This is a genomic window from Paenibacillus sp. 2KB_20 (assembly GCF_052115765.1).
Taxonomy (GTDB): domain Bacteria; phylum Bacillota; class Bacilli; order Paenibacillales; family Paenibacillaceae; genus Paenibacillus_AQ.
Window position 1 is genome coordinate 1 of sequence record NZ_JBFRHH010000013.1, and the last position, 57,671, is coordinate 57,671.

Below are 57,671 nucleotides of genomic sequence, written 5' to 3' on the forward strand. Positions count from 1 at the left end.
GTAAGCCTGCTGTTTTTCTCGGTTAGAACGCAACATATTTAACACCCTTCCGAACGGTTTATTTACAAATATTATACAATATTAACGCGGTGTCGTGTTGAATTAAATACACAAAAAATAGCTGTCGAGACTTTCTCGACAGCCTGAAGCGGTTCATTCATTGAACCGCTTTTTTATGTTATTTAACTGTCAGGACATCACAGATAACAATATTTCGGATAATATTGAAAGTTTGCAGGATATTATGAATTGGCTAAGCCTCTTATAATAAAGTAAAGAAATTGATAACACTTACATAACGATCATAGGAGGCTTATCCATGAAAATTACCCGGCATCCGGAAAATCCGATCGTAGTGCCTGGACTCTACGACTGGAGAAAGGTGACGGTATTCAATCCGGCGGTCATTATCGATAACGGAAAATTCTATATGATTGAACGGACGGCAGGCTCACTGACTCCCTGTAAAAACTACCTGGGTCTCCTGGAGAGCACGGACGGTGTGCATTTCACCCATGTGTTGGACGAGCCCGTCGTAACGCCGGACCAGCTGGGATTCCCCTATGGCAGCATTCAGGACCCGCGGATCGTCAAGATCGACGACACCTTTTATTTGAACTATGCTTTGCGCCCATGCGCCATGAACTATTACCCGACGGGAGCCGGCATCCCTGAACGCTCGATTCCCGAGTATCCGGACGGCTGGGGAGATGAGGAAGGCCACTGGCTGACGCGCTCCGGGATATTGACCTCCAAGGACCTCATTCATTGGGAATACCTATGCGATACGACGCCGCTTGATATCAATGACCGCGACAACATTCTGTTTCCGGAGAAAATCAACGGCAAGTATGTGCTGCTTCGCAGACCGGAAGAATATGTAGGGGAGGAATATGGAACCGAAAAAGCAGCCATGTGGATCAGCTACTCCGACGACTTGGTGCATTGGGACGAGCCCAAGCTGCTGGCAAAAGCCGAGAACAACGACTGGGAGTACAAAAAAATCGGCGGCTCGACGCCTCCGGTACGAACAGACAAGGGATGGCTGGTGCTTTACCACGGCGTAGACCAAGATACGGTGTATCGCGTAGGGGCCTTGCTGCTGGATCTGGAAAATCCGGAAAAAATCATCGCCAGAACCCGCCGGTTCATTATGGAGCCGGAGACGTACTATGAGAAGTTCGGCTATCAGATTCCGAACGTCGTTTTCCCGACAGGGAATGTAGTCAAGGACGGGCTTCTCTATATCTATTATGGCGTGACGGATACGGCGATCGCGCTCGCAACGGTTCCTTTGGATGAGTTGGTAGATTATATTTTGAACGAACCGCAATAACGCAGGGTTAAGGCGTGGCAGAGTTAAAACTGGTTTCTCTGCCCCGCTTTCTATAGAACCTAACATGTAAGCGATACCATTAATTTGAAATTTCGTAAAGTATATGTCAACAATATTGACGCTTATCAACAGAATTGTGCATTATATAAATTCCACCTATTCAAAATGACTTGAAAAAATTAGATGAAATCGTTTTTTTAATGGATATTGGGATTTAAAGTCCGCTTGTATAATTAATATATCTTATATTGTTAAATATAAGAACATAATATGTAACATATAAAGAGAGGGGTATAACAAATGAAAACGTCTAAGAAGCTTAGAACGATGCTGCTGACCGGAACAGCTGCGCTGCTGCTCATGTCAACCGTCGCCTGCGGCTCCGGAGAGAAAGATGCTGCCGAACCGGAAAAGGTTACCTTGAACATCATGCATCCATGGACATCGCCGAACGTGGATAACGAGGTGTACAAAGAGCGGATCGCTGAGTTCGAAAAACAGCATCCTGACATCATCATCAAACAGGACGGGGTAGCGGCAACCGAATATAAAACGAAGCTGCGCACGCTGGCTGCTGCCAACAACCTGTCGGATATCAATGTAGTATGGCCTGGTGCCGACCTGGTTCCTCTGGTTGCCGGGGATTTGCTGATGCCGCTGGATGACCTGATGGACAACTGGAAGGATATTTTGCCGGAGGACGCATTGGCCGGGTTTAACCAGAACGACAGTCAATTCGCCGTGCCGACCAAACAAACCTTCGTGGACATTATTTATTACAATAAAGAGATGTTCGCTGGGGTCGGTTATGACCAATTTCCGGCTACCTACGACGAATTCATTGATGCGGTGAAAAAGCTGAAGGAAGCCGGCATTACGCCGATCTCCTTGGGCAACAAAGAGAAATGGCCGCTGCAATCGTCCTTCTTATCGATTATCGGGGACCGTTACGCAGGCAGTGACTTCTTGCAGAAAATTCTGAACAAGGAAGCCAAGTTTACCGACCCCGAATACGTGAAAGCGATTGCGGTCATCGATGAACTCGCCAAGCTGGGAGCATTCAATACGGATGCGAACAACATGGATTCCGTGCAAGGGCAGGACTACTTCATTCAAGGCAAGGCAGCCATGCATATCTCTTCTTCTACCGTTGACGGAAGAATCCGCATCAACAACGAGGAAGGGGACAAATTCGGCATTGCGCTCTTTCCGAGCGTCCCTGGAGGCTCCGGCGATCCGGTGAAAAGCGCGGGCGTCGTTCAGTACGGCATCGCCATTAAAAAAGGATTGAGCGATGAAAAGAAAGCGGCTGCCGAGGAATTCATTAAGTTCTTTGTCAATGAGGACCTGTATAAAGATCTGATCAGTAAAGGCGTTGTCGTACCGGCCAACGTGGAAATTCCTGAAGATGCGAGTCCGTATCTCAAGGAAATGCTGGAGTTGACCAATAAGGGTACGGCACCGGTGTTCGACAGTGTCATTCCGACGCAAGTTACCGATGTCATGCAGAACGGATTGCAGGCTCTGACGATTGGCAGAGGTACGCCGGAGGAGCTCGCCCAAGAGGTGCAGGAAGCTTTCGACAGCATGAAATAAGCGAGAAATTTCCCTAAGTCAACATTATGATGGCACAAAGAAAAACCCGGCAGCGGGTTTTTCTTATTAAAGGCAGAAAGAAAGGAGTTACGCCAATGCATACGCTTAAGCATACGAAATGGGCTATTTTCTTGGGCTTGGCGCCAGCACTCATTATATATATATGCATTGCCATATTTCCCATCGGCTTATCGGTCTATTATTCCTTGATGAACTGGGATGGGATCACCCCTATGCGTTTTATCGGGCTGGACAATTTTGTGGATATATTCAAGGACGATATATTTTGGCTGTCCGTTAAAAACAACATCATTATCATGTTTACGGGGATAGCGGGTCAGATTCCGCTTGGCCTGCTGCTGGCCTTGCTGCTGAATCGGGGACTCAAGGGCTCCAGTTTCTTCCGGACCATCGGATTCCTGCCCGTGGTCATCTCATCGGTAATGGTATCCCTCATCTGGGGCATGGTGTACAACACGGAATACGGGATGCTGAATAACCTGCTCGGCGTTTTGGGTCTTGAAAGCTGGCAGCAAAATTGGCTGGGCGATCCGTTCTGGTCCATGATTTCCATCAGCATCGCTTATATATGGCAAAACTGCGGATTATATATGATCATTCTATTAGCTGCACTTCAGAATATCCCCGATGAAGTCAATGAGGCGGCTGCCCTGGACGGGGCAACCGGACTAAGCCGGATCATGCGGATTACCATCCCGATGATCCGAGGAACATTGCTCGTCTCCGTTGTCTACAGCATCAGCAACTCGTTCCGCGTGTTCGATCTGATCCAGATCATGACGGGCGGAGGACCGGCACATGCGACGGAGGTTATGACCGTTTATATGTATAACAACTCATTTATGAATATGAGATTCGGCTACGGCAGTGCGGTATCCGTATTGATTCTGCTGTTTAGCCTTATCGTCATCACGATCGTAAATCGATTGGCGAGAGAAAAGGAATAGAAGGGAGAGGGAGGAGATGTACAGACAAACGAAATGGTTCCATTTATCGGCATACACTTTTTTGGGCATATTCGCTATTATTAATATAATCCCTTTCTTTTGGATGATCGTAGATTCGTTCAAAACCGAGCAGGAATATGCGGCGAATCCGTTCTCCATACCGACAGAGCTGCAATTCTCCAATTACGCGAAAGCGTGGGAAGTGGCGAATATGGATACCTACTTCCTTAACAGCATCATCGTAACGGTTGTATCGTTGGTCGTGACGGTCCTTCTCGGATCGCTTGCGGCGTACTTCTTGGCAAGGTTCGATTTTAAGCTGCGCGGTGCGACTTACGCGATATTTCTGCTGGGCATGGTCGTTCCGATCCATGCGACCTTGATTCCGATCTTCTTGATCATGCGGAATCTGCATTTGCTGGATACCCACTTATCGCTGATTCTTCCTTACACGGCCTTCCATTTGTCGTTGACGATCTTTATTCTAGAAGGCTTCATGAGAGGATTCCCGAAGGATCTCGAAGAATCTGGCGTCATGGACGGCGCGGGCGTATTCAAGATTTTCTGGTCGATCATTTTGCCGATCACGCGCCCTGCCATTTCAACTGTCGTGATCTTGAACTTTATCTATAATTGGAACGAGTATTTGTTTGCACTCGTCTTGATCAGTTCATCGTCCCTGAAAACACTGCCGCTGGGTCTCGCCAACTTTGTCGGCATTGAGACGGCCAGCCTGACGTTGCAAATGGCGGCACTGACGATCGCGCTTATTCCGATCATTATTTTTTACTTGCTGCTGCAAAAGCAATTGGTTAACGGCATGACGGCAGGAGCAGTTAAAGGTTAAACTGGTTTCAATTCAACATCATGAGGACATCGAAAGAGGGAATGGACATGCGCAGCAGTTTTGGCTGGATCGGGAATTATGGTCTGAAACAGAAGGCTCTGGTCATTTTCCTCTTTTTTGTCATTCTGCCTACGCTTGGGGTCGGCGTCCTGGCCCAAGACAAGCTGAACGAAGTGCTGCGCAGCCAATTTATTCAATCAAGCCAGCGCAGCCTGGAGATCGTAACGAACCAGTTGGAAGAGCAAACGACCATGATTGAGGACATTGCCGATTATTTGATCCTGAGCAATGACATGCGCCAATACCTGCGCCTTGATCCACCGCCAGAGAGCGGGAGGGCTGAGCAGTTGAAGCAAAATCTCGAAGGATTTCTGACGTTTCAGTTAATGTCCAAAAACTATATCAAATCGATGTCGATCACCGGATTTAACGGCAATTCCATTGAGATGGGCGAGCCGATTCACGGCAACGAAGAGTCATGGAACCGGCTTGCGGACGAGCATAAAGGCGGGATCGTGTGGAGCAGCGGCTATCCTTCAACCAGCGGCTGGTATGGAGAAGTAAACCTCGTCTCATTGTTCCGGGTGCTGAATTCCTACGACGAGATCACGCAGCCGCTTGCCCGGCTCGTCATCCGCATGGATGAAGCCAGTATACTTAAACAGCTGCAGCGGGGGTTGACGCGGGACGAAGGCATGGTGTTTATTGTGGATTCGGAAGGTCAAATCGTACTGCCTTCCAAAGAAATGTTTCCCTTGAATATCGGCGATTGGGAAGCGTTTACGGATCTCGTAACCGCAGGGACGATGGGGATTTCCACTTACCGTCACGACGGGGAAGCGTATTTGACCTTTCATCAACGAATGGAAAATACCGATTGGAATATCGTTTCCATGGTGCCCAAGGCTGCGCTTGATCAGGATATACGCGGCGTAAGAATCTTAATGCAGGTCATTCTTGTGGGGATCCTCCTATTGGGTTTATTGGCCTTGATCGGCTTCCACTATACGATTATCAGACCGATTCTGCGCTTGAAGATTGAGACCAATCGCGTAAAGCTCGGCGATTTCTCCGCGAGGGTACCTATTCGTTCCAAGGATGAGATTTCCGAGCTGAACCGCAGGTTTAACGATATGGTATCCACGATTCAGGAATTGATCGAGCATAAATACAAGCTGGAACTGCGGGAGCGCGAATCCGAGCTGCGTTTGCTGCAGGAGCAGATGGACCCGCATTTTCTCTATAATACGCTCGATATGATCCGCTGGACTGCCAGGCTGGAGAAGGCCAGCGAATCCAGCCAGCTCATCGAAATTTTGTCTCGATTCCTGCGTTCCAGTCTGAACAATGGTCATTACGAGACCAGTCTCGCTAAAGAAATGGAGTTCGTACGCTCCTATTTGTATTTGCAGCAGAGGCGGCTGGGACAAAAACTGAAATACGCACTTTATATGGAATATGATCTGTTGAATTCGCTTACTTTGAAGGCTACCATTCAGCCTTTGGTTGAGAATTTTCTTAAACATGGCATAGATCGGCGCGAGCCGGCAGCCAGAATATCGGTCATAGCGTATAAGCGGGAGGATGAGATTTGGATCGACGTGCAGGATAACGGCCGCGGAATGGACGATCTTACTTTAGAGGAAGTTCGGGAATCCCTTCGAAACGGGGTTCAAGCCGGTCGCAAACGAGGTGCGCTCAGCAACATTCATGAACGTCTATACTTATATTTTGGAGAACGCTACGGACTGGAAGTGATAGAGGCTTCACCTCAAGGAACCTTGATTCGCCTCAAGCTCCCATATTCTGAAACCTACGGTGGTGAATCGTACGATGCAACACGTGAAGACAGTAAAAATGCTGATCGTTGACGATGAACCCGTGATCTGTCAAGGCTTGCACTATACCATTGACTGGGCGGATTATGGAGTCGAAGTCGTCGCGGAGGCTTATGACGGCAATGAAGCTTTGCAGGTGGTGCAGGAACACGGGATTGATCTGGTTCTTACGGACATCCGGATGGAGGGAATGGACGGGCTTCAGCTTGCTAAGGAGCTGAAGCGCTGCCACCCTCAGGTTCGGGTCATCATGATCAGCGGTTATGAGGAATTCGAATATGCACGCCAAGCCATCAAGCTGGATGTAACCGATTACTTGCTGAAGCCCGTCGATATTGACGAATTGGTGGCGGCCGTGACCGGGATCGTGGAAGACATTCGCAGCAAGGATACCCGTGTCAACAGTCCAACGAAGGATGCGGAGCTTTGGCTTTCCGAGATGGCCGCGCATTATGAAACTTCATTAGCCAAGTCGATACCTCCATATTTGTTAAACAGTGCCGAGTATAAACTCATAGCCACGCAGCTGGAGAAGTTTTCGAACCTTGCGGCTTCCGTGAATGAACAGGATTTTGTGAGACTTCAGCAATTGTGGCTGCATACGATACGCGAAAACCTGGAAGCTAGCGGCATCCGTCAAGTATCCGTGTTTGTGCATAAAAATTTGCTGTTGACCCTGCTGATGACGGATCAACCGCGCCCGAAGCGGCAGTGGGATGAAATTCTGCAGGCAATGCTGGATGTTTGGCCGGAAGAGCATCGCATGTATGGGGCGGTATCGGATGCTTACGCTTCCCTGGACCAAACGGCAACCATATGCGCCGATGTGCGCGCGTTATTGCCTTATTATGCCTTGGAGCATCGCTCCTTGCTGGATCGGGAATATAAGGCCGAGGCGGATTTCGGCCGGGCATTGCATGATTTCGACAGTGCCGACATGGTATCGAAACTGTCCGTGGCATTATTCAAGCAGGATGCTGATATGCTGGAAGAGCTTGTCGAGGGCATGTTCCAATTTTTCCGGGATCAGCAGTACCTGCTGACGGATATGGTAAACGTGTGTGATGAACTAACCATCATGCTGCGGCAGCGACTTCGCCAAAGCGGCCTGACCCAGCTGGAGCATGGCCTGGAGAGAACGATTGATCTGGAGGTGTTCAATCATCCCGACGCGATTCGTCTGGCGATATCCACGGAAGTTTTTGACCTGCTGCAACTGATCGACAAGGTCGGCATCGACAGGTCGTTCTGGATCATTGAGAAGGCCAAGAAGTATATGGCGGATCATTATCTGAGCGAACTGAAAGCGTCTGAAGTGGCGGCGTATTTAAAGATTACGCCAAGCTACTTCAGCAATATTTTCAAACAAAGCACGGGAAAAAGCTTCAGCGAATACATGAACGAATTGCGCATCAACGAGGCAAGGAAGCTGCTGCTGACGACGCAGGACAAGGTGTTTGAGATTGCCGACCGCGTCGGCTACAAAGAATACAAGTATTTTGTATCCGTCTTCAAACTGTACACGGGCATGACGCCCAAGAAATATCGGGTCTTGAATATCAAAGAATGATTATAAGCATGACGACCAGGATGGAAGGAGTATGGGGAATATGGAGAAATATCGTAATGCTGCGCTCCCCGTAGACGAGCGTGTTGAGGATTTGTTATCCAGAATGACGCTGCGAGAGAAGGTCGGGCAGCTGAATCAGCACTTGTACGGCTGGATGGCTTATCGTCGAAGCGAAGGAACCGAAACGGAGTTTGAACTGACCGACTTATTCAAGGATCATGTCGAGTGGGGAGCCGGAATGGGAGCGCTGTACGGACTGTTCCGGGCGGATCCCTGGTCCGGAGTGACTTATGAGAACGGGGTTCCTACGCGAGACAACGCGAAGGTGGCGAATGCCATCCAGCGCTATGTAATCGAACACAGCCGGCTGGGCATTCCCGTCCTGCTCTCGGAGGAATGTCCTCATGGCCATCAAGCGCTTGACGGAACGCTTCTGCCCGTCAATACGGCCATCGGTTCCACCTGGAATCCCGAATTAATTGAACAAGCCTATTCCCAGGTAGCCTCCGAGATCCGCAGCCGAGGCGCGCATTTAGGGTTGGTCTCGGTATTGGACATCCTGCAGGATCCGCGGTGGGGACGCTCCGAGGAGTGTTACGGAGAAGACCCTTACCTGGCTGCGCGAATGACGGAAGCGGTTGTGTTTGGCATGCAGGGAAGAAACCCGGAAGAATGGAGTAGTCCGAATAAGGCAGCTGCCGTGCTCAAGCATCTGTGCGCACAGGGAGCAGGGCAGGGCGGTCGGAATGCGGGCCCGGTTCCCGCAGGCGAGCGGGAACTGCGGGAAATTCACCTGCCTGCCGCGGAGGCTGGGATCAAGGCAGGAGCGGCTGGCGTCATGGCGGCCTATAATGAACTCGACGGCATTCCGTGTCATGCCAATGATAAGCTGTTAACCGGCATTCTGAGAGATGAATGGGGATTTGATGGAATTGTCATGGCGGATGGAACGGCCATCGACCGATTGGTGTCCATTGCGGGAGACTATGAATCGGCAGCGGCGCTTGCCCTGTCATCCGGGGTGGACCTAAGCCTGTGGGACAAGTCGTTTACGACGCTTGAACAAGCGGTGAAACAAGGGAAGGCCGATATGGAGAGCATCGACCGCGCGGTTGGTCGAGTGCTTGGGCTGAAATTCCGATTGGGACTGTTCGAGCAGCCGTACGTTGACGAGAGCTTGGCTGCTTCGACCGTGAATAATGCAGCTGCTAAAAACTTGAATGCATCCGTCGCGAGAGAAGCGGTAGTGCTGCTTAAGAACGACAAAGACGTACTGCCGCTGAGTGGCGGCAGCATCAAACGACTGGCGGTCATCGGCCCTAACGCTGACAGGCTCTATAACCAGCTTGGGGACTACACCAGCGTACAGCGCGAGGGCAGCGGAGTCACGGCGCTTCAAGGCATTCGAATGGCTGCACCCGCAGGTACAGACATCGTCTTCGCTCCCGGATGCAGCGTCCGAGGCATGTCCACGCAAGGCTTGCCTGAAGCGATCGAAGCCGCCCGTTCCGCGGATGCGGTCGTGCTCGTGCTTGGCGGCAGCAGCGCCCGGCAATTCGGGGACGCATTCGATAATAACGGCGCAGCGATCGTAGCGGAAGGGGATCCGACGGAGATGGATTGCGGCGAAGGTGTCGATCTTGCCGATCTGCGATTAGGCGGCATTCAGGAACAGCTGGTACGTGAAATTTACGCCATCGGTAAACCATTGATTACGATACTCATTCAGGGACGTCCGTTGGCTATCGGCGAGGTGGCTGAGCTCAGCGATGCCTTGCTGTGCGCTTGGTATCCCGGCAGTGAAGGCGGCCGTGCCATCGGAGAGATCCTGTTCGGCCAGGTGAACCCGAGCGGCAAACTGCCCGTTTCGATCCCGCGCTCCGTGGGTCAATTGCCGGTTTATTATAATCAGAAAAATGCAGGGCGCCCTCGCCCTTATGTCGATATGCCGTCCAAACCGTTATATCCGTTCGGATTCGGCCTCGGTTACAGCACGTTCGAATACGGTTCTTTGACCATCTCGCAGAAAGAAATGACGCTTGAAGAGCTTCGATCCGGAGGTCGTGTCGAAGTGTGCGTGGAGATGAAGAACACCGGAAAGATGAAGGGAGCCGAAGTTGTACAGCTCTACATACAAGCCGATCAATCAGGGATAACCCGCCGTTTACGGGAATTGAAGGGATTCAAAAAGGTAGCGCTGGAGCCTGGTGATGTAACCACCGTCACGTTCGAGCTCGGCTTCGAGGAGTTGGCTATTTGGAATCGAAACATGGAATTCGAAGTGGTCCCTTGCAGAGTTAGCCTCGTTGTTGGCGGGCACTCGGATTGGGACACCGGTGTTGTTGAGTTGAAGATAAAGGCCTGATCGTAAGCCTCTGTCAAGGGGTTTGTATACATGTCTAAACGATCATATTTTTGGAGACAGCATTCCATGCTGTCTCTTTTCGTTGTGATCAGCCTTTCGTTGACATTAAGAAGGAATCGGGATATCATGAATGGAAATCAAGGAAAATAAAAATGTTTTTATATTTTCCGGGGTAGGAAGGTGAATTTCATTGAGAGAACGAATTGTCGAAGCGGCAAGCAAGGAAATTAGGAGAAGTGGATTGCGATTTACGATGGGTGAGCTGACCAAACAGCTGGGGATGAGCACAAAGACGCTGTACGGATACTTCCCTTCGAAGGATGTACTTATTGCAACGATTCTTAATGAGGCCATTGTCGAACTTCAAGAAAAAGAAAAGGACATCATGGGTAATCCTGACCTGACTACACTCGATAAACTTAAGCGATGCCTCATCCTTATCCCGACTGATTTTCAGTTTATCGGATTGAACCTCATAACCGAGCTCCAGCGTTATTATCCAGATCAATGGAAGACGCTGGATCAATTTCTAAATAAGCAATGGGACAGCATTACTGAACTATTTCAGGAAGGAATCAATCAAGGATGGTTACGCCCTTTTAATACCAAAATATTTATTGATTTGTATGTAGGAGGTCTTTATCGATTAATTGAGGACTCAGCAGCAAACAAGAGCAGCATGACTCTACAGGAAGGGCTACGTGAGATGGGAGAGATTCTTTTGGCCGGTATCATCAAGCGGGAAGCTTGAGCAAACGATAGTCCACTAAGGAGAAGAGAGGGTATGAATTGAGCAAAACATTAAAAGGTTTGTTTTTATTTACGGATATCGGATTTATCTTGTATTGGATCGTCACCGCACTAGCGTTAATTCCCAAGGAATATTTATATCAGGATTATACCAATGAGCTGCTAGTGGCCTGGAATTGGTCGTTCTTCCCGCTGGATATACTCATTTCCATCACCGGAATGTACAGTCTTTTCTTACATAAACACAAGAATATTAAGTGGAGAAACTTTGCCTTAATCTCACTTACCCTGACATTTTGTTCCGGGCTGCAGGCGATCGTTTTCTGGATCATGAAGACCGATTTCGACATCATGTGGTGGGCCCCTAATCTGTACCTCATGTTATATCCATTATTCTTCATCCCAAAACTGCTTGAGACCAAAAAGCCGTGTTAATTCACGGCTTTTTGATTTTCGTTTCACAAAGATCGGATGAACATTCGCTAAAAGTCACTGCCGACATATTCTGAGCTCCAACGAAAAAAAGGGCTAAAGGACCATACGGTTCGTCTAACTTTAAGTATTTTATACACGGGAAATTCTTGAGGTACATGGTAAACTCAATAGTGGATCCCCCATTTTCTGTAATAAAGCAGAAACTTGATTGGAATGAAACGATGTTTCTGTATAAAGAGAGGAGGAAGATATCCCATATCATGGAAAAAATGCCCGCATGAACCTTATTATTAGTACGTATTCGGGGGCAGTCCAATTTGATTCCTACTATTAGTGGAGGTGTATTGATGGTTGACGTTCAAGGGTTGAGTCATATGAAAAGGCACTTAAAAATTCTCACGTCCGCAATACTTGCAGCTCTCGTGTTTTGTATGTCCGGATTGCCCGCATTCGCGGCAACTCCTGAGAAAACGCTCAACGCTTCGGCAACGCTTGCCTACAATTTAAAGGGACTTAATCATAACGTGGCAGTTCAAAAGGCTTATATCGCGGATAAATATCTCTATGTCACGCAGCGGTCGAAGGGAAATTGCTATCTTTCAAGACTGCTCATTAACGGGAAAGACGCTACTTATGTAGATGAAATGACCGTCACGAATACCGGCCACTGCCAAACGCTGGATATGTATACGTACAACGGCATCAATTACTTTTATTTCAGTTCGAAGGCAGATCCTTCAACGGACTATTACTGGTCGCTGCAGGTAGCAAGACTTCAATATTCGGCTGGCAAAACCGTAGATTATACGGATTTGCATCGTTTCACCTACATGAATTACGCCAATAAAACAGGAGCAAGGCTAGGCGAGACCTACCGTGTGGATGGCGGCGGCAACAGTACTCATACGGTGTTCCGCGTACAGACAAAAGAAGGGACTGTAACTTGGTCCATTTATGACACGGTCGCACTCAATAAGCTTCTGGACAGCAATGCACAGGTGAGGATGGACAGCGCAGCTGCAGTTAACGCCGCCGTCAGCAGCTTTACGCAGTCGGGCAGTGCAATCGTAAGGCCGAATGGCTCCTTCCAGGGGGCCGATATGCTCGGTCAGACGAAAATCTATACATCAGGCGGTGCGGAAGGCGACATCCCGCAGATTGCCATGATGACCAACGCAGGGACATACAAAACCCTCGTGAAAATCACCAATGTGGGGAACCATGAAATCGAGGGAGTGCAGACAAAGAACAGCAACGTTTATTTTACGATCGTTACGGACCCGGTAAACAAAAAAGATACGCAAAAAGTGTATTACGTTCCGGACAGCATATTTAATTAACTTCCACGCGGGTCAGACGCTGAGAATGGTAGCAACAGTAAAAGTAGCTTAGTTCGGCATTCGACAATGAAAGGGAGTTTCGTCCATGAAAAAGAGCGTCATCTCATTTATCGCTTGCCTGTTGTTTGTTCCCATGTTAACAACGGGGGTGCTGGCGGCTGAAAAAGGACAAGGCAAAGAAGTAAGCATAACGGTGATGTCTTACAACATCCATCACGGGGTTGGATTGGATGAGCAGTTAAGCCTGCAAAGAATTGCCGATGTCATCCGTGATTCCGGCGCAGAGATTGTCGGCCTTCAAGAAGTGGACCGGTATTACGGGGAACGAAGCGACTTTCAAGACCAGGCGAAGGAACTGGCGGGTTTGTTAGGTTATCACTATGCTTATGGTGCCAATCTTGATTTGGAGCCGGAGGAAGGACAGACGAACAACCGTCAGTACGGAACTGCCATTGTTAGCAAGTATCCGATCCTTCGATCCGAGAATGTTTTGTTAAGCAGCTTCGGGAAGGAGCAGCGCGGTGTACTGCACGCTGTCGTAAATCTGAAGGGAATCCACGTGGATGTGTACAATACGCATCTTGGACTGGATGTCACCAGCAGAACGGCACAGGCGCAGGAAATCATTGACCTGGCTTCTGCCTCTGAGGGGCCGATGCTGCTGATGGGCGATTTTAACGCGGAACCTGACAGTTCAGAGTTTAAGCTGCTGCTCGACAGCGGTTTATTCGCAAACAGCTTTCAGGGAATAGACGATGCCTATACGTTTCCTGTAATCAATCCATCGGCAACGATAGATTACATTCTGATCTCTCCAGCTGTTCAGTATTCGAATCAGCGCGTGATCTATACGGAAGCATCGGATCATCTGCCCATCGCAGCCGAAGTATCATTCAAGCGTTAAGACCATAGGATAGGCATAAGATGAGGTCCAAACATGATTTAAGCAGGACATAACAATGATCAAGAGGCTATCGCCAGGCATTTGCTTGGGGTAGCCTTTCTCGTATGAGGAGATGAATCGATATTCTTCCCTTTACAGTTTTTTTACCGTTCTGTCTATATCCACAAAATAGGTTATGCTACGATACAAGCACAAGGAGGGAGCGTGCATGATCACTTGGAGATTACCGCTGGTTGCATTGATGTGCTTGAGCATAACCGTAACAGGGTGCATGCAGGGTGGCAAAGGGCAGGGCTCTGATCGTCTATTTTCGCACTCAACGGCATCGGATATGTCTGGTGCCGAAGAAAAGACAAAGCTGAGATTCTGGTCAACGGGGCGCCATGACGCGAATTATATCAAAGAGGTCATTCATCGTTATAACCAAGAAAATTCCGATCTTATTGAGGTTGAGATGACGGTTATGGCAGATGATTTTGCCCAATCGCTTGATTTGTCATTTGCCAGTGAGTTATCCCCTGATATCTTCACCCCGATCGATCTTGCTGAAATGACTCGAAAAGGCTATGTAGAGCCATTAAACGAATATTTAACGCCGGAGATCAGAAACAGGTTCGGGAAGCAAGCCTTCATCGAAGGATATAATGTGTTTGATCTATTCATATACAGTCTTCCTAACAGCGGATCAACCTTGCGGCTTATTTATAATGTGGAGCTGTTTGAGCGGGCCGGCATAACCTCACCTCCGAAATCGATTGACGAGTTGGTGGAAGCCGCGAGCCGGATTACCGAAATTGGAAAAGCGGATGGCGTTTACGGTTTTGCGCTACCCTATAAAATTCCTGCCAGCGCTCTTGGCCGGTCAGCCGTTCCGATTGCGGAAATAAGCGGAATCAGCGGCGATGGTTATGACTTTTCAACAGGCAACTATGATTTTACGGGATTTATACCGATTATTAGCGCGTTCCGAACCATGGTGGAGAATGGCAGTACGCTGCCGGGATCAGAATCCCTGGACATCGATCCGCTGCGGGCGCAGTTTGCCGACGGGAAGATCGGGATGTATCTGTCCTATTCTTCGGAACCCAGCATTTATAAGTTTCAGTTTCCGGCCAAGATCCAATGGGGAGCTGCACTTCCCCCATCGATTGACGGAACCTATAAAGGAGTGATCAATCAGGGAGTTGGAGCGACAAGGTGGTTATCGATTAGCAGCCAGTCGAAGCACAAGGAGGAAGCTTGGAAATTTCTCCGTTATATGTACAGCGATGAAGTGCTGATCGGGTATCAGGAAGCCGGACTTGGCATTTTATCTGTGGATGCGGTAGCCGCTAAAGCCAGGAAACCCGATATCGACGGTATCACCGGCTTTTTTCCAGGTGATTATGACGGGATATGGCCTGCATCGCCGCAAGGATTCAAACCAAAAGGAAAGGAGTGGGAGGACGAATTCGTCAAGTACATCATGATCGGCGGAGATCTCGATCGATTGGTTGAGGATCTGAACGCGCGTTACAACGCAGCATTAGATCAGGAACGGGCCGCCGGCAGAGTGAATACGCAAGCTATACCGTCATTTGATCCGCTGCATCCTCAGGATGTCTCATGGCAAAGTGATTGATCTACTATTACGGACAACTGCAGCCACAGCCGAAACTTAGAGACGGAGGATGTTGATCTATGCTCTACCGATTATCGTTCAGACGCCGAATTTGGATCGCGTTTATGCTCATTGTCATCTTTGCGGTTACTACCGCAGGCGCGTTAAGCTACATGATCGCGGAGGAAGTTGTGAAGGACAATGCTTATCAGCTAAGTCAGGAAACGATTCATCAAACTTCGAAGGTGTTAGATGAGAAGCTGAATCATATCACACAAGCGGTTTACTCGATGATGGTCAATACCGCATACCGAAGAGCCTTAGGAATGGACAGCAGTTACTCGGAGGCGGAGAATTATTATACACATCTGTCCGGGCTGCAATCGACTTTTGTGCAGACCAAGCTGTATGAACCTGTTATCGATTCTATTCTTATCGCCACGCGTGAGGGTGACTATTACCAGACAAGTCAGCAGCGTAACTTCTCCCATTCGTTCTATGACTCGGAGCTGTATACGCTTATCAAAAGCGAGAAGCGCAAATTATGGGTGGCCGGTCATGAGGACAATTTCTTTTCCAGCAGGGAGAACGTTATTTCCTTTGTGATGGAGGGCGTACCCTCCCATTACATCGAGGATATTTTCGTTGTAGCGAATATCAAAATCGACTCGATCCGATCCTTAATTGCCTCGGAGGATAAAAATCGCAAACAGTTCCATCTCTTGGCCTCATCCGATGGGAGTGATGTGCTGTTAAACGATTCTATCATTGCGGATACGCTAAAACATGAGCCTAAATACAGGGAGGCCTTAACAGCTGAGCAGGGAAGCTTTGAGTATTCGGATCAAGGTTATGAGTACCTGGTTAACTTTACCAAGCTAGGTGGAGTGAAGGAGTGGACGTTATTCAGCTTCCTGCCTAAATCGGAGTTGATGAAGCAGATGGACAGCATCAAGCTGACCATTCTCGGAGTTATTACGGGATGCTTGCTCGTGTCGTTTGCTTTTGCCAATATGCTAACCCGTTTGCTTATAAGACCGTTAAGCCACTTGCAATCACTAATGAAACGGGTGGAGATGAACGATCTTAACGTACGTTATGAAAGCGAATACAATGATGAGATTACGCAGGTCGGTTATCGCTTTAACCGGATGCTGGAAGAGCTTAATGAAATGTTTGACGTTGTGAAGCAGGCAGAGAAGGATAAACGCCAGTCCGAGATGAAAGCCCTGCAAGCTCAAATTGACCCTCATTTTCTATATAACACTCTTAACACGGTTTACTGGAAGTGCCAGTTGAATCAATTGGAGGATGTGCAGGAAATGGTGCTGTCCTTATCACAGCTGTTTCAGCTCGGCCTCAATCGCGGCAATGAGATGACGACGCTTGAACATGAGCTGCTCCACGTGGAGCAGTATTTAAACATTCAGCAGAAATGCTATGAAACGCTGTTTACCTACAATATCGAGGTTGATCCCTTAGTGGATATGCAGCACCCGATCTTAAAAATCATGCTGCAGCCGCTGGTTGAAAATTCAATCCTGCACGGCTTTAACGATCGTAATGAGGGCGGGTTCATTCGAATTCAGGTGAAACAGGATAGCACCTATCTGTATTTCAACGTGGAAGATAACGGTATGGGGCTGAACGAAAAGAATCCAGCTGATCCACTTCTTCGACAACCGGCATCCTCTCCTACATCGGGTTATGCGTTAAATAATGTCCGATTGCGATTACAGCTTCAGTATGGAAGCTCGGCAGATTTGTACATGGAAAGCGAACCTAATGTATGTACCCGAGTTTCGATTATCATCCCCCGTTACCCACGACTTGAAGGGAGTTGACTAAAAGCAGATGAGCGCAATAACGACAACGATTTGCTTTATAGATGACATTCAGAGTGTCGTCGATGGCGTATCCAAGCAAATCAACTGGGAACGTCATGGGATAACCATAAGCGGAACGGCAATCAATGGAGAAGACGGTCTCATGTTGATCACCTCGTGCAGACCGGATATCATCGTGACCGATATTCGAATGCCGAAGCTCGATGGTCTGGAATTGACCCGACGCGTCAAAGAGCTCCTGCCTCGCAGCAAAGTCATATTGATGACAGGTTTCAGCGATTTTGAATATGCCAGGCAAGCGGTTCAGCTTGGGGCGTTTGACTTCATAACAAAGCCCTTTTCGCTGGCTCATATCGAGGAAATTGTTGTAAAGGCCAAAAAAGAAATTGCAGCGATACGAAATCAAGAGGATCATATCGCTGAATTAGAGCAGCGGGTTCAGGAGAGTATGCCGTTCCTACGTCAGGAATTGTTCACGTTATTGTTACATCATAAGGTGGACGAACAGGAGGCGGAGCAGCGGTGGGAATATGTAAAGCCGGATCTGGAGTCCAGGGATCTGCTCGTCATGATTCTTGAAATCGATGGATTTGATGACAAGCATCGAGATTCACCGATGAATGAACTAGAACTCGCTCGGTTTGCATTGAAGAATATTACGGAGGAGACCATCGCTTTGTATACAAGGGGGATGGTATTCCGGGATTCGGCTAACCGCTTGGTAGCGGTGTTGAATACACCGTTATCAGCTCCAGCGGCAGTCATAGCGGAGGCGTGCTGTCAGCATGTTAGATTATATACTTCATTAACGATATCCATCGGAATTGGCAGACCCGTAACGTATATCCATGAACTGTACTCATCGTATGATCAGGCTTTGCATGCCCTGTCATACCATTTCTATACCGGAGGCAACGCGGTGATTTCATATGAAGATATAGCTAATACAGAAATGTCCTTGCCGCGCAGTATACGGACCGCAGAGCAGGAAATGGTATATGCCTTACAATCAGGAAACGTCGAACAAGCCTTACTGACGCTCGATCATATCCTGAATGAGTTCACGGACAGGTCGCCGCTTCCCAAGCCGGAATACTTCATCAGCCTCTACTACGAACTGGCGTACATGATGCTAAGGGCGATTCAAGATAAGGTACCGATGAATGAACTGTCCGATTTGAACATGATCGTTCGGGAAGGGCGGGTCAGCTCGGAGAGGTCCTTAACGGACATGAAGAAGATTCTGCATAGCATCGTGACGCTAGGCTGTGAACGCATCGAGAATCAGAATCGCTCCGCCGCCGCAAAAATCATCCAGGAAGCCATTCACTATGTGAAATCCAATCTGGATCAGGACCTCAGCTTAAGTGCTTGCGCGAAGGCAGTTCACTTGAGCCCGAGTTATTTTGCCAGCTTATTCAAGAAAGTGGCGGGAATGGCATTTAGCCAATTTGTTACTCAAGAACGGATGGAGCTGGCCAAGCGGCTGCTCTTGGAGGATCGGCAAATCCAGGAGATTGCGGATTCGCTAGGTTATGTAGAGCGGCGGTATTTTACCGATGTATTCAAAAAATATACGCAGATGACACCATCGGAATTCAAGCAGGCGCACATAAGAAACAACATTTCATTGTAATAGGAGGGATATCGTGACTACCCGCATAGAGAATGACATTGACTGGCTGGTGTTTATATCCAGACACGATATGTTGTGGACGACGCGTCCGATCAGCTGGGATGAAGGGGCTTTTCTTGGAAACGGCACGCTCGGAGCGATGATCTACAGCGAAGAACATCGGGATAAACGGAATGTGCTGCGTTTTGTGCTTGGACGTTCCGATATAATCGCGTCACGTCCGGGTGAACAGGCTTTCCCGGTACGCGTACCTATTGGCGAGCTTGCATTAGAGCTGGAGGGATGGATTTATCAGCCCTTTGAAATGCGGGTGGAATTATGGAACGCGGAATTGAGGGCGGTTATACCGACAACAAAGGGAGAAGTCAGAATTCGTGCGTTTGTGCATGCATTAGCTCCCGTACTTGTCGTGGAGTTGGATGCAGATGAAGGTGAACGCGATGCGAAGCTGAAGTGGTACGCCTATTCGGAGGTTGATCCTATTTTGAAGAATGCGGACGGGATAAATCTCAACCAATACATTCCCGAAACCATCGTTCAGCTTATGGAATTCGGTGAGGTTTCAGTCGGCGTTCAGAAATATGAAACCGGAGAAGGCTGCACTACAGCTTGGCTAACTCGTCGCTCTGACCAGACTGAACAGGAATCGGGAAGCTGGCATCGGCAAAGCGTTATCTTAACCGTGATGAATGGCACGGAAGATGCCGTTTGTGATCAAGCGGTACGGGAGCTTCGGTCTGTGCCGAGCTCAACCTCAGGATGGGAAGCCTGGATTCATGCCCATCGCAGGTGGTGGCATCATTACTATCCGGAAAGCTTCATTTCGATACCGGATACGCAGTTGGAAAGCTTTTACTGGATACAGATGTATAAGCTGGCTTCTGCGACCCGTGGGGACTCATACCCTATCGATAATCAAGGTCCGTGGCTCACATCTACGCCATGGCCTGGATTATGGTTCAATATGAACGTGCAGATGAGCTACTCTCCGATTTATACGGCGAACCGCCTCCATCTGGGCATGTCGCTGATTCGTTCCCTGCAGGAGCATCAGGACCAACTGATCCGTAATGTTCCCGAAGCTTACCGTGCGGACTCGGCAGGCCTCGGTCGAAGCTCAAGCTATGATCTGGACAGTCCGGTCACGGATGAGGTGGGGAATTTAACTTGGGTCATGCATAACGCTTGGCGTCATTACCGTTATGCCCTGGATGATCATCTGCTGCGAAGCTTGGTATATCCTCTGCTCCGGCGCAGTGTGGGTTTATATTTGCACCTTCTTGAGGAAGGGCAGGACGGCCGTCTTCATTTACCTCCCACAATCTCACCGGAATATGGGTCCTTTAAGCAGCTGAAAACAGCCGATTCTCATTATGATTTAGCGCTGCTGCGCTGGGGATGTGAGACCTTAATCCGCATGACGGATCAGCTTGGTGTTCATGATCCGCTGCACGATCGCTGGCGTGAAGTCCTTGAGCGATTGGTACCTTTTCCGGTGGATTCATCCGGATATATGATCGGCGAGGGACAGCGTATGGAATTCGGACACCGCCATTTCAGCCATATGCTGGGGGCCTTTCCACTGCATATCGTTGGCGATACCAAAGAGGAGAAGGCGCTGATTCTTCGCTCGCTCCGGCATTGGATCGGCCTTGAAGGAGATTTGCGCGGATTTAGCTTCACAGGAGCCGCCTCCATCGCAGCCAAGTTAGGTTTAGGAGATGAAGCCCTCGCGTATTTGCGGAGTTTAATGCATCTCATTAAGCCGAACACGATGTACAAAGAAGCGGGACCGGTTATCGAAACGCCGCTGGCCGGGGCGGAATCGATCCATGACATGCTGCTTCAGAGCAGAGGGGAGCGGATCTATGTTTTCCCTGCAGTCCCTAATGAGTGGCCGGAGTCGGTATTCCATCATCTGCGGACAGAAGGAGGCTTCCTTGTTAGCGCTGTTCGGGAAGAGGGGCGCACCGCTTGGATACATATTTGCAGTCTTGCCGGAGAGCCCTGCCGGATCGTAACAGATATGTCCGCATCTGCGGAAGACGGCTTGTTTATTGACATCAGGGGAATCTCCAGGAAGTGTCCGATCCAGGCAGATGGGACGATCGATCTGGCTCTGAAACCTGGTGAGGAAGCTTACATTTACAGGGCCCGTTGGAGCGGCTCCACTCGATTCCGCATCTCGCCTGTCCCTGCTGAGAAGGGCAAATGCAATCTGTTTGGCAGTCGTAAACCGTGGAGATTGTATGGGATTCCCCAATAATTCGTAGTTATTCGTAAAATCTGCAACCGTTCTTGTTTTTAGAGCAGCCTTATCCCTATGAAGGCTGCTCTTGTTATCACAAAAGGCTATAAGGAGGAAAATCACATGTTCAGCATCCTTCGTAAATATAACCGCAGCGTCATTGTGGCATGGCTGTTCTCTTATGTTACCGTATTAATGGTGCCGATTCTGATCAGCTTCGTGCTGTATTCATTCTCATACCATCAAGTGAAGAGCGAGACCAATCGGGCAAACGAATTGCTTCTTCAGCAGATGGAAATGTCCATTGACAGCAAGCTGAAGAGTCTGGAGCGTTTAAGCCTGGAAATTGCGTTAAATAAGGGGATATCGGCATTTTCCAGCGTGGAGTTACCGCTTCGTGATCATCAGTATTACGATGTGTTCAGCATATCGGAAAGCCTGCGAACTTATAAAAATGCAAACGATTCGATTGAGGATATTTACGTGATGTATTTGAATAGTGATACGGTGATTTCGACGTATGGTCATACAAGCGGCAGGGGGCTCTATCAAAAGCTGCGGCAGAATGACGAACCCTCCTATGAGAAGTGGATGGGATTGTTCGAGCAAAGATATGTAAACGGTTACAAATCGATGGAGTTTCAAGATGGTCTTCAAAGCTTCCCGGTGGTCGTATTTGCACATTCCCTCGTATTTAATTCACCGGCCCAGCCCCCGGCTGTTGTCCTGTTCTTGATCAAGGATTCGAAACTAATCGAGAGCGCTCCCCGGCAAAAGGATGCCAGTATGTTCATTATAGATACGGATAGCCGGTATATCGCTGCATCACGACAGGATCCGGCTGTACCTGCTGGTATAAGTTATGAGCAGCTGCAAGGCGATAGCGGAATGATCTATATAGGCTCGGACGCGGAGCAGTTCGCGGTTTCCTATATCACGTCGCAAGTAACCGGATGGAAATATGTATCCGTACTGCCAGCGGCATTATTCAATGAGAAAATGAAAGATTTACGCCAACTGACATGGATCAGCATCGCCCTGAGCTTATTAATTGGAGGTATTGTTACGGTTTTGTTCTTACGCAGAAACTATATGCCGGTTCAAGTGATGCTGCAAAGTTTATCCAAAAAATTCGGACTGAGGTTTGACGGGGGAGCCAATGAATACACGTTCCTGCAGGGGACGATTCAGCAATATTTTCATGACAAGGCAGATATGCAAACGGCGCTTCACAAGCATCGCAATACAATACGGGCGCATTTGTTGCGGCGACTCTTAAAGGGATACGCCGATCATGATCAGTCTCTCCATACAACGCTGCCTGTACATGATATACAGTTTCAATCCGACCGATCTGTAGTCCTGCTGATATCGATCGATCATTATGGCAAGTTTGAGCAGTTTGGCATTCGCGGGCTCCCGGATCAGAAGCAGCAAATGCTTTATTTCATACTAACGAATGTGCTTGAGGATACGGCTTCCGATGAAGCGCTTGTGTTTACAACAGAAATGAACGATGCGCTTGCTTGTGTCGTTAATTTCGAAGCAAGCATGCCAGCGGAGCAGGAGCAAACCGTATTGAATCGAATACTGGCCCAGGTTCAAGATTTCATGCGAAAGCATATCGAAGCAGAGCTTACAGTAGCTGTGGGTCAGGTTCATTCGGATTTGCACGGCATCGCGCTTTCTTATCAAGAGGCGCAGGCCGCCCTTGAATATCGGATTGTGATGGGGAGCGGGCAGTTCATCCCGTATACGGACACTCTTATGGACAGGAGCAAGCAATTCCGTCAATTTTATTATCCTCTAAGTGTCGAGCAGCAGTTTATAGGCTTGGTGAAGAGCGGGAACTACGACAAAGCGGAAGCCATTTTGGATGATATATTCCAAGCCAACTTTTCCAAGCACCCGGTTTCGGTTCCACTCGCCAAATGCCTGATGTACAACCTGGCAAGCACGATGCTGAATACGCTTGAGGAAGTAAGAGCGGGCAGCAAGCGAACCTATGAAGATCATTTCATCGATGCGGATCAATTGCTCGAGTGCGATCATGTGCCGGAGATGAAAGAAAGGATGAAACAGATGCTTGCGCAGGTCTGTGAATGGATCCTGGCCGAGAAACGGAATCACCACCGTTACTTAATCGAAGATGTCTCGCAGTATGTCCAAGAGCATCTGTATGACCCGAAATTGAATATTTCCATGATTGGCGACGCTTTTCAGATGACCCCCTCATACGTATCGAGACTGTACAAGGAGTTTACAGGAGAAGCCTTACTGGATACTATTAACCGCCTGCGTCTGTCCAAAGCGAAAGAACTGCTTGTTCTGCAAAAGCTTACCGTCAATGAAATCGCTAGCCGGGTCGGTTATGCGGATGTCAGCACGTTTTTGCGAATCTTTAAAAAATTCGAAGGCGTGACCCCCGGGAAATATCAGAAAGCCGCACTGTAAACCGGATTTTTCATGAAAAACCATCGATTTTTAAGGAATTGCCTGCGATTTTAGATTTTGTCTATGGTAAGGGATACGGGTTTTATTGAACAATGACAACGGATAGGGCAACATGCTGGCCTATCCGAAACCTTATCTTACAATCGGGGGAATGATGATGGTTCAACGTTTGCTGGTCAAAGACAGCTTGTTGCGAAATTTGAAGTCAGGACTGACCGCCATATTGTTAACGAGTCTGGTGCTTGCGGGATGTTCGTCTGGAAGTAAGGATAACACGCCCGGCGCTAAGCCGAACGAGGACGGGAAGGGTACATCCACTGCAATCGGTTCATCGTATCCGCTAAACACAACCGAATCGATCACGTCGTGGGAAATCTTGAACATGAATGCGGTAACCTTCTATTCTAACCTTGCAGAAACGCCGTTCGGGAAAGCGCTTGCCGATAAAACAGGAGTTCAGGTGGAGTATATCCATCCGAATGATCAGCAGACGGCCGAGCAATTCAATCTGATGATCGCGTCCGATGAGCTACCGGATGTCATTGAATACGATTGGACCGGACGAAGTGCGGGCTCTTATCCGGGCGGACCGGAGAAAGCCATTCAGGACGGCGTCATTCTGGAGCTCAATGAGCTGATTGATCAGTACGCGCCGAACCTGAAGAAGAAACTCGAAGCGGATCCGAGGCTTGACCAAATGGTCAAGACAGACAGCGGCAAATATTATGTATTTCCCATGATTCGCAATCCGTCCGGGCTCGTCTTCCGGGGTCCCATGATCCGTCAGGATTGGCTGGATGAGCTTGGTCTTCCAGTACCAACGACTATAGAGGAGTGGGAGAAGACGTTAATCGCCTTTCGCGACGAGAAGGGGGCCAAAGCACCGCTCAGCGTGACTTACACCGGAGGGAATTTTGAGATTCGCGATGCGTTTATCGGAGCTTACCGCACATCAAATTCCTTCTATGTGGACGATGAAGGTAAGGTGAAGTATGGACCGATAGATCCGCAGTATAAAGATTTCCTGACTTTATTCCGCAAGTGGTTTGCAGAAGGCTTGTTTGACAAGGATTTTGCGCTCACCGATACCAAAGCGTTGGATAACAAGATTCTGACCGGGCAGACCGGCGCTACAGTGCATCTTCTCAGCGGCGGCATGGGAAAATGGATGGATGCCATGAAGGGGCAGGATCCGAAATTCAAGCTGGTTGGCGCTCCATATCCAACACTCCTTAAAGACGAAGTTCCTTTTATAGGACAACGGGATTTCAAGTACAATCCGGGACCAAGCAAAGCCATCACAACCGCTGCGAAAAATCCGGAACTGATTGTACGCTGGCTTGATTATGCCTACAGCGATGAGGGCGCGATGCTCTACAACTTCGGCATTGAAGGAGAGAGCTACGTGATGGAGAACGGTGCTCCTGTCTATACCGATTTGATTAAAAACAACGAGAAATACAGTCTGCAGCAGATGGTATCGCAGTATTCCAAGCCGAATGGACCATACGAAGCGGATGAACGTCGGAACTGGAATACGTTCCCTGAGCAGGATGAGGCCGTGAAAGTATGGGCGAAAACGGATGCCGAGAAGCATACACTGCCTGGCTTCCTGACGCCAACCGCCGAAGAAAGCAAGGAGCTTGGCAAGATTTTAACTGAAGTAAGTAACTATAAAGAGGAAATGTTTGTCAAGTTTATTGTCGGCAAGGAGCCGATGGAGAGTTATGACAAGTATGTGGAACAAATCAAGAAGCTGGGGATTGAGCGTGCGGTTGAAATCTATCAAAGCGCTCTGGATCGATACAACAGCCGATAATGACATCTTGAGCCGAGGGGAATGGAGCGGGTTCATCCCCTCGGTAACTTGAACCTTCAATAGACAGAGCATAAGGAGTGAGCACGGCATGGCGAAAATTCCGCCTCCGACACGCACGTCAATTCCTTCTAAACCATCTAACTCGGCAGGACTGAATCCTCGAAATTGGGGCTTGCTGAAGGACATTAGTAAAAATCGTTTCCTGTACATCATGTTAATTCCGGTACTTCTATATTTCGCGGTTTTTCATTATTTCCCTATGTACGGGGCATCCATCGCCTTTAAGGAGTTCTCTCCACGTCTTGGCATCATCGGAAGTCCATGGGCCGGCTGGGAGCACTTCGAATCTTTTTTTAACGGCATTTATTTCTGGCGGGTCGTCAAAAATACGCTGTTAATCAGCTTTTATGAACTGCTCTTTGGCTTCCCGGCACCCATTATATTGGCGCTCCTGCTGAACGAGGTGAGAAAAACTGCATTCAAACGCACGGTTCAAACCATAACGTATATGCCGCATTTTATTTCGCTGGTCGTTGTTTGCGGCATCATTAAGGAATTCACGATGAGTGACGGGTTAATCAACGATATTTTGGCTTTTTTCGGATGGGAGCGGGTCTCTCTTCTGCTGGAGTCTGAATATTTCCGGACCCTCTTCGTAACCTCCGGAATTTGGCAGAACATCGGCTGGGGGACCATTATCTACCTTGCCGCCCTGGCCGGTATCGACCAGGAACAATACGAGGCCGCGAAGATCGATGGAGCCAACCGGTGGAGGCAGATGTTGAATGTGACTTTGCCGGGGATCATGCCTACGATTATCATCCTATTCATTCTTGAGATCGGCAGGCTGATGAACGTCGGCAGCGAGAAAGTCATCCTGCTCTACAACCCCTCAATCTACGATACCGCAGACGTCATAAGCTCCTATGTGTACCGGGTCGGGCTGCAGGAATTCAATTACAGCTTCAGTTCGGCAGTAGGGCTGTTCAATTCCGCCATCAATTTCACGCTTGTCATCGGCTCAAACTGGCTGAGCCGCAGAATGAACAAAACCAGCTTGTGGTAGGAGGTGAAAGGAATGGAATGGAGAGCTGGCAATCGATCGGTGGGTGAAAAGCTGTTTGATGTTTTTAATTACATCTTGTTGACCGTAATCACGTTATGTACGTTATACCCATTGATTTACGTGCTGTTTGCTTCCTTAAGTAATCCTACCCGTTACATGCAGCATTCGGGGATTCTATGGAAGCCGCTGGATATAACATTTAACGCTTACCGGCTCGTGTTTGATAATCCGATGATTATTCAAGGATATTTAAATACGTTCCTTATCGTATCAGGAGGCTTGGTGATCAATATTATATTGACCGCATTCGGAGCGTATGCGCTTTCCCGTAAGGGTTTGCGATATCGTAAGCAGCTGATGCTGTTTATCGTATTCACCATGTTCTTCAGCGGGGGCTTGATTCCCTTGTATTTTACAGTGAAAGGCCTGGAGCTTACCAATACGCTGTGGTCCTTAATTATTCCGCAGGCCATATCTGCTTTTAATCTAATTATCATGAGAACGGCTTTTGAGGCGGTGCCTGATAGTTTGGAGGAATCCGCCAAGATCGATGGAGCCAATGAATTCGTCATCCTATTCCGGATTATGATACCGCTGTGCATGCCGGTTATAGCCGTCATGCTGCTGTATTACGGTGTAAGTCACTGGAACTCATGGTTCCAGGCCATGATCTATTTGCAGGATCGTTCCTTGTATCCGCTTCAGCTTGTCCTGCGAGAGCTGCTGCTTCTGAATGATGCAAGTTCCATGGCAAGCGGAGCGAGCGGAGGGGAGGTGGCCGTTATCGGTGAAACGCTGAAGCATGCGACCATTATCGTTGCGACGGTACCTATTCTGCTGGTCTATCCGTTTTTGCAGAAGTATTTTGTGAAAGGTGCTTTAATTGGTGCCATTAAAGGATAACGACAGGAGGAATATGATGAGTAAATTAAAGATTCAACATGAACTCGATTTGGATATGTGGTGGAATGGTGCTCAGTTGAAGGTGGACCGGATGTTGGCTAGAAAGCCTGAGCTTGCTCCGCATGCGGCCAAGGACGGGGAATACGACGGCTTGACCCTGGACAACTGGATTTCAGGGTTTTGGCCGGGAATGTTGTGGATTTTTTACGATATGACCGGAGATGCGAAGTACAAGGAAGCGGCGTGGGAGTGGGATATACGGATGGAACGATTGACTCTGGAAGAGAGTCGCTTTCATCATGATGTCGGGTTTCAGTATTTGCCGACAGCCGTACTGAAATATAAGTTAACCGGCGATGCAGATGGTAGAAGGCGAGGGCTTGCGGCAGCTAACTTCCTGGCCGGACGATTTAATTTGGCAGGCCAGTACATCAGGGCATGGAACAAGGATCTCCCGGGCTGGGCTATTATCGATTGCCTGATGAACCTGTCCCTCTTGTACTGGGCTGCCGAGAAAGGAGAAGACCCGAGATTTCGCCACGTTGCGAATGCCCATGCGAATATGGCTTTGCAGCATATGATCCGTGCCGATGGATCCACCTGTCATGTTGTTTCGTTTGATCCGGAAAGCGGGGAACTGCTGGAGTATATGGGCTGGCAGGGATATGCCCCGGATTCCTGCTGGTCAAGAGGGAATGCGTGGGCGCTGTATGGGATGGCTAACGCTTACCGTTACACGAACAATAAGGATTATTTGTACGCCGCCGAGCGGGTAGCTCATCATTTTATAGCTTCCTTACAGGGGCACGGGGTCCCGCCATGGGATTTCCGGGTACCGAATCCCGATACCGAGCCTCGTGACACCTCCGCTGCGGCCATTGCCGCCTCCGGATTGTTGGAGCTCGCTGCTTTGACAACTCCGGAGGTGGGGACTGTATACCGGAAAGCTGCTGAGCGAATCGTCCTGGCATTGTCGACGGAGTACGCAGCTTTCCACGCTCCTGAGCATGAAGGAATCCTGCTTGGCGGAACCGGCCATAAGCCGGCGGATACGAATATCGATGTGTCGCTTATTTATGGGGATTATTATTACATCGAGGCTCTGGCGAAGCTTCGCGGCTGGGTCCATCGCGTATTCTGATTGGTTATGGGACGTTAATATTCGAAGAGGGGTGAACGGATATGAAAACGTTATTAAACGCTTTAAACCAACGGTATCACAGATCGATAAGTATGGGTCTCATCTTGAGCCTTTTGATCGGTACGCTGATGATAGCGCCTTCAGAAGCCCAAGGGGCTTCGAGTGATGCAGAAGGGAGCAGCAGTATGAATCGGATCGAGAGCACGGTAACGGCAAGCAGCTACCAACCGGGCACGAATTACGTACCGGGGAATGTATTGGATGGGATATGGGGCGAGGACGCGGAGAGCCAGCAAAGCCGCTGGTCCGCATCGGGTCAAGGTCAATGGCTGCAATTTGATCTAGACACGGAACAAACCGTCACTTATGTGAACATCGCCTTTTTGAATGCTAGAGAGCGTCAGTCCAGCTTTGAAATATTAGCTTCGAATATTGAAGATTTCAAATCCGGCACCGTTGTTTTTGAACAACAGTTCAGCCGGCAGCTGAAACCGGAAGATAGTATCATGCAAACATATGTATTGCAGAATCCGGTGAAAGCCAGGTATTTGCGGTTGATCGGATATGGCAATAACGCCAGCGGAAGCTCGGGAAACTGGAACAGTATCATGGAAGTAGAGATTTACGCAGGGAAAGTGCCGGGTGAATCACCGGAAGAACCACAACCACCAGTTCCTCCAAACGCTGGCGAAGAGAAGGAGGAAGATGTGAAGCTTCCGGAGATGAGGCGCATCTCGGTCAGCACGGCGGAACAATTGCAGCAGGCACTGGATCAGGCTGTGGCCGGTACGCTGATTGAACTGAAGGATGGGAACTATGAGCAGAACGGTCCGTTTGTTGTGAAGGATAAACACGGCTCCGCGGCCTATCCGATTCGGATTACCGGGAAGCCCGGCAAGGCAATCATTAGTGGGAATAGTTATATACACATTGAAAATTCAAGTTATGTGGAAGTCAGCGGACTCACGTTCCGGAACGGGATCGGCGATGAGAATGGAACGGAGACCTTGAATGACCGTGGATTGGCGCATCGGGCGCTTACCGGGGTTCATCCAGGGATTCAGCTGGAAAGCTCCAGCCGAATCTCTATTTTGGGCAACACCTTTGCTTTGGATGAAACAGGTCAGCCCTACCGATTTAAAGCTCAAAACCGATATGTATGGTGTCTCCTTAATTTGGAGAACAGCTGCCGGTACAGTGAGGATCGGTATGACCCTAACGGAGAAGTTTATAAGGGGTTAACGCCATTTGAAGATCCAAAGCTCATTACGGATAATGGCACTCACAGACATTATATTCGAGTCGAAGGAACGAGCAGCCATAACCGGATCGCTTATAATGATATTGGTCCGAAGAAGGGCTTTGGCGCAGTCCTGATTTATGATGGTGAAGGGCATAGTGGACAGCATATATCGCAATACGACGTCATTGAGTATAATTATTTTCACGGGATTGGTCCCCGGGTAACCAACGGGTTGGAAGCCATCAGGCTTGGACTTTCCAGTACCTCGCTCTCTTCCGGTTATATTACGGTTCAGTACAATTTGTTTGACGGGTTTAACGGTGAAGATGAAGTGATATCGGTGAAGAGCAGTGACAATATCATACGGTACAACACGATTCGTGATTCATACGGCGGTATTGTGTCGCGACATGGAAACCGCAACAGCTTCTACGGCAACCATCTGATTGGCGATGGAGTGACACCAGGCAGCAGCGGGTTCCGGATATACGGCAACGATCACAAAATCTATAACAATTACATGGAAGGTCTTACGGACAAAGTGATTCGTCTTGATGGCGGAACACATGATGGCGGACCGGAAGGCAGTACGAATCCAATCGTTCGTTGGGGTGGAAACCAAGAGCAAACGGCAAGGCTTGGCGATCTGCCGGCCGAACAAAGAACGGAACTTTTGCGCGGACATTGGCGGCAGTATAACGTTCAGATTTACAACAATACAATCGTGAATGTCGGCAACCAAACGACAACTTTCAATCTGGGCGGCAGAACCTATCAGCCGGTAGGGACTAAGATTTATAACAATCTGATATTTAGCCATGCAGGGACGATATTTCAGGAAACTGATGCGGTGATACAGGCACCCGAACAGGAACGGGCTGAGTACAAGGGAAATATGCTCTCGGGGAATGCACCGATTTCTAACAACCCCATCGTGGACAGAGGGATGACCAAACAAGAGCTTCATTTGGTGCGCAGTAAGGACGGTCTCATTCGATTATCCGTCTATAGTCCAGCCGTAGACGCTGCCCTGACTCCATTCGTTGCAGCGGACGACATGGATGGCCAGATCCGCTATATACCTGACGTGGGTGCAGACGAATATGCGCCAGGCAAGCAGCGATCCAATCCTCCGCTTACCGTCCATGATGTCGGCCCGGAAGCCTGGATGAAATGAAGGTGAATACCATGACCGGCACCATCATTCTGCCTTCATCCCGATTCTTCGAACTTTGGACGTCACACGATAATCAAAGGTTACGCTTTTATAGATTTCACCCCATTGCTCTGCAGATTTAACATGGCTTTTCCAATACGATGGTTCTTTGGCTCTTACCAATTCGCCGAATCCGAATATATCGGATTCTTTTTTTTGCGTCTTTTGGATTAATCCGATTAATAATTCTGTAATGGAACGTTCATTCTCGCGAGCAATTTCCTCCAGAATTTTCGAGTTATCTACCGGGATGGTATCAGAGTTTTTTTCTTCGATATTAATCTCCGTTGTCGCCGTGATCGTAAAATGGGGCATACCGTTCTTGATATCAACTTTAATTTCCGATTCCCGGTTCGTCGCATGGATTGTTACGACCTGGGAATCGTCCCCAATATGGATAATTCCCCGGTATCCTGCCGGACTGATTCCCTTGATGACCAGGTATCCGGCAATTTCAATTGGTTTTGTCACACCTACCATTTTGGCTCCTTTAAAAAAAGCCATTCCGCTGATTTCCACGTTTTCCCCCTTCATGATTTTGATATAAGGCAGAAATCTCTCCTGACCTTTCTTCGAGGAATTGCTCCAGAACGTCCCAATGTAGTTAATCGCCTCGTCCAGCCCTTCAATGGCTACGACGGATTTCCCCCTTAGCAGGTTGTCGGTCAGAACGGAGATTTTCCTTTCCGAATACCCCTCGCTAGAAAGAAGAAGTCTAAAAAGATGTTGTCTTGGCTCCCGTAGTTCTCCGATCCTGATCGTTCACATAGTGTTAGATTTTGGTATGACTGCAATCACATATACGAAGATAGGAGTTTCATATACTTGGGTTGTAAGAGTGAAATAGTTCACAAAGACGCATTTAGTCTAAGGAGGTTTGAACATGAGTTCATTCACGCTTCAGAGTCAGGTATCCGATATCGTTACATCCATTCCGCAAACCGCGGATTTATTCCGATCACTTCGCATTGATTTTTGTTGTGGAGGGCAGGTGCCTTTAGAAGAGGCGGCTAAACAGCGCAATTTGGAACCCGCCGCCGTTTTAGAGCAGGTTCGGTCCGTGGAGAGCAAGTTTGCAGATTATCAAGAAAGCCGTCCGGCTTCACTGAAGGAATCCGAACTGATTGAATACATCCAGCAGAAACATCATGCCTTCTTGCGGGATGAATTACCTGCTTTAACGCCGTATGTGACGAAATTAGCCCGCGTTCATGGGGAGCATCATCCCGAACTTCTTCGGGTGCAGGAGCTTTTCTCCGATCTGAAAAAAGAACTGCTGGATCATACGAAGGATGAAGACGAGCATGTATTTCCGCTCATTTTGAAATTTGTTGCAGAGCCTAACCACCAGGCTGCAGCGGAGCTTAAGCCGCATGTGTCTGAACTGGAACATGAACATGCTCAAGCAGGCAAACTGCTTCAGGAGCTCCGGGAAGTAACCGCTGATTTCGAACTTCCGTCGGATGCCTGCGGTACGTATCGGTTGGTCTATCAACGGTTGGCGATGCTTGAAAAGGACACCTTCGAGCATATCCATCTGGAAAACAACATCTTGTTCGAACGGATTCGTCAAGCGGTATAACCTTGATGACCGTGTGAAAGTGAATTAACGTATGCTGGATGAATATTAAATACAAAATAACGTGGCGTCCCAAAAGTAGATTTAGTTGCTTGACGTACGGCTCTCAGAAACAGAAAGTGTGTCAAATAAAGCCATGGCGGTGCTCAGGATGTTATTCCCACACCGCTATGGCTTCTGTTTTGATCATTGGCCGCCTTCTTGAGCAAATTATGGGCAAGCGAAAGCCGAGGGAGACCTCCAGGCTCACGGTCTCCCTCGGCTTTCGTACATGTTTTTTTGAGCGGACAACCTTCGCAGCTTTCGCTTCGATAGATCCGCTTCCGTAAGAAACCGGAGGACGAATCGATTCCGGACAAGCGTCAGCGCTCGCCTTTGCCTCCACATTTCGTCCTTGCTCAGAACCATTCCAAGAAATGTGGGGGCAACAGCGATGGTAGGAACGATTCGTACATGGAGCGTCTTCTAGCAGCATTATTGAGACACCCCCGTTATTATTCTGCATTTATTTAACGTATAGACTCCCTTGCCCTAGGAGAGAGAAGTGGTCAAAGAAAATTCACTTAACAATTACCTGTATTTAGTCGATAATTATATTGATCAGTTGGAATTATTCGACACAGGAGGGTTCATATGGAATACTCAAAACTAGGAAAACAATTCATAGGCGGGGAATGGCGAGACGGTAAGAGCGGTAAAACGCTGCCTGACATCAATCCATACAATGATGAGGTCATTACTGCTTTTCAAATCGCAAGCGTTGCAGACATTGATGACGCATATCAGGCTGCCTATCAAGCTAAGCTGCAATGGGACAAGGTTAATGCTTACCAGAAACGAGACATTCTTGAAAATGCCGTTAAATATATTGAATCGCATGAGGAAGACATTTCATCCATTATTGTTCAAGAGCTGGGCGGAACGCGTCTGAAGGCGGCGTTCGAGATCGGTCTTGTGAAGAATATGATTAAGGAAGCGGCTACGTTCCCCCTTAGAATGGAGGGAAAGATTTTACCTTCCACAGAGGATGGCAAGGAGAACCGCCTGTATCGGATCCCGGCTGGCGTGGTTGGGGTTATCAGTCCATTTAACTTTCCTTTCTTCTTGTCCATGAAGTCTGTCGCCCCAGCATTGGGTGCTGGCAATGGCGTCGTGCTGAAGCCACATGAGGATTCGCCGATTACGGGCGGAACCCTGATCGGGAAGATTTTCGAAGAAGCGGGCGTACCGAAGGGTTTGTTAAATGTTGTGGTGACAGATATTAAGGAAATTGGCGATGCGTTCGTTGAGCATCCGATTCCGAGAATCATTTCTTTCACAGGTTCGACTAAGGTCGGAAGCCATATTGGTCAACTGGCCGTCAAGCACTTCAAGAAGCCGCTGCTTGAGCTCGGTGGGAACAGCGCGTTCATTATCCTGGAAGATGCTGATATCGATTACGCGGTACAAGCGGCGACATTCAGCAGATTCACACATCAAGGCCAGATCTGTATGTCGGCCAACCGGATTCTTGTACAGAAGTCGATCTATCAGGAGTTTGTAGATAAATACAAAGAGAAGGTTTCTACCCTGACAACAGGTGATCCGAGCGATCCGCAGACCATTATCGGACCCGTCATCAACCATCGGCAGGCAGAGACACTGCAGAAGCTGATTGAGAAGGGCATTGAGCAAGGTGCAGTTCCATTGGTGCGAGGGAATATCACCGGTAGAATGGTGGAGCCTACCGTCCTTGTCAATGTCAAACCGGATATGGAGGTAGCACAAGAGGAGTTGTTCGGCCCGGTTGTGTGCATCATCCCATTCGAAACGGAAGAGGAAGGCATTGCCATTGCAAATGATACACGTTTTGGCCTTAGCGGGGCTATTCACACCTCCAATCTTGAACGTGGTGTAGAAATGGCGAAGAAGGTCCATACAGGCATGATCCATGTGAATGATGTAACAATTAACGACGAACCCATTGTAGCATTTGGCGGAGAGAAGCAGTCGGGGTTGGGGCGTCTGAATGGGCAATGGAGCCTGGATGAATTTACGACCATGAAGTGGATATCGGTTCATTACGGGCAAAGGAAATTCCCGTATTAAGGGTTGGGGGAGATAGGCATGAATAATGTGACTGAAGAGCAAACACAGCATGAGCTGATTAGTGCCTTTGTAAAGGTAGCTCCATTACTGAAAAGTCTAACGAATGATGATATCACGATTGGCATTTATGATACGGAGAAACTTATCATTAATATTCCGGGCAAAACCTTCTCGCTGAATGTGAGCCCGGGGGACCCGCTTGTTGAGGGCGATATTGTCACCAATGCGATTCGGAATAATACAGCTTTATCGGCTGTCGTTCCGAAAGAGCTGTTTGGATTTCCGCTGGCTGCACGCGCGATCCCACTGCACGACGAACAGGGCAGGGTTATCGGCGGCGTAGGCATGGGGACAAGTCTCGAAAAAGCGAATGCGCTGTTTGAGATGGCCGAGAGTTTTTCGGCAATTGTCGAACAGACCACCGCATCCATTGGAGATATCAGTCAATCGATTGCTCATCTTACCGAACGTGTGACCGACGTAACGAACCAAATGACGGACGTCAGCTCCAGTGCGCAGCAGATTGGGAAGATTTCCAGCGTTGTTAAGGAGATTTCGGATCAGAGCAACATGTTAGGCCTTAATGCTTCTATCGAAGCGGCGAGAGCGGGGGAAGTCGGAAGGGGCTTCTCGGTTGTTGCCGATGAGATTCGGAAGCTGGCGACAAGCTCCAAAGAGAATGTGGACCAGATTAATGGTATCACGAAGAATATTCAGGAATTTTTGCAGCGATTGAATCATGCTTTTTCGGATATCCACACCCTAACCGATACCCAGTCAAGGGCGATTCAGGAATTCTCTACAACGATCCATGAGATTAGTATCAAAGCTGAGGAGCTAGCGCAGGTTGCTGAAGAAAGCCTACATGCAAAAGAAAACAAGCAATAGAAAATCACGATGCTTACGTACATATAGACATGGATGGCCGCATATCTTTTGCGGCTTTTTTCTTTTGACGGCGATTATTTTGTAGAAAAGTGACTTTAGACCAATTTTTCGATTCGTAGCGTATTTCATAGGCTCGATCGATTGAATCAAGCTCTAAAAAACCTACCTAACCGGCAGGTTTTTTTTTCGTTGATCGGGGAAATGGCAATAGCTTGCATGGTGTAGGGTACCTTGAAAGCAAACATATGAAGCGAATTAATATATCACTGATATATAATTTTTGATTCAGGACCGCGGCATTGTGATTTAACATAGAATTTACAAGACTTTTACAAATATATCATTGAATATGTCAGTGACATTCATTAAGTTTAAATCAGATCCCTTGCGGATTACGAGTCGACTCAACGATTAGAGGGATAATTTGATGAAAGATGTACGTTTGATTAAACAGAATCAATTATATCACCGGGTGGCTGATCAGGTAATCGAGATTATTCAGAGCCGTAGGCTGCGGCCGCATGATCCTGTTCCATCCGAAGGAGAGCTTGCCAAGCTGTTCGGCGTGAGTCGAATGACGAGCAAGCTGGCGCTTCAAAAGCTGGCAGAGCAGGGACTGGTGTACCGCCTGCCCCGAAGAGGGACCTTCCTTGCCCAGCCGATAGAAGGATTGATGGCCGAGGGAGGAACTTCTCCCCAGGTCATCGAGGCGGCGCCGAGTGTGGACAGGCCGTTCGGACAGATCGCACTCATTATGCCCCATCTATCCGATTACACTTCCAGAATCATCGCCGCCGCCGAGGCTGAAGTGCGAAAGCACGGGTGCGACCTCATTTTAAAAATGACGAAGGACTGCGACGATGAGGATCTTTGTCTGGAAAGGCTGGCCGAAGGAGGGATCACCGGTATCATTCTGTTTCCTCAGGGGCGGAAGACCTGCAGCGATCAGGTGCTGCGACTAAAGTTGCGCAAACTGCCGCTGGTGATCATCGATCGTATTTTCCATGAAGTGGAGATCGATTGCGTGTATCACGACCACTATATGGGCTCTTATCAAATGACGAAGTATTTGATCGAGAAGGGGCACCGGGAAGTCGGATACACTTCGAACCCGATCGACAATATCACAAGCCGGAAGGAACGGTATCAAGGCTATATCCAAGCGCTGCTCGACCATAAAATTCCGGTGAAGATCCAGAACATTCATTTTCGAAGCGTCGCTTGCGATACCAGCCGCATTAATGAGTGCGATCCGGAACAGGAGCGGTTTATTCAGGACAACCCCCGGATGACGGCCATCATGTGCGGGGATGACCATGTCGCCATCTCGACCATTCACACCGCACTGCAAATGGGGATTCCGGTTCCTGAAAAGCTGTCCATCGTCGGGTTCTCCGATATTCAGTTAGCGGCATATATTCCGACCCCGCTTACGACGGTTCGACAAGATACCGAGAAACTTGCCCGATCGGCCGTTGATTTGCTGATGAAGCGCGTTGGCAACTCCAACGAAAATCCAATCACCATTAAAATTCAAACATCGATTGTAGAACGACAATCCGTTCAGTCCAGGACGTAAAATGGATCACTACAGTGGCAAGGAGACATGACTTTGAAAATTCACTTTCTAGGAACTGCAGCCGCAGAGGGCTTTCCCAATGCCTTTTGCCGCTGCGAGCATTGTAACAAAGCGCGGGAGCTTGGGGGAAAAAATATCCGCACGCGAACTTCCGCCATCCTGGACGATGTCATCAAGTTTGACTATTCCCCGGATTCCTATATGCAGGCGCTGCGGGACAATATCGATCTGGGAGCAATCGAGCACCTGTTGGTCACGCATTCGCATTCGGACCATTACAATGCCGTTGATTTGGAATGCCGCAGGGAAGGAATTGCGCATGGCCTTCAGCATCCGATGCACATTTATGGGAATGGTACGGTGATGCATCACACGCGTGCCGCCATCGGCCGCTTTGAAGGACAAAGGTATCAATTCCATCTGTTGCGCCCGTTTGAGACCTTCGCTATGGGCGATGCAAGGGTAACGCCATTGTTGGCGGATCATGACCGCATGGAAACCTGTCTGTTATACGTGATCGAAAAGGAAGGAAAAAAACTGCTGTACGGGCACGATTCGGGCTGGTTCCCGGATGCGACATGGGCATGGTTAAAGGGCAAAAATCTGGATTGCGCCATCCTCGACTGCACGCATGGATATACGGGGAACTCCCGCGACCGCAATCATATGTGCGTGGAAACGGTGCTGGAAGTCCAGCGCGAGTTCCAAAAAGAAAATATCCTGAAGCCTGAAGGCCAAATCGTCGTCACACATTTTAGCCATAATTCCAAGCTGCTTCATGAGGATTTTGTCCGCATCTTCAGCCCCGTCGGAATTTTGCCGGCATATGACGGGTTGATCATCAACATTTAAACCAAATAAAATGACACGATCAAAGGAGAGTTAAGGGAATCATGAGAAAACTTTCAATGGCGCTACTTCTCATTATGTGTGTGATTGTATCGGCTTGCGGAGGCGGCAACAATGCCGGCAATGCAAACTCGGGCACTTCGGAGCCCGGGGCTCCGGCCGGGTCGGAATCGTCGTCTACGGAACCGGTCCAGAATGAAAAGTTGATCGTGTACACGAATGCGAACTCTGACGGCCGCGGCGAATGGCTGATTGAGAAAGCGAAAGGTGCGGGCTTTGACATCGAAATTGTCGGAGCGGGCGGCGCCGACTTAACGAACCGGTTGATTGCCGAGAAGAACAACCCGATCGCGGACGTCGTATACGGCTTGAACAATATGCTTTATGAGAACTTGAAAAAGGAAGACGCTCTGGCTAAGTTTGTTCCAAGCTGGGCCGGAGATGTTGAGCAGGGCTTGAACGATCCGGAAGGCTACTATCATGGCCTTGTGAAGCAAGCGATTCTGCTGGGATATAACCCGAACGAATTCACGGCCGAAACCGCGCCAAAGGACTGGACCGACCTGTATAAGAACGATGCGTACAAAGGGAAGTACGAAGCCCCAACCCTGCTTGGACAAAATACGCCTCGTCTTATTGTAGCGGGCATTCTGACCCGTTTCCAAGATCCGAATGGTGATCTCGGTATATCCGAGGAAGGCTGGAATGAAATTCAGCAATTGTATGACAACGGCGTCAGCGCAGTCGAGGGCGAAGACTTCTATGCCAATTTGGCCAGCGGCAAAACGCCGCTAGGGGCGCTCGTTTCCGGAACCCTGCAGCAGAAGGAAGAGCAATATAAAGTGAAAGCAGGCATTGTCAGTCCCGAAGTCGGCGTACCGATGGTCGTGGAACATGCGGCGCTTGTGAACGGAACGAAGAAACAGGCAACGGCGGAGCGGTTCGTGGAATGGCTCGGATCCAGCGAAATTCAAGGAGAATTTGCGGCTGAGTTCAATGCCATGCCGGCAAATACAAAAGCGGTCGAGCAAGCCAATGATTCCGTCAAGGAGCTGTTTACTTCGTTAAAACCACAAGATTTCGATTGGGCCTTTATTGCCGAAAACATGGATCTGTGGGCGGAGAAAATCGAGTTGGAGATTATGCACTAAATAACGGAATGGAGTCAAGCCGGCTGCATATTGGGAACGCCAATATGCAGCCGTTCATTCAAGTACAACAAAAAGGAAGATAATAATATGATTACATTCCAGAACGTTGACATTAAATTCGGAGAATTTCATGCGGTCAAAAACCTTAATTTGCATATTCGGGAAGGGGAATTCTTCACGTTCCTCGGTCCCTCGGGTTGCGGGAAGACGACGACCCTCCGCAGTCTGGTCGGGTTTATTATGCCTACGAGCGGACAGATCCTGCTGAAAGACACCGACATTACCCGTTTGCCGATCGAAAAAAGAGAGATCGGGATGGTATTTCAAAGCTATGCGCTGTTTCCGACGATGAATGTGTACGAGAATATCGCTTTTGGCTTGCGTGTCAAGAAGTTTTCCAAGGCGGAAGTGGACCAGAAGGTAAAGGACATTGCTCGGAAGGTTGATCTGAAAGATGATCAGCTGTTCAAGAAAGTATCGGAACTATCCGGCGGCCAGCAGCAGCGCGTTGCGATTGCCAGGGCGCTGGTTTTGAAGCCAAGCATCTTGGTACTGGACGAACCTTTATCCAACTTGGACGCCAAGCTGCGGGTACAGCTGCGCAATGAGCTGAAACAATTGCAGAAGAAATTCGGGATCACAACGATTTATGTCACGCACGACCAGGAAGAAGCGTTAACGCTGTCCGACCGAATTGGCGTATTCAATCATGGAGTCCTGGAGCAAGTGGGCACACCCATGGAAGTTTACAATCAATCTCAAACCGAGTTTGTATGCAATTTCATAGGAGATATTAATCGGATCGATCCGCGGATGGTAGAGAACAGCCGGTTGAAGGATATTGTTCAGCCAGGGAATATCGCCTATATCCGCAATGAGAAGGTAAGCCTGCTGCCCCTGCAGGGGATCGATACGGTCCAACTGAAAGGCAATATTGCAGACCGGGAATTTTACGGTTTATACAGCAAATACCTATTGGAGATTGCCGGCGGCGGACGGTTAAAAATCATCGAAATAGAAAGCCCGCTCGTCCATCATGAGGTCGGTGACGATGTAGACATCTACCTCCCGGCCCGCGATATTTTGCAGTATCCGATGAAGGAGGGGGAAGCATGAATGCCCGGAACCTGAGCACCCGGCTGGCTTCCATAAACCCTTTCTCTATCCTTTTATACGGGTTGATTGTCTGGTTTGTCATTGCCTTCCTGATTTATCCGAACTTGAATATTTACGGCGAAATATTCTTTAAGGACGGCAAATTTACGCTGGAAGCGGCAGAGAAGCTGCTGTCGTCCGAACGCGCGATGAGAAGTTTATACAACAGCTTTATTCTCGCTTTTTCGCTTGTCATTACGGTAAATGTGGTGGGCATTACGCTGGTTTTGATTTCGGAATATTTCGATATCAAAGGCGCGAAGATTTTGCGGTTGGGTTACTTTACGACCCTGATTTACAGCGGAGTCGTGCTGGTGTCCGGCTATAAATTCGTCTATGGCGAAGAGGGGTTTATGACCAAGCTCTTAGTTCAATTGTTCCCTTCTTTTGATACGACATGGTTTCATGGCTATTGGGCGGTTCTATTCGTCATGACGTTCGCCTGCACGTCCAATCACTTTCTGTTCCTGAGCAATGCGATTCGCAAAATCGACTTCCAAACGGTGGAAGCCGCGAGAAATATGGGGGCGTCTACTGGGTATATCCTATGGCGGGTCGTACTTCCGGTCCTGAAGCCTACGATCTACGCGCTGACGATCCTGACTTTTCTCACCGGCCTGGCTGCGACGTCCGCGCCGCTTATCCTCGGGGGCAAGGAATTCCAGACGATTACGCCGATGATTCTGACATTCTCGAGAAGCATGACGTCAAGAGACTTGGCTGCGCTGCTGGCTCTTATTCTCGGAGTGGCCACACTGGTGTTGTTGACCGTGATGATCCGGTTCGAACGTAAGGGCAACTTCATGTCGGTCTCCAAAGTCAAATCGGAGCTGGTCAAACAAAAAATCCGCAGCAAATCCGGTAACATAGCCGCTCATATTCTGGCTTACGGCCTGTTTGTTCTCTACATCGTTCCGGTTGTGCTGATCATCATCTTTTCGTTCACCGATGCGGCCAGTATCTCGACCGCCACGTTGAATTTGAACAGCTTCACCTTGGATAATTACATTCAAGTGTTTTCATCCATGTCGGCATTCAGGCCTTATCTCGTAAGTATTCTATATGCCGCGGCAGCCTCGGTCATTGTCGTCGCATTGGCGCTGGCCGCGTCAAGGATCTTACATAAATATAAGAACAAGTGGGCGCTTGCCCTCGAATACGCATTGCTGATTCCGTGGATTCTTCCGTCCACGCTGATTGCAATCGGACTGATCGTAACCTTTAACACGCCGAAGCTGATGATCGGGAATACGGTGCTGGTTGGCACGGTCTGGATGCTTCTGATTGCCTATGTCATCGTCCATATTCCTTTCACCCTGCGAATGGTCAAGGCCTCTTTCTTTAGCTTGGACAGCAATCTGGAAGACGCTGCAAGAAATTTGGGTGCCAAACCGTTCTATACATTCAGAAAAGTATTGCTGCCGATCATTCTACCGTCGACGCTAGCTGTTCTTGCCTTGAATTTCAACGGAATTTTGGCCGATTATGACGTTACCGTGTTCCTCTATCATCCTTTGTACCAGCCGTTAGGAATCGTCATCAAGAACAGTACGGATGCGCAGGCGCTAGCAGATACCAAAGCGTTGACATTGGTTTATTCAGTGATATTGATGATCATGTCCTCCGTTACTTTATATTTCGTTTATGGAAGAAACAGCAGATCCTGAGGGCACCGGGTTTACTTGTCACACAGGGACATGCTCGGTACAACTAGATAACACCAGCGATCCGTAAAGAGGTTTTTCCACTATGAAAAAGACAAGGGTTAGGGAAACAACCGATTCCACACATAAAATATCGAAGATTGAAGCTTCAGTTAAGGCCCGCCGGAAGGTTCATAAAATCTCTGCTCGTTGGTTGAGCAGAGATTTTTTTGCGAACATATTTCTTACCAGGCTAAGCTATAGATCAATAAAGCCATCATCTATGATCTCTGAACAGGCGCGGAATAATGTTGGAGCTCATCCCAATGGGGTGTCGCCATGTTCGCGCGAATTTTCAATTGATCAAAAGCTTGCTGTAAAGCAGTCATCTCGTTTGCTGACACCGCCTTATCACTTAACAGGATTCTGCCAATCGGGGTTGATAGCATTATCTTCAACAGGATGTAGAACAGCTTCCTTTTTTTGCGGGCGAATTGCTTTTGAGCAGCAGGCGTAACCGTAAATCCGTTTTTCTCCAACACTTGATGCCCTTCATCTACAGCATGGATAACAAGCTTGAGAAGCTTTTTGTCTTTTGCGGCTCTGCGCAAATTACCGTGATATGTAGAAGCAATGGAATTCAATGCCAAGATCATGACAAAATGACTTTTCAGCCACTCATTCATATTGTTCTGGTAGGTCCACTTATATTTGGTGTTAACCAAAGCCTGATCGATCACCGAACGCCAAGACAGCTCCTCACCTAAACCGCCGATATTGATTTTGGTTCTTGGTCCGCGTACGCTAATGACCCGGCCATTCTCTCTCCAGCCAGCGATCGACTGAAAAGCGAAAGCAACCTTTTTCGTTACCGGACTATGGGTTTGCAAATACTTCTCCATTTCCCCAGGACTCGCATTGTTGCCCATTATAACGATGTGGCTGCTATGGTTCGCTGCAAGTGCAGGCAGTACCGCCTCGAAATCCGGATATTTCATCACAACAAAAATAAGATCATAAACATCGTCAGGCTGTAGTTCCCGGATCACCCTTACGTTATGAACCGTTGTTTGGAACTGAAAATAATGCCGAATGACATTGCCGCTCTTTTCCAACTCATTCGCTCGTTGTCCTCTGGCCAGCATCGTGACGTTGTGACCAACACGCACCAGCTCGTGGGCTAAATAACTGCCCAGAACCCCAGCGCCATAAACCAATATTTTCATAGTAACTCCTCCATTAGGGTTAAACGATTTGATCAAACTGTGTTTTCTCAAACACTTATTTTTGTTTTCAGTATAGTTTTTAAATAATTGATGCAATATTTAAAAATTACAGCTTGATTCTATATGGATATCGACCGGACTGTCAAGAAGTTTTTAAATATCGACCCCGAAATTTAAAAACCGCTCTTTTTATGGTAAACTACTTGTAGCGACGAATACGGGAAGTGAGTGAAAACGGATGAATAAATTCGAGATAAGAACGCAGCAAAAGAAGGATGCGATCATTCATGCCGCATTAAAGCTTTTTAAAGAAAAAGGCTTCATCCATGTCAGCATCAAGGACATTGCCGAAGAATCCGGTGTATCGTCTGTATCGCTGTATAACTACTTCGGCAGCAAAGAAGGGGTGGTTACTGAATGTGCGAACGTTCTGATGCAAAATACCATCCATATGGCCAAGGAGCTGTTGAAGCAAAATATCGAGTTTAAAGACAAGCTATCCCAAGTACTGGAGATCTGTTCTGAGCATGACTATCAATTGCTTTCTACACCGGGTGCAGTTGAGGATCAGGTGCTGGCGAGCTTATATAGTGAAAACACCAATAAAATTAGAACTGAGCTTATTCAGGAATTTATTGAGCTGGGGAAGAAGGAAGGGGCGATTCATTCTTCTGTTTCTCTGGAGACCCTTTTGGAATTATTAAGTGTTGTCGGGACGCTCCAAGCTTCCTGGGCAAGATCCGGGAATTATAAAAATAAGATGGCTGAACTTAACCAGCTTCTCTTGTATGGTTTCGTTGGACGCCACTAAAATCAATCATAAAATGACCTCCGACGATCCAGGTAGGAGGTTATTTGCGCTTAACGATGCTTACGGAAACAACGCAAAAAAGGAAATTAGCCTCCCAAGGAGAACCATATACTACTTGAAGGAGGATGCTTTTTATGCCTAAAACCATACTTGTTGTTGATGATGATCCGGATATTATAGAGATGCTTAAACTTTATTTGGAGGCAGAAGGATACAGGACTTTGGAGGCTTTCGACGGGAAAGCAGCCCTAGAGCATCTACAAAGCAAGCACGTGGATCTCGCACTCTTTGATATCATGATGCCGTTCATCGACGGATTCCAGTTGCTCCGCATGATGCGGCAGGATTATAAAATCCCGGTCATTCTCATTTCGGCCAAAAATCAGGAACTTGATAAAATAACCGGTCTCAAGCTGGGGGCAGACGATTATGTTTCCAAACCGTTCAGCCCGCTCGAAGTGATGGCGAGAATTCAGGCCCAGTTAAGACGTTCTTATGAGTTTAATGAGCCGTTGGAGTCGGAAGCTCCCACGTTATCCGAAACCTGCGTCGGGGACTTGCTGCTGGATCACCGCGAATGCATGCTGTACATAAAGGGAACACCGATTTCGCTGAGTGCGATCGAGTACAAATTATTGAAGCTGTTCATGGGGGAACCGGGGCGCGTATTTACGAAAAAGATAATTTTTGAACAAGCTTGGGACGAGCATTATCTGGCTGACGATAACGCCGTCATGGTCCAAATCAGCAGGCTGCGCGATAAAATCGAAGCTTGTCCGAGGAAACCTGTTTATATCAAAACCATTCGCGGGCTCGGATACCGATTTGCGAAGAAAGATGAGTTACAGCCATGAAATCTCCTAATCGTCTGCAGCGTTCGCTGATTCGCCAATATATTTTTTTCTTTGTTACGATTGCACTTATTGCCGTGTTTTCGCTATTTGTATTAAATGCGTTGATCTTGGATTATTTTATGGAGGCTACCGGACCGGTCAAGACGGAGGCTGGAATCATGGGCAGTCCAACAGCCGTGCCAGGCATGGACAGTGATCAGCATGAGAGAGTATTTTATAAAATGGCCTTCCAAGCCCTGCTGCTCTTTCTCGCATTGTTTGCAATTACCGTTTATGTCTTCGGAAGATGGACGGCTTCCCGGCTCACCACCCCGCTTAGCTCCATAGCGGACGGCATACGGAACATCGCCAGCGGACACTACCACAAAAGACTGAATTTTAAAGCGAGTTATGAGCTTGCGGAAATTCAGGACGATTTCAATGCTATGGCGGAGCGGCTTGAACGGATGGAGAGGGAAAAGCGAGAGCTTGCGGAGAGCAAGCAGCGAATGCTGATCGACATTTCCCATGACTTGAAGACACCGATGACGACCATTCAGGGTTATATCGAAGCGATGGAAGTGGGGCTCGTCGATTCGGAAGAGAGAAGGCAAAAAATCCTGCGTTTGATTTCCGACAAAGCCAGTCTGATGTCAGAGCTGATCGACGGTATCTTCGAGCTGTCAAAGCTGGATAGTCCCGACTATCCTCTTGCTGTTGAGGCATCCGACATTTCAGAATTCACAAGGGAAATTGCAGCCGAGTATTACGAGGTGTTCGAAGAACAGAAGTTTCATTTTCAGTACGATATTCCCGATTGTGAGATCATCGTCCCATTCGACGCCACCTGGTTATACAGGGCGGTTTCTAATATCCTGTCCAACGCAATCCAATACAACCCGCCCGGTACAACTGTTGAATTGAAATTGGCAGCGACGGGAAAAGGAGTCGAAATCCACGTTTCGGACGATGGCATCGGAATCCCGGATGTTATGAAGGAAACGATTTTTGATGCCTTTGTCCGCGGAGACCAAGCCCGTAAAAGCGATGGGGGTACGGGTCTGGGTCTTGCCATTGCCAAACAAGTGGTAGAAAAACATGGGGGTAACATCACGCTGACCACGAACGGGCATACGAACTTCGTTCTTTTTCTGCCTGATCATTTGTAAGATTACTGAAAGGTTCAGGAGAGTGTAGAGAAAGAATTCTCCGATATAATCAGAAGTAGAACCAATAACGATATGGGGATACAGGAGGACTGGAGAGATTGGAAATACAAAAAGAGACAGAAACAGAGAAGGATGTTACTTTTGTTCGAAGAATAATGGCCAACCGAAAGCGACGGGGCCCGTTATCCCCTGGATGGAAAGGTGCGTCACTTGGCCTTGGCGTCATCGCCTTTATCCTGATTCTGATCCAGGCCAATTATCTGTTGATGGGGCATGGTTTCGGTAAATTCATCGTCAGCACATTCCTGTTTGTCTTAGCGGCAGCGCTTATAAGCGGCCTGGCTGCATTATTGCTGCACGGAGTCAAGAAACTGCCAAGCCGTTATATGTGGATATTGCTGTGCTCCCTTATCATGCTTTTATTCTCTTTCATAGGGCCGCTGGAAGTCTCGGTGGTTTTCATCGTGTTGTTTGCCGTAGTTTTTTCTTTGTTTGGTGCATTGGTTTATAAATTTGCAACGGGAAGTTACAAGCAAGCGTCCAACACTAGGAAGATCGGCGCCCTGGCCTGTTTATTCCTGATCACTGTCGTGATCGGCGCCGGCAGCTTCTGGTTGATTCGGGCCGGGGATGAAGCCGCTCCGGACGTGACCTTAAAACAGCTGAAGACTTCAACCCGATATGATGGCGCTTCGATGAAAAACCCTGCCGAAGAAGGCGAGTATTCCGTCAAAAGCCTGTTATACGGAAGCCCCGACAATTACAGGAAAGAGTTTAACCAGAGCGGATCCCTGACCACCCAAACGGTGGATGCGTCCAAGTTTGTTGAGAAATGGTCGTCCTTGCGTACGAAGTCGCTTGGATTTGGACCAGAGGCCTTGCCGTTAAACGGTAAAGTGTGGTATCCCGAAGGGGAAGGCACCTTTCCGCTTGTTTTGATCGTACATGGTAATCACTTAATGAATGATTATTCCGATCCGGGTTATGAATATCTCGGCAGGCTGCTGGCTAGTAAAGGGTATATTTTTGTCTCCGTGGATGAAAATTTTCTTAATGTCTCTCCATACGAGGATATGTTCCTGATTAGCCCGCTGCTGAGTGAAAATCCGGCAAGAGGCTTGCTGCTGTTGGAGCATTTGCAAACCTGGAAGGGATGGAACCGTGATCCGGACCATCCGTTTTATCAAAAGGTCGATATGGAACGAATCGCCCTCATCGGGCATTCCCGAGGCGGCGAAGCGGTCGCGATCGCGGCAGCCTATAACAAGCTCAGCCGTCATCCGGACCATGGCCACATCAAGTTTGACTATAACTTCTCGATCCGCTCGCTCATATCCATTGCGGGCACGGACGGGCAGTATAAACCTCAAGGCAAACCGCTGCCGCTGCAGGACGTGAATTATCTGGCTTTGCATGGAGCTCATGATATGGATGTCATCAGCCTGGACAGCGTGAAGCAATATCACCGGATTAGTTATACTAAGGGCACAAATTACATGAAATCGCTGGTCTATATTTATGGAGCTAACCACGGCCAGTTTAACGGAGGCTGGGGCAGAGGGGATGTGGCAGGCTTGGGGAACCAAATGTTTAACCTACGTCAAATTATGCCGTGGGATGAACAGGAAACCATCGCAAAAGTGTTCATATCTTCGTTTCTGGATGCCACGCTGAAGGACCAACGGCAATACCGGGAGGTTTTCAGAGATTTGGGTTATGCCAAGGAATGGCTCCCCGATACCCTGTACATCGGCAATTATTACGATTCGCAAACGATCTTACTGGCGGATTATGAGGAAGACGTTGATTTGCAGAGCACCACAATTCCCGGCGGCAGCCTGATGGGCGAGAACCTCCAGCAATGGAAGGAGGAAAAGGTGAAGGTCAAAATGGGTGAAGCGGCTTACAGCGCGGCTCGCTTAGGCTGGAATTCGAACGGATCTGTCAAACCGGCATCCTATACGGTTACTTTGCCGGATCACGGAGTCAAAACAGGAAAGGAAAGCTCTATCGTATTTTCCGTAGCGGATGTTCGAGGGAAAGAAGAGGGTAGCGACCCGAAAGAGCTAATCAATTTTACGATTACCGTCGAAGACAAGAAGGGCCATCAGGCAAGTCTTCCCCTTAGCCATATATCCAAATTGCCACCTGTCATTGAAGGTAAACTGCTGAAATGGCCATTTTCTAAAGCAGGGAATACCTCGGAACCCGTATTTCAAAGCTATGATTTCCAGTTAGGTGATTTCTACAAAATGAATCCGGATTTCAATCCGGAGCAGCTAAACAAGATTCGTATGGAGTTCAACCTGACCGAGCGGGGAACCGTGCTGCTTCGTGATATTGGCATTCGATCATAAACGATAAAAAGTCGCCTGAAATGGCGACTTTTCGTATTAGTACGCCAATCATGAACTTCTTGGAGCAGAACTGGTGGTACGAATCCTAATTTTCTACTTGTTATGTTTTTGCCACAATTATTCTCGAATATCAATAGAAAAAACAGTATAATAAAAACAAACAAAACTAAACAAAAACATTCGGATAAGGCGGTGGCAGGGATGAATCAGAATTTTTTACATCCGGCAGATCAGCTCCTTCAATTTATCAATCGTATTTACAATCATGGCATGACGACCACGTCCGGGGGCAATCTGTCGATCAAGGACCAGAACGGAGATATTTGGATCACACCGGCCGGGGTGGATAAAGGCTCATTAACCCGGATGGATATGGTATGCGTGAAGGAGAACGGCACGGTCCTGGGCATTCACAAGCCGTCCAGCGAGTTTCCGTTTCACAGGCTTATCTATCAAGCCCGTCCGGACTTGAAAGCGATCATTCACGCCCATCCGCCCGCACTGGTTTCGTTCAGCATTGTCCGGCGCATTCCGGATACCAGGCTGCTTCCGAACGAACGGCAGATTTGTGGCGAGATCGGGATCGCGCCTTACGCCCTGCCTGGAAGCGAGCAGCTCGGGGAGAACATTGCGGCTGTTTTCAAGCGCGGGATCGACACAGTTATGCTGGAGAACCATGGCGTTGTGGTCGGAGCTGGGGACCTTTCTCAAGCGTTTAACCGGTTTGAAACCCTGGACTTCTGTGCGCGGCTGGAGATCGAGGCGCGTCGACTCGGAAATCCCGTCCTGCTGACCGATGAGGATTACGATACCGTCCGCAACAAAAGCACGCTGCAGCTGGATACGTATATCTACGACACCTGCACGTCGGAGGAAAAAGAAATTCGCCGCGATATGTGCGCACTAATGCGGCGTGCGTATAAACAAGGTTTGTTCACCAGCACGCAGGGCACCTTTTCCCATCGATTGATTGGAAATGATTTTGTTATCACACCCTACGGTAAAGACCGCACCGATCTGGAACCGGGTGACCTTGTCCGTATAGAGAACGGCAAAGCTGAGGCTGGCAAACAGCCAAGCAAGTCTGTCTTTCTGCATGAAGCGATCTACAAAATGCAGCCGCATGTCCATTCGGTCATTATCGCGCATCCTCCCAACATTATGGCATTTGCCGTAACCGATACCGCTTTCGATTCAAGAACGATTCCAGAGAGTTATATCTTGCTTCGTGGAATGCCAAAGCTTCCCTTTCATGCGGTTTACAACGAGCCTGAGCGTACCGCTTCGCTGTTTAAAGCGAGTACGCCGATTGCCATCGTGAATAATAATTGTGTCATTGTTGCCGGTCAGAGTCTGCTTAACGCGTTTGACCGATTGGAAGTTGCCGAGTACAGCGCCAAGTCCATTCTGTCGGCAAGAACGCTCGGCAATGTCATCCATATCGATGACGACCGGATTCGCGAGCTTGAAGCAGCGTTTAATCTGGAGTAGGAAGTTCATTGGAATACCTCAGCTGTACGAAGGCTGTCGCAGTAATAGAGCGGCAGCCTTTCGTTTGTTCTGGCATCGATGAATCGGCCTCTGTGTGAAAATATTCCTTTCCAGAGCGGTATTTGCATGAAGCTTGGCAAACCATTCTTTACAACAATATAAAAATTATCTATTATATAAATAGACCAAAGTATAAAATGTTTGTTTTTTAAGAAAGAGGAGGAACCATGAAAATACCTGCTTCAACAAATCATAAACCCGTGATTGTGTCGGATAACTATGGGAAAGTGGATGGACGATTTGCATCTAAGACAGACGTAGGAGCTCTATCTTTGGGATTGACCGAGCAGAACGAGGATGGTAGGGCGCATATTGCCGCCAAGATATGGAGAGCTGAAGAGGAAAAAGGGACCAGTTCATCTGATGAGATCCCCATCCATCGAATTCTGGATTTATCTATTCTCATTTGCAGTGCCCTGACCCATTTTAGCGAAGCCTATAGATTTGAACATTTATATGACCCACAACATCCTATGATCGACCGGATCGGATTGCAGGGGAACGCCATGACGGTGGCTGTTTGCACGGATAATGAACAGATTCAGGAGGATATCAAGCTTTTCAACGAGGCATTGAGCGATAACGGTGAGATGATTGGAGAACGTCTGCGCACTTTAACGAGAATGTTAGAAGAATTGGGATATGCGCGATGAGAAAGTCGCCGAACGTGGAGTTACGAAACTTTTCCTGTGTTCAGCGTTAACGAGAGTTTGGAGGTGAGCGGTCATGATAGACCAGAATGACTTTGCATCTAACGTGCTGTCTCCTGGGAGAGCATTAACTGAGGAGGAACAGAACCTTGTCTGGAAAAAACCATTAACGCATAAAGTAAGCGAGGAAGAACGGCGAATCACGAATGAGATCAAGCGTAATTGGCATCGCGGCGAGATGAAAATCGCCAATATTCTATTGGAGGGAGATGCCGGCTCCGGAAAAACGCAGCTCGCCAAGGCGTTATCCGCAAACTTCAGGCTACCCTATACCAAAGTAACTTGTTTTGCCGATATGGATAAATCGGATATCCTTGGCGCCATTTTACCGGTTATTTCATCGGATCGAATGAAGCAGTTGGAAGCTGCGGACCAAGCGGCCTTGAGAGCATTATACGAAAGTGACGGCTTTCGAAGCTCAACGGAGATTTTAATGGAGGCGCTGGGGATTCCACAAGAGATGGCTTCCGCGAAGATGAAGCAATTATTGAAGCTGGCCGCGAATAACGCTCAGGATGGAGCTGTAGAGTATCGATTTTACGCTTCCGAGATCGTCAGAGCTTTTCAAAAGGGCTATCTGCTGGAAATACAGGAACCGAATGTGATTCGGGATGCTGGCGTATTGATGGCATTGAATTCCGCATTGGAGCCGAGCGGCAGCCTTAATCTCCCAACGGAGATCGTGCACCGGCATCCGGATTTCATAGCGGTGATCACGGCAAACCGCAGTTATGCGGGATCGAGACCGCTTAACGAGGCATTGCGTGACCGGGTTCAGCACACGGAGAAGATGGACCTGCCGACCAAAGAGATCATGATGGAGCGGGCAATGGCCAAAACCGGTTATCGGAACGATGAAATGCTGGACGTGCTGGCAAGCGTCATTATTCTATTGGATAAAACAGCACGGGCTAATGCCATTAAAGGTGTGGCTGGCATGCGTTCCTATTTCTATTGGGTGGATGCCGTTGCTCAAGGTGCTTCTGCGAGGGAATCCCTTTATCATAAAGTAATCTACAAGATAACAACCGATTCGGAAGAGATCAAACTGCTGGAAGATGCGCTGGAAGGCGAAGGCTTAATGGATATGTTAGAGGAAGTTCCGCTTGAAATGAATAATAAACGAAATGCAGAGGCAGTGGAGATCACGACCTGGAACAGCGATATCGAGCTGGATTCCATTCCTGATGGGCAAGCTGGGGAAGAAGGTATCCGGTTAAAAAAGTCCGCTGAAAGCGAAGGTAGCACATCCATTCCTTCGGATGAATCAACGGATATGGAGAGTGCGGATTCGGGTGAAGACGGATCACCGCAATATCACCAGGCCAATCCCGAACCCATGACGGAAGAGGAGAAACAGAAGGAGCGGAACTTCCGCAAAAAGCTGAATCAAGTTTCCAGATCCATCGTGTCCGATTCGATTCATCAGTCTGTTAAGCTGATCGTTCACCGTCCTGAATATGAACCGATCCAGCAGGAGGAATATTGGAGTCTGAGTAAGGGGCTTATGCCCATCGTGCGGGAAATCGCCAGACAGACGCTGCCGCTATTGGAGCATGAGATCACCGCGGAATATGCCAAAAACCATTACTATGGTTCTAAATTTCAGGCTGATAGCGTGGCCTATCGCGATTTCAGGTATTTTGCCAAGAAGCGTCCTCCGACGGAATCCCCTGGTCTTGTGGTCGGTTTGAGGGTGGATGAATCCGCATCGATGGCTGCTTTCGGAAGACTGGAGGCGGCCAAACGGGCGGTCATCGCGGTCTATGAATTCTGTCAAATTTGCCATATTCCTGTTTTAATTTATGGGGATACTGCGGATGTTTCCCGTTTGGAGCAGATGTCCATCTTCGCTTATGCCGATTACAATCAACCGGATATCCGTGATCGGTTCAGGTTAATGGGGATCCGAGCCAGAAGTAATAATCGGGATGGGTTGGCTTTAAGAATTATGGCGGAACGGTTAGCAGCTTCACCGAAGCAAACCAAGCTGTTGATCAGCATCAGCGACGGGCAGCCAAAAGCCATGGAAGACTATACAGGAAATCTGGCTATTCAGGACATGCAGCAGACGCTATCTGAATACGAAAGAAAAGGAGTCAAATTTCTGGCGGCAGCCATCGGTCAAGACAAGGATGTCATTAGTCAGATCTATGGTGTCGAGAGGTTTTTGGATATTACCAACCTGAATGAGCTGCCAGCAAAATTGGTGCGCATTATTTCTCGGTACTTGTAATATATCAACACTGAACAGCTTCAGCCTGCGTGTCTTTATGACATGCGGGCTTGTTCTATTAATATTCGTGAATACCTGAACATATCTTCTAGTTCGTACTTGGTAAATTGGACATGTGCCCCGTTCAAACATTATAGTTAAAAGAATGAGGATGGCGTCATTTTGGCGGATTTTTTTCGGTGTTGTGAATCGATGCTCAGCTTTAAATCTTGAATATGTATACATAAGTAAGGGAGGACATGTATGGAGCAACCCCGTATTTGGCCGGATCGGTTCAAGCGCTTTTTCCTGAACAATAAGTTTGTGCTTTTTTTGCTTGTTCTGTTGCTGGTTGGACTCAACGTGTTGGTTATAAGCAAGATTTCGTTTGTGCTGCATCCGCTCGCCGTGTTAGTCAAGACAATCGTTTTGCCGATCATTTTATCAGGAATTCTCTATTATTTGCTGAACCCCCTGGTGGATTTCATGGAGAAAAGGAAAATCAAGCGCGGATGGTCCATCCTGATCCTATATCTGGTTATTGCCGGTATTCTAACGATTGTGGTGCTCGCGGTCATTCCGGTGCTGCGCAACCAGATTATGGGACTGATTGACAATTTCCCGACATATAGCGAGAAGGTTAGACAGCAGTTTGAAGATCTAACGGGCAGCGAGTTGTATAATCAGATCCAAGAAACCATGAACATTAATTCCCAAGAATGGTGGACAACCGTCACGCAGAAAGCAACGGAAATTCTGAACCATACGTGGAGCAGAGTGGGCGGGTTCCTAGGTGCTTTTACGGAGATTGTGTTGTCGATCGTGACCGTACCTTTTGTGCTGTTTTATATGCTGAAAGATGGCAAAAAGCTCCCTCAGAAAATATTGTCTTTCCTGCCGACGAAGAGTCGTTCCGGAATTTTGCATGTACTTCAGGATATCAATCATCAGATCAGTTCCTTTATCCGCGGGCAGATTATTGTGAGCTTCTGTATTGGGATTCTGCTCTATATCGGTTATATGATCATCGGTCTGGATTACGCGTTGATTCTGGCGATTATTGCATCGTTCACCAGCGTGGTGCCCTATCTGGGACCCGCAATTGCGATCACGCCAGCGCTGATTGTGGCTCTGGTCACTTCTCCGGTCATGCTGCTGAAGATGGTTGCGGTATGGACGATCGTGCAATTAATCGAAGGGAAATTCATCTCGCCGCAAATCATGGGCAAAACGCTTAAGATTCACCCCATTACGATTATCTTCGTCATACTGACGGCCGGTAATCTGTTCGGTGTGGTTGGCATTCTGTTAGCTGTTCCTGGCTATGCGGTACTCAAGGTTTGTGTGTCCCATATTTTCGAATGGTTCAAGGACACATCGGGCATGTATGATCCTCCGAATAGCAACACGCTGAAATAGTCTTTTGGACTGGCTCATCAATAGAATCAGGAGGTGTTCATTTGATATACAACATCCAAGATTTACAAAAGGCCTATCTGGCCGGGGGAAAGCGGAAGTTTCTGTTCTTCTGGGGTCATACGCCTCCAGCCGACGGCAGCGTTAGTAACAGCTGCTTCAGTCAGTGGTGGAAATGCACCTTCCTGATAGATGGCGTATCTTATAACTGTACTGAGCAATACATGATGGCAGAAAAAGCACGGTTGTTCGGCGATCATAAGATGCTAGAAGCGATTATGAAGGCTAAACATCCCAAAGAGATGAAAGCATTCGGTCGTGCTGTCCAATCCTTTGATAACGAGGTTTGGGAGCACCATTGCTATGACATTGTGAAGCGCGGGAATTTGGCTAAATTCGAGCAGAATCAGGAATTAAGGTTGTATATAAGCACAACGAAAAATCGGATTTTGGTTGAAGCCAGTCCTGTAGATCGGATATGGGGAATCGGCTTGGCGAAGGACGATCCGAACGCTGACAATCCCATGAAATGGCGTGGAAAGAATCTGCTTGGTTTTGCACTGACAGAAGTTCGTGATCAATTACAAGAACAAGGAAGTCATACTGACTGATTCATAAAGGATGTAATCTTTGAAGGCTATAATATAATTTGCTTGCGAAGTCGCCATTTCGGCGACTTTTTTTAAAAAATAAAAAAAGTAGGTTCTTCACAAAGCAATAGTAGGTAAATTCAACCATGCTTCATCCTGAAACGTGGATTCATTGCAAAAAAGAATCCGAATTAATATAATGGATATCACAGGTCCATGTGATTCGAATTAAAGGAGGAAACCGTCATACAGTTTTCCAAAAGCGTTGATTACGCTCTGCACGCCTTAATCCATTTGGCTCATTCGGAGCGTGACCAAAACATCGGAATCAAGGAGTTATCTGCGACGCTGGGCGTTTCGGAAAGCTATTTATCCAAAATCATGTCCAAGCTGAGACAGGATGGAATCGTGCGAGCAGTGCCGGGAGTGAACGGAGGCTACGAGCTGGCCAAGCAGGCCGAGCAGATTACATTCCTTGAAGTGATACAGGTGATCGAAGGAAGGCAGCAGCTCTTTGAATGCTCAAATATGAATTCGCGGCAGCACCGTTTGCTGACCGAAGAGAAGGCTGCCGAGAAACAAGAGGACCATCCCCGTGAGTGCGTATGCCTGGTCAAACAGGTGATGGACGGTGCCGAACGGCAATTGAATCGATACTTGGAGGAGCAAACGATCCAGTCGGTATTGGACGCGGCATCAAACCGTGGCAGCTGTGATGAAAACAAGAAGTGATGATCTGTTGGAAAAGCATATAGAAACCGTTGACAACCAGCGGCTGCAGGAAGAGGAGCTTCAAACTCACGTCCATATAGTGTTCAGCCTCTCTGAAGCCGGCTCATTAAAAGTTGCGCTCAGTCAACTTGGTAAACGTGAGGAATCTCGGGTAGTCGCATTTAATGATTGATTTTCAGTCGGTCCCATCACGGGATTGAGGGTTATCACATGTTTAAGAAGTCGCCATTGGCGGCTTTTTTTGTTTTGATTTTGTTTCATTACGATTTTCTATTGACCGGACGTTCAGTCTTAAATTATATTAGAATCATAATCTGGATAATCATTCATTGGAGAGAGGAGTTTTCAAATGGATTTAGCTTATCAAACTCAAGGCATTGGGACACCTGTTGTGTTGGTACACAGTCCAGGTGTAGACTCAAGAGAAAGGAAGTATATTGCCCCGCATTTAGCTCGGAGCCATCAAGTCATCACGTATGATGGTCGGGGAACGGGAAAATCTCCAGCGCCGCAAAAACCAACCAGCTTGGTTGAAGACCTGCGAGCATTGCTTGATCATCTGGAAATTGACAGCGCTTCGCTTGTCGGTCATTCCATGGGAGGGCAGGCAGTTACGGATTTTGCCTTGACTTACCCTTCCAGGGTTGACCATTTAGTATTAATCGCACCATCGCTAACCGGATTCGAGCACTCTCAGCCATTCATCGATTGGATGGCCCAAGTAAATGCATGCGCACCAGATGTTAACCGTCTGGTTGAACAATCGTTGAGCGGTCCAAATTATCGTGTGACGATGTCCAGCGCTGAACGGGATTTTTTGCGCGAGATGCACACGCTGTATATGACAAGAGTGTTTAGTGAGTGGAAGAGCTTTGAGGTTGTATGGCCGATGCCGCCAGCCATCGAGCGGTTGGAGGAGCTTGTTGCAAGGACGCTGTTTATTCAGGGAACGGTCGAATGGGAGGATATGCAACGAATTGCGGAACAGTTCAAGCGTGTTCAAGACATCCGTTTCGAGGTAATCGATGGGGCTGACCATATGGCCACGCTGACACATGCAGAAGAACTTGCTGGTTTGATTCTTACATTTTTAGAAGGTACCTTATCTTCAAAAGGGTAAAGGTATTCAGCGTGGTAATGATAAGTATCAGCATGTGTTCGCGATATGGACATTATGGATTTATGCAATATGGGGGAAATCACAATGAATGAGCAGTTGCTTGCGCGTAAGCTGGAACTTGTGAAAGCTGAAATAGGAGAAATGACTTATCAAACCATTGAAGTAATCAACACTGGATGCGAGAAAGATGTTGTCATCTTAGACAAAACAAACGTTATCTCTTTCTATCGTGATGGTTGAAACTCTCCAGAATAATCCTCGCAAGCCGGATTTTCAAAAAGGGTATAGTAGATTTTTTGATAGAGAATAACATACACGCAAAAAGCCGCATAATTGCGGCTTTTTTGATGAATTCATGCAATTTCTTTAAGCGAGTAAATGAAACGACATGTAATCATTGTGACTAGATATCTCTAATAAACGGCAGGTGGGGGCGACGAGGTTCCATGCTCCCTGATTGCCTCGATTCCTCACTTTTCAGCTTTCTTCCCCGGTACAGCCGGTTGTACTTTTTTAGACGTCTCCTGGCTCGTCTCAAAGCTAATCGGCGTGATGCCTTTTGCTTGCCACACCGTGCCTCTACGCTCGTATTCAAATAACTTTTCGATGGCATTCGCAATCTGTGGCCCGACTTCACGCTCAACCAAATACAAGGCCACATCTAGTCCGGAAGTAACACCTCCGCCAGTCACTAAGCGAGGACCATCTTCCACGATTCTTGCATCAACCGGAATTGCACCGAGAGCTCCTAGTGCACCCATGCCTATCTGATTGGTGACAGCATATTTATCCTTCAATAAACCATCCATAGCCAGTAGCAATGAACCTCCACACACGGTAGCCACCGTAACTTCCTTATTATTCATAGCTTGTTTCACCATACTGGT

Annotated in this window: 45 protein-coding genes and 1 pseudogene (1 of these 46 running past the window's edge); 42 read left to right on the plus strand and 4 right to left on the minus strand. The window is 48.1% G+C overall.

What is annotated here, in order from left to right:
• Positions 1-319 precede the first annotated feature (319 nt).
• The 21 genes from AB4124_RS27055 (at position 320) to AB4124_RS27155 (ending at position 31,083) form a co-directional block, all read left to right on the plus strand.
• A complete protein-coding gene (locus tag AB4124_RS27055) occupies positions 320-1,336 on the plus strand; it encodes a glycosidase (protein WP_339273076.1) in 1,017 nt (338 codons plus the stop codon).
• A 300-nt stretch (positions 1,337-1,636) separates the two neighbouring features.
• Positions 1,637-2,932, plus strand: a complete 1,296-nt coding sequence (locus AB4124_RS27060) for an extracellular solute-binding protein (RefSeq protein WP_441974762.1) — start codon at positions 1,637-1,639, stop codon at positions 2,930-2,932.
• 95 nt (positions 2,933-3,027) lie between these two features.
• Positions 3,028-3,900 carry a carbohydrate ABC transporter permease gene (locus AB4124_RS27065; RefSeq protein ID WP_015735068.1) on the plus strand — a complete coding sequence of 291 codons (873 nt, stop codon included), beginning with the start codon at positions 3,028-3,030 and terminating at the stop codon, positions 3,898-3,900.
• Positions 3,901-3,916: 16 nt separating this feature from the next.
• Complete coding sequence (locus AB4124_RS27070) at positions 3,917-4,747, plus strand: carbohydrate ABC transporter permease (RefSeq protein ID WP_441974763.1); 831 nt, start codon at positions 3,917-3,919, stop codon at positions 4,745-4,747.
• A gap of 47 nt (positions 4,748-4,794) precedes the next feature.
• Positions 4,795-6,618, plus strand: a complete 1,824-nt coding sequence (locus AB4124_RS27075) for a sensor histidine kinase (RefSeq protein ID WP_441974764.1) — start codon at positions 4,795-4,797, stop codon at positions 6,616-6,618.
• Positions 6,581-8,155, plus strand: coding sequence for a response regulator (locus tag AB4124_RS27080; protein ID WP_441974765.1), 1,575 nt, complete (start codon positions 6,581-6,583; stop codon positions 8,153-8,155). Before AB4124_RS27075 ends, AB4124_RS27080 begins: the two co-directional genes overlap by 38 nt.
• Positions 8,156-8,195: 40 nt before the next feature.
• Positions 8,196-10,520 carry a glycoside hydrolase family 3 N-terminal domain-containing protein gene (locus tag AB4124_RS27085; RefSeq protein WP_441974766.1) on the plus strand — a complete coding sequence of 775 codons (2,325 nt, stop codon included), beginning with the start codon at positions 8,196-8,198 and terminating at the stop codon, positions 10,518-10,520.
• Between the two features lie 190 nt (positions 10,521-10,710).
• Positions 10,711-11,271 carry a TetR/AcrR family transcriptional regulator gene (locus AB4124_RS27090; protein WP_441974767.1) on the plus strand — a complete coding sequence of 187 codons (561 nt, stop codon included), beginning with the start codon at positions 10,711-10,713 and terminating at the stop codon, positions 11,269-11,271.
• A 38-nt stretch (positions 11,272-11,309) separates the two neighbouring features.
• The gene (locus tag AB4124_RS27095; protein WP_441974768.1) at positions 11,310-11,705 is read left to right on the plus strand and encodes a YvaD family protein; all 396 of its coding nucleotides are present in this window, start codon (positions 11,310-11,312) and stop codon (positions 11,703-11,705) included.
• A gap of 347 nt (positions 11,706-12,052) precedes the next feature.
• The gene (locus AB4124_RS27100; RefSeq protein WP_441974769.1) at positions 12,053-13,045 is read left to right on the plus strand and encodes a hypothetical protein; all 993 of its coding nucleotides are present in this window, start codon (positions 12,053-12,055) and stop codon (positions 13,043-13,045) included.
• 85 nt (positions 13,046-13,130) lie between these two features.
• Entirely contained in the window at positions 13,131-13,949 is an 819-nt protein-coding gene (locus tag AB4124_RS27105) for an endonuclease/exonuclease/phosphatase family protein (RefSeq protein WP_441974770.1), read from the plus strand.
• A gap of 208 nt (positions 13,950-14,157) precedes the next feature.
• Positions 14,158-15,570 (plus strand): ABC transporter substrate-binding protein, encoded by a 1,413-nt coding sequence (locus tag AB4124_RS27110; protein WP_441974771.1) that lies wholly within the window; start codon positions 14,158-14,160, stop codon positions 15,568-15,570.
• Between the two features lie 59 nt (positions 15,571-15,629).
• Complete coding sequence (locus tag AB4124_RS27115; RefSeq protein WP_441974772.1) at positions 15,630-17,393, plus strand: sensor histidine kinase; 1,764 nt, start codon at positions 15,630-15,632, stop codon at positions 17,391-17,393.
• Positions 17,394-17,403: 10 nt separating this feature from the next.
• Positions 17,404-19,032, plus strand: a complete 1,629-nt coding sequence (locus AB4124_RS27120) for a response regulator (protein WP_441974773.1) — start codon at positions 17,404-17,406, stop codon at positions 19,030-19,032.
• Between the two features lie 13 nt (positions 19,033-19,045).
• Positions 19,046-21,298, plus strand: a complete 2,253-nt coding sequence (locus AB4124_RS27125) for a glycosyl hydrolase family 95 catalytic domain-containing protein (RefSeq protein WP_441974774.1) — start codon at positions 19,046-19,048, stop codon at positions 21,296-21,298.
• Positions 21,299-21,403: 105 nt separating this feature from the next.
• Positions 21,404-23,734 (plus strand): helix-turn-helix domain-containing protein, encoded by a 2,331-nt coding sequence (locus AB4124_RS27130; RefSeq protein WP_441974775.1) that lies wholly within the window; start codon positions 21,404-21,406, stop codon positions 23,732-23,734.
• A gap of 151 nt (positions 23,735-23,885) precedes the next feature.
• Positions 23,886-25,553, plus strand: coding sequence for an extracellular solute-binding protein (locus AB4124_RS27135; protein ID WP_441974776.1), 1,668 nt, complete (start codon positions 23,886-23,888; stop codon positions 25,551-25,553).
• 88 nt (positions 25,554-25,641) lie between these two features.
• Complete coding sequence (locus AB4124_RS27140) at positions 25,642-26,619, plus strand: ABC transporter permease (RefSeq protein WP_430134197.1); 978 nt, start codon at positions 25,642-25,644, stop codon at positions 26,617-26,619.
• A gap of 12 nt (positions 26,620-26,631) precedes the next feature.
• Positions 26,632-27,522, plus strand: coding sequence for a carbohydrate ABC transporter permease (locus tag AB4124_RS27145; protein ID WP_430107537.1), 891 nt, complete (start codon positions 26,632-26,634; stop codon positions 27,520-27,522).
• A gap of 16 nt (positions 27,523-27,538) precedes the next feature.
• The gene (locus tag AB4124_RS27150; RefSeq protein ID WP_430107539.1) at positions 27,539-28,663 is read left to right on the plus strand and encodes a glycoside hydrolase family 88 protein; all 1,125 of its coding nucleotides are present in this window, start codon (positions 27,539-27,541) and stop codon (positions 28,661-28,663) included.
• A gap of 41 nt (positions 28,664-28,704) precedes the next feature.
• Positions 28,705-31,083, plus strand: a complete 2,379-nt coding sequence (locus AB4124_RS27155) for a chondroitinase-B domain-containing protein (protein WP_441974777.1) — start codon at positions 28,705-28,707, stop codon at positions 31,081-31,083.
• Between the two features lie 24 nt (positions 31,084-31,107).
• Here the strand turns inward: AB4124_RS27155 and AB4124_RS27160 are convergent, their stop codons facing one another.
• Positions 31,108-31,641: a Ger(x)C family spore germination C-terminal domain-containing protein gene (locus AB4124_RS27160; RefSeq protein ID WP_441974778.1), complete on the minus strand. Its 534-nt coding sequence runs from the start codon at positions 31,639-31,641 to the stop codon at positions 31,108-31,110.
• A 364-nt stretch (positions 31,642-32,005) separates the two neighbouring features.
• Between AB4124_RS27160 and ric the strand changes: the two genes are divergently transcribed.
• The gene (gene ric / locus AB4124_RS27165) at positions 32,006-32,704 is read left to right on the plus strand and encodes an iron-sulfur cluster repair di-iron protein (protein WP_339273121.1); all 699 of its coding nucleotides are present in this window, start codon (positions 32,006-32,008) and stop codon (positions 32,702-32,704) included.
• A 143-nt stretch (positions 32,705-32,847) separates the two neighbouring features.
• Here ric and AB4124_RS27170 read toward each other — a convergent pair.
• Positions 32,848-33,039 (minus strand): annotated as a pseudogene (locus AB4124_RS27170) (transposase); the annotation flags it as partial.
• 295 nt (positions 33,040-33,334) lie between these two features.
• On the opposite strand from AB4124_RS27170, the gene AB4124_RS27175 reads away from it, so the two are divergent.
• The 7 genes from AB4124_RS27175 (at position 33,335) to AB4124_RS27205 (ending at position 42,078) form a co-directional block, all read left to right on the plus strand.
• Entirely contained in the window at positions 33,335-34,789 is a 1,455-nt protein-coding gene (locus AB4124_RS27175; protein ID WP_430107545.1) for an aldehyde dehydrogenase family protein, read from the plus strand.
• A gap of 18 nt (positions 34,790-34,807) precedes the next feature.
• On the plus strand, positions 34,808-35,677 hold the full coding sequence (locus AB4124_RS27180) for a methyl-accepting chemotaxis protein (RefSeq protein WP_430107547.1): 870 nt from the start codon (positions 34,808-34,810) through the stop codon (positions 35,675-35,677).
• A 427-nt stretch (positions 35,678-36,104) separates the two neighbouring features.
• Entirely contained in the window at positions 36,105-37,256 is a 1,152-nt protein-coding gene (locus AB4124_RS27185) for a GntR family transcriptional regulator (RefSeq protein WP_441974779.1), read from the plus strand.
• A 33-nt stretch (positions 37,257-37,289) separates the two neighbouring features.
• Positions 37,290-38,108, plus strand: a complete 819-nt coding sequence (locus tag AB4124_RS27190) for an MBL fold metallo-hydrolase (protein ID WP_326098047.1) — start codon at positions 37,290-37,292, stop codon at positions 38,106-38,108.
• Positions 38,109-38,149: 41 nt separating this feature from the next.
• A complete protein-coding gene (locus tag AB4124_RS27195) occupies positions 38,150-39,256 on the plus strand; it encodes an extracellular solute-binding protein (RefSeq protein WP_215160803.1) in 1,107 nt (368 codons plus the stop codon).
• Between the two features lie 87 nt (positions 39,257-39,343).
• The gene (locus AB4124_RS27200) at positions 39,344-40,372 is read left to right on the plus strand and encodes an ABC transporter ATP-binding protein (RefSeq protein ID WP_379405157.1); all 1,029 of its coding nucleotides are present in this window, start codon (positions 39,344-39,346) and stop codon (positions 40,370-40,372) included.
• A complete protein-coding gene (locus AB4124_RS27205) occupies positions 40,369-42,078 on the plus strand; it encodes an ABC transporter permease (RefSeq protein ID WP_379405159.1) in 1,710 nt (569 codons plus the stop codon). Before AB4124_RS27200 ends, AB4124_RS27205 begins: the two co-directional genes overlap by 4 nt.
• A gap of 257 nt (positions 42,079-42,335) precedes the next feature.
• Here the strand turns inward: AB4124_RS27205 and AB4124_RS27210 are convergent, their stop codons facing one another.
• On the minus strand, positions 42,336-43,280 hold the full coding sequence (locus AB4124_RS27210; RefSeq protein ID WP_441974780.1) for a ketopantoate reductase family protein: 945 nt from the start codon (positions 43,278-43,280) through the stop codon (positions 42,336-42,338).
• A 238-nt stretch (positions 43,281-43,518) separates the two neighbouring features.
• Here AB4124_RS27210 and AB4124_RS27215 point away from each other — a divergent pair, with 238 nt between their 5' ends.
• The 13 genes from AB4124_RS27215 to AB4124_RS27275 all read left to right on the plus strand — a co-directional run bounded on the left by AB4124_RS27215 (position 43,519) and on the right by AB4124_RS27275 (position 57,024).
• Positions 43,519-44,091: a TetR/AcrR family transcriptional regulator gene (locus tag AB4124_RS27215; protein WP_430200853.1), complete on the plus strand. Its 573-nt coding sequence runs from the start codon at positions 43,519-43,521 to the stop codon at positions 44,089-44,091.
• Between the two features lie 134 nt (positions 44,092-44,225).
• Positions 44,226-44,945, plus strand: a complete 720-nt coding sequence (locus AB4124_RS27220) for a response regulator transcription factor (protein WP_441974781.1) — start codon at positions 44,226-44,228, stop codon at positions 44,943-44,945.
• Positions 44,942-46,093, plus strand: coding sequence for a HAMP domain-containing sensor histidine kinase (locus AB4124_RS27225; protein ID WP_430107568.1), 1,152 nt, complete (start codon positions 44,942-44,944; stop codon positions 46,091-46,093). The genes AB4124_RS27220 and AB4124_RS27225 overlap by 4 nt, the downstream gene beginning before the upstream one ends.
• A 98-nt stretch (positions 46,094-46,191) precedes the next feature.
• Complete coding sequence (gene bahA, locus AB4124_RS27230; RefSeq protein ID WP_441974782.1) at positions 46,192-48,450, plus strand: bacitracin amidohydrolase BahA; 2,259 nt, start codon at positions 46,192-46,194, stop codon at positions 48,448-48,450.
• Positions 48,451-48,651: 201 nt separating this feature from the next.
• Positions 48,652-49,941, plus strand: coding sequence for a class II aldolase/adducin family protein (locus tag AB4124_RS27235; RefSeq protein ID WP_430107571.1), 1,290 nt, complete (start codon positions 48,652-48,654; stop codon positions 49,939-49,941).
• A 227-nt stretch (positions 49,942-50,168) separates the two neighbouring features.
• A complete protein-coding gene (locus tag AB4124_RS27240) occupies positions 50,169-50,654 on the plus strand; it encodes a DUF6530 family protein (RefSeq protein ID WP_430107573.1) in 486 nt (161 codons plus the stop codon).
• A 73-nt stretch (positions 50,655-50,727) separates the two neighbouring features.
• Positions 50,728-52,947 carry an AAA family ATPase gene (locus tag AB4124_RS27245; RefSeq protein WP_441974783.1) on the plus strand — a complete coding sequence of 740 codons (2,220 nt, stop codon included), beginning with the start codon at positions 50,728-50,730 and terminating at the stop codon, positions 52,945-52,947.
• A 243-nt stretch (positions 52,948-53,190) separates the two neighbouring features.
• A complete protein-coding gene (locus tag AB4124_RS27250; RefSeq protein WP_076323368.1) occupies positions 53,191-54,345 on the plus strand; it encodes an AI-2E family transporter in 1,155 nt (384 codons plus the stop codon).
• Between the two features lie 41 nt (positions 54,346-54,386).
• A complete protein-coding gene (locus AB4124_RS27255) occupies positions 54,387-54,953 on the plus strand; it encodes an NADAR family protein (protein ID WP_339293357.1) in 567 nt (188 codons plus the stop codon).
• 225 nt (positions 54,954-55,178) lie between these two features.
• Positions 55,179-55,664 (plus strand): RrF2 family transcriptional regulator, encoded by a 486-nt coding sequence (locus AB4124_RS27260; RefSeq protein WP_441974851.1) that lies wholly within the window; start codon positions 55,179-55,181, stop codon positions 55,662-55,664.
• Complete coding sequence (locus AB4124_RS27265) at positions 55,648-55,836, plus strand: DUF1835 domain-containing protein (RefSeq protein WP_430107577.1); 189 nt, start codon at positions 55,648-55,650, stop codon at positions 55,834-55,836. The genes AB4124_RS27260 and AB4124_RS27265 overlap by 17 nt, the downstream gene beginning before the upstream one ends.
• A 177-nt stretch (positions 55,837-56,013) precedes the next feature.
• On the plus strand, positions 56,014-56,784 hold the full coding sequence (locus AB4124_RS27270) for an alpha/beta fold hydrolase (RefSeq protein ID WP_441974784.1): 771 nt from the start codon (positions 56,014-56,016) through the stop codon (positions 56,782-56,784).
• An 84-nt stretch (positions 56,785-56,868) separates the two neighbouring features.
• Positions 56,869-57,024: a hypothetical protein gene (locus tag AB4124_RS27275; protein ID WP_430134132.1), complete on the plus strand. Its 156-nt coding sequence runs from the start codon at positions 56,869-56,871 to the stop codon at positions 57,022-57,024.
• A 230-nt stretch (positions 57,025-57,254) separates the two neighbouring features.
• Here AB4124_RS27275 and AB4124_RS27280 read toward each other — a convergent pair whose 3' ends face one another.
• Positions 57,255-57,671 carry the 3' portion of a DJ-1/PfpI family protein gene (locus AB4124_RS27280; protein ID WP_441974785.1) on the minus strand. Its footprint extends 408 nt past the window's final position, so 417 of the gene's 825 nt are visible here — the last part of the coding sequence; its start codon lies beyond the right edge, outside the window; it ends in the stop codon at positions 57,255-57,257.

Bases quoted from the DNA above. Each gene is read 5' to 3' on its own strand.
- AB4124_RS27055 (WP_339273076.1), top strand. From the start codon at position 320: ATGAAAATTACCCGGCATCCGGAAAATCCGATCGTAGTGCCTGGACTC.
- AB4124_RS27060 (WP_441974762.1), top strand. From the start codon at position 1,637: ATGAAAACGTCTAAGAAGCTTAGAACGATGCTGCTGACCGGAACAGCT.
- AB4124_RS27065 (WP_015735068.1), top strand. From the start codon at position 3,028: ATGCATACGCTTAAGCATACGAAATGGGCTATTTTCTTGGGCTTGGCG.
- AB4124_RS27070 (WP_441974763.1), top strand. From the start codon at position 3,917: ATGTACAGACAAACGAAATGGTTCCATTTATCGGCATACACTTTTTTG.
- AB4124_RS27075 (WP_441974764.1), top strand. From the start codon at position 4,795: ATGCGCAGCAGTTTTGGCTGGATCGGGAATTATGGTCTGAAACAGAAG.
- AB4124_RS27080 (WP_441974765.1), top strand. From the start codon at position 6,581: ATGCAACACGTGAAGACAGTAAAAATGCTGATCGTTGACGATGAACCC.
- AB4124_RS27085 (WP_441974766.1), top strand. From the start codon at position 8,196: ATGGAGAAATATCGTAATGCTGCGCTCCCCGTAGACGAGCGTGTTGAG.
- AB4124_RS27100 (WP_441974769.1), top strand. From the start codon at position 12,053: ATGGTTGACGTTCAAGGGTTGAGTCATATGAAAAGGCACTTAAAAATT.
- AB4124_RS27105 (WP_441974770.1), top strand. From the start codon at position 13,131: ATGAAAAAGAGCGTCATCTCATTTATCGCTTGCCTGTTGTTTGTTCCC.
- AB4124_RS27110 (WP_441974771.1), top strand. From the start codon at position 14,158: ATGATCACTTGGAGATTACCGCTGGTTGCATTGATGTGCTTGAGCATA.
- AB4124_RS27115 (WP_441974772.1), top strand. From the start codon at position 15,630: ATGCTCTACCGATTATCGTTCAGACGCCGAATTTGGATCGCGTTTATG.
- AB4124_RS27120 (WP_441974773.1), top strand. From the start codon at position 17,404: ATGAGCGCAATAACGACAACGATTTGCTTTATAGATGACATTCAGAGT.
- AB4124_RS27130 (WP_441974775.1), top strand. From the start codon at position 21,404: ATGTTCAGCATCCTTCGTAAATATAACCGCAGCGTCATTGTGGCATGG.
- AB4124_RS27135 (WP_441974776.1), top strand. From the start codon at position 23,886: ATGATGATGGTTCAACGTTTGCTGGTCAAAGACAGCTTGTTGCGAAAT.
- AB4124_RS27140 (WP_430134197.1), top strand. From the start codon at position 25,642: ATGGCGAAAATTCCGCCTCCGACACGCACGTCAATTCCTTCTAAACCA.
- AB4124_RS27145 (WP_430107537.1), top strand. From the start codon at position 26,632: ATGGAATGGAGAGCTGGCAATCGATCGGTGGGTGAAAAGCTGTTTGAT.
- AB4124_RS27150 (WP_430107539.1), top strand. From the start codon at position 27,539: ATGAGTAAATTAAAGATTCAACATGAACTCGATTTGGATATGTGGTGG.
- AB4124_RS27155 (WP_441974777.1), top strand. From the start codon at position 28,705: ATGAAAACGTTATTAAACGCTTTAAACCAACGGTATCACAGATCGATA.
- ric (WP_339273121.1), top strand. From the start codon at position 32,006: ATGAGTTCATTCACGCTTCAGAGTCAGGTATCCGATATCGTTACATCC.
- AB4124_RS27175 (WP_430107545.1), top strand. From the start codon at position 33,335: ATGGAATACTCAAAACTAGGAAAACAATTCATAGGCGGGGAATGGCGA.
- AB4124_RS27180 (WP_430107547.1), top strand. From the start codon at position 34,808: ATGAATAATGTGACTGAAGAGCAAACACAGCATGAGCTGATTAGTGCC.
- AB4124_RS27185 (WP_441974779.1), top strand. From the start codon at position 36,105: ATGAAAGATGTACGTTTGATTAAACAGAATCAATTATATCACCGGGTG.
- AB4124_RS27195 (WP_215160803.1), top strand. From the start codon at position 38,150: ATGAGAAAACTTTCAATGGCGCTACTTCTCATTATGTGTGTGATTGTA.
- AB4124_RS27200 (WP_379405157.1), top strand. From the start codon at position 39,344: ATGATTACATTCCAGAACGTTGACATTAAATTCGGAGAATTTCATGCG.
- AB4124_RS27205 (WP_379405159.1), top strand. From the start codon at position 40,369: ATGAATGCCCGGAACCTGAGCACCCGGCTGGCTTCCATAAACCCTTTC.
- AB4124_RS27210 (WP_441974780.1), bottom strand. From the start codon at position 43,280: ATGAAAATATTGGTTTATGGCGCTGGGGTTCTGGGCAGTTATTTAGCC.
- AB4124_RS27215 (WP_430200853.1), top strand. From the start codon at position 43,519: ATGAATAAATTCGAGATAAGAACGCAGCAAAAGAAGGATGCGATCATT.
- AB4124_RS27220 (WP_441974781.1), top strand. From the start codon at position 44,226: ATGCCTAAAACCATACTTGTTGTTGATGATGATCCGGATATTATAGAG.
- AB4124_RS27225 (WP_430107568.1), top strand. From the start codon at position 44,942: ATGAAATCTCCTAATCGTCTGCAGCGTTCGCTGATTCGCCAATATATT.
- AB4124_RS27235 (WP_430107571.1), top strand. From the start codon at position 48,652: ATGAATCAGAATTTTTTACATCCGGCAGATCAGCTCCTTCAATTTATC.
- AB4124_RS27240 (WP_430107573.1), top strand. From the start codon at position 50,169: ATGAAAATACCTGCTTCAACAAATCATAAACCCGTGATTGTGTCGGAT.
- AB4124_RS27245 (WP_441974783.1), top strand. From the start codon at position 50,728: ATGATAGACCAGAATGACTTTGCATCTAACGTGCTGTCTCCTGGGAGA.
- AB4124_RS27250 (WP_076323368.1), top strand. From the start codon at position 53,191: ATGGAGCAACCCCGTATTTGGCCGGATCGGTTCAAGCGCTTTTTCCTG.
- AB4124_RS27265 (WP_430107577.1), top strand. From the start codon at position 55,648: ATGAAAACAAGAAGTGATGATCTGTTGGAAAAGCATATAGAAACCGTT.
- AB4124_RS27270 (WP_441974784.1), top strand. From the start codon at position 56,014: ATGGATTTAGCTTATCAAACTCAAGGCATTGGGACACCTGTTGTGTTG.
- AB4124_RS27275 (WP_430134132.1), top strand. From the start codon at position 56,869: ATGAATGAGCAGTTGCTTGCGCGTAAGCTGGAACTTGTGAAAGCTGAA.